Here is a 57,671-nt window from a genome sequence, read left to right on the forward strand (position 1 = left end):
GCTTCGCAGCGCCCGGCACCGTTGGCTGAGGTGGTCGGTCCGCCGTGCTTCCACGCAATGATGTGGTCCAGATGGCGGATCGGGGCGTCGCAGTAGGGCGTGCGGCAGGTGTCGTCGCGGGCCTGGAGGAAGCGTCGGAGCCCGACGGGGAAGAGCCGGGCCCGGGAGTCCATTGCGACCAGTTCCCCGGTGCCGGGGGCGGTGTAGAGCCGCCGCAGCCAGGTCTGCAGCTGGCGGTGGTCGCCGTCGTCGCCATGACCGGCGGCGCCGCGGGTTTCCGCACTGCCGGCCCAGTTTCCGGCGGCGCCGGCGTCGCTGTCGCTGCCGCCTCCACTGCCTTTGCCTCCGGCTCCCGGGCGGCCCGAATCGCCGGTGCCGGGCGCTGCGCCGGCGTTTTTGATCAGTTCGCGGGCCCAGCCGGCGGGGACGATGGCGTAGCCGGGGAGCCGGGCGGGTTCGCTGTCGCCCTGGAACAGGGTCCGGTCGGTCAGGATGAGCTGGATTTCGATGCCGGTGATCCCGCCGGGGGTGCCGGTGAGGCGTTCGATGAGCCCGTCGGCCATGAGCTGCCCGCGGCCCCGGGGGTCCCCGCCGGCGCGGAGCGAATCGGCTTGCCGGGACAGGGCGGCGTAGGCGGCGACGCCGGCGGAGACCGGGAGCAGCGCGGTCAGGTAGGTCATGGTGTCCGGGGCGGGGCGGAGGCTGACGTGCCGGTCACCGGCGGCGTGGCTGGCCCGCTCCGTGACCGAGCGCGGGTCCCGCCGGTAGGCGCAGGCCCGGGCCGCGGCAACCATGGCCCGGTCGCCCGCGCCGGTGAAGGAACCGGTGTCGGTGGCGAGTTCGTCGTCGACGGCGCAGCGGTCCGCGGCGGACGGGCATGCGGTTTCCTTGACCAGGAGGGTGGCGCGCCATTCGTTGAGCTGCCCGCTCTCGAGCGCGGCGAGGGTGTGCGGCATTTCGGTCACGAGGGCTTTGGCCAGGCCCAGGAGCCGGCCGCCGCGGGCCGGGGATTCGCGCCGGGCGAGGGCGATCTGCGCCGCGACCCCGGCGCCGAGCTCGGCCGCGGGCATCCCCGCGGCACGCCGGGTCCGGCGCTGGGCGACATCGAAGGCGACCGCGATCCTGGCCTGCAGCGCGGCCGCGGCGGACTTCAGATCCTCGAGCTCCCGGAGCTGGTCAATCAGCCCGGCCCCGGCATCGCCGGCCAGCCCGGCCCCGGCATCGCCGGCCAGCCCGGCCCCAGCATCGCCGCGGCCGGCACCGACGGCACCGACGGCCCCGCGGCCGGGACCGACGGCATCGAGGTCCCCGCCGTCGTCGTCGTCGCCGAAATGGGAAACACGGACCGTGGCGAGCAGGCGGGCGACATCCGGGACCGTCGCGCCGCGTCCGGCGCCGCCCCATCCTGCCCGAGCCACTTCGGGCTCCTGATTGCCGTCCATGGAAACAGTCAACCAGCGACCTCCGACTTTTAAGGGCCCTCGGTTCGAGCTGAGGTCGCACTTCCAACCTAAAAGTGCCGCCAGCGAAATCTGTCGACTGCAGACTCGGCGTTGCGCAGACGGCGATGTACCGCCGTCCGCGCGGAAAAGGTTTGTCTATCCCACCACGGCGCATCTTGCTGCCGAGGTTTTGGTGGCGGCGGTAAACCTTTGCCGGTCCCGTGACTCGACGTTGAGGGTGGCACGGTCAAACGACCGCAGGTTCTGCGCCCGCGGACGGCGAACCTCGCGACTCCAACCGGGGACAGGCCCCACGCTATCGCCGAAGGGTCAACATCACTCCGTGACGCCGTCGGACTGCTGTTCCGGCAGGGGTCACAGACGATTGGAGGGCGTGAACCGGACCCCTCCAACGGACCGACATTTCAGATCGGTAACGCAAGCTCCTATGCTTAGCAGGAGCCTTTGTAAGGATTTGGGGGCGAGTAGTCGTGAGGAAACCGGTAAATGAGTAGTGTTCTGACAATCCGCGGAGGCGTCCCGCTGACTGGCCGCGTCACCGTCCGAGGGGCCAAAAATCTTGTCCCCAAGGCAATGGTCGCCGCCCTGCTGGGCAATGAGCCGTCCGTGCTGCGCAACGTGCCGGAAATCAAAGACGTCGAGGTTGTCACCAGCCTGCTCCAGCTCCACGGTGTCACCGTTGAGAAGGACCCCGTCACGGGGGACCTGACCCTCGACCCGAAGGGTGCCAAGACGGCATCCAGCACGGCCATTGATGCCCACGCCGGCGATTCCCGCATTCCGATCCTGCTGTGCGGGCCCTTGATCCATGCCATTGGCGAAGCTTTCATCCCTGACCTCGGCGGCTGCAAGATCGGTGACCGTCCGATCGACTACCACCTGAACGTTCTTCGTCAATTCGGCGCCGTCGTGGAAAAGCGGCCCGGCGGGATCCACATTTCGGCGCCCAACGGTCTCAAGGGCACCAAGATTGCCCTGCCGTACCCCTCCGTTGGTGCGACGGAACAGGTGCTGCTCAGCGCTACCCGCGCCGAAGGCATCACCGAACTCATGGGTGCCGCCACCGAGCCCGAGATCGTGGACCTCATCGCCGTGCTGCAGAAGATGGGCGCGATCATCAGCGTCCAGACGGACCGTACGATTCGGATCGAAGGCGTCCGTGACCTCGGCGGCTACAACCACCGCGCGCTATCGGACCGCAACGAGTCCGCCTCCTGGGCATCCGCTGCCCTCGTCACCCGCGGCGACATCTTCGTTGAGGGCGCCACCCAGCGCGACATGATGACCTTCCTCAACACCTACCGCAAGGTCGGCGGCGGCATGGACATCCAGGACGATGGCATCCGCTTCTACCACCGCGGCGGCAAGCTCAATCCGCTGGTCCTCGAAACAGATGTGCACCCGGGTTTCATGACGGACTGGCAGCAGCCGCTGATCGTCGCCCTGACACAGGCCGAGGGTGTCTCGATCGTCCACGAGACCGTCTACGAAAACCGGTTTGGTTTCACTGACGCGCTGATCCGGATGGGAGCTAACATCCAGGTGCACCGGGAATGCCTGGGCAGCGTGCCGTGCCGTTTCGGCCAGCGCAACTTCCTGCATTCAGCCGTCATCTCGGGGCCAACGCAGCTCTCCGGCACCGACATCGACGTGCCGGATCTGCGTGGCGGTTTCAGCCACCTGATCGCGGCCCTCGCGGCCACCGGCACCTCCCGGGTCACCGGAATCGACATCATCAACCGTGGCTATGAGCGCTTCACCGAAAAGCTCGCCGGGCTTGGCGCCGACTTTGACATCAGTTCAGCCGAGTAGCGGCGACCTGTGAAGGAATCCGCGAAAAGCCACATCACCTTCGTCCTTGTCGCCGGCATCGTCCGGCCCGTGATGAACCTCCTGATGAGGAAGCAATGGGAAGGCGTCGAGAAGCTCCCGGCAGGGGGCTTTATTGCCGCACCCAACCACACCACTGAAATCGATCCGCTGGTGTTCGGGCACATGCTCTACAACCAGAAACGGATGCCGCACTTTCTTGCCAAGGCCGGGCTCTTCAAGGTCCCGGTCGTCGGCGCGGTGTTGCGCAACACCAAACAGATCCCGGTGGAACGCTCGTCGTCGGGCGCGAACCGCTCGCTGCAGATCGCCAAAGAGGTAGTTGACGAGGGCGGTGCCATCATCATCTATCCCGAGGGGACACTGACCCGCGATCCGGAGCTGTGGCCGATGAGGGGCCACACCGGCGCAGCCCGGATGGCGCTGGAGAGCGGCATCCCCGTGGTGCCGATGGCCCACTGGGGCGCCCACGAGGTTTTCCCCCGCTACGCCAAGCGCTTCCACATCTTTCCGCGGAAGACCTCACGCCTGATCGTCGGTGCGCCGGTGGACTTGAGCGCCTTCGCCGGACGACCGCTGGACAAAGCAACGCTCTCCGAAGCGACGAACCTCATCATGGACGCCATCACCGGGCTGGTCGCCACACTTCGTGGAGAAAAGTCGCCGGCTGTACGCTGGGATCCGTCCGCGCACAGCCAGTCCACTCATGGCCGCTTCATCGAACGTGGCGAGACCGGCCCGGGCAAGGCCACCCGGAACGGCGGCGCGTCGAACGAGAATATTGGGGACAGTACCGAATGACCGCCGACTTCCCCGCGACGGACACCGCCCGGACCGTCGCCGTCCTCGGGGCAGGCTCCTGGGGAACCACCTTCGCGAAGATCGTCGCTGACGGTGCGATCGCGTCCGGCGTTGAACGAAGGATCCGCCTCTGGGGCCGGCGCGCCGAAGTGGTGGACCAGATCAACATCCTGCACAAAAACGAGCAGTACCTCAAGGACATCGTCCTGCCGTCCAGCATCACCGCATCGACCGACGTCGCGGAGGTCTTCGACGGCGCCGAGCTGGTAATTCTCGCGGTCCCGGCGCAGACCCTGAGGCCCCAGCTGCGCGAATGGAAGCACCTCGTGCCGCCCGGTGCTTTCGTTGTTTCCCTCATGAAGGGCCTTGAGCTCCACTCGGATGCACGGATGAGTGAAGTCATCAGTGAAGAGCTCGGCATCCCCGCGGAACGGATCGCTGTCGTTTCAGGACCCAACCTGGCCATGGAGATCGCGCGTGAGGAGCCAACTGCTTCTGTTGTGGCCTCGACCGATTCCGAGGCCGCCGGCTGGATCGCCCGCAGCTGCACCGCACCCTACTTCCGCCCGTACACCACCACCGATGTGATCGGCGTCGAAATCGGCGGCATCGTCAAGAACGTCATCGCCCTGGCCGTCGGAATCTGCGAAGGCAAGCGGATGGGCGACAACACCAAGGCCTCGGTCATCACCCGAGGGCTTGCCGAAACCTCCCGCCTGACACTCGCGCTGGGCGGGGAAGCCCGGACCATGGCCGGGCTCGCCGGACTGGGTGACCTGGTGGCAACGTGCTCCTCCCCGTTGTCCCGGAACCACACCGCCGGCCGGCTGCTGGGCAAGGGCCTCACCCTCGAGCAGGTCACGGCCGAAATGAACCAGACGGCCGAAGGCATCAAGTCCAGCCAGGCAGTCCACGAGCTTGCCGGAAAGCTCGACGTCGACATGCCCATTACAGCGGCCGTCGTCGCCGTGCTGGCCGGCAAACTGTCCATAGACGATCTGGGACCGCTCCTGCTGTCCCGGGAATTGAAGCCCGAAGGCGAATACTAAATTGTCCGAAGAGATCATGAACCCAGACGTCAGTTCCACCCGCTCGCGGCCCCGCGTGGCGGTGCTGTTCGGTGGACGCTCCAGCGAACACGCCGTGAGTTGCGTCACCGCGGCGGGTGTCCTCGGCGCGATTGACCAGACCAAGTACGAGGTCATCCCCATCGGCATCGCCAAGACGGGCCAATGGGTCCTGGTTTCCGGCGATACGCACGAGTGGTCCCTGTCTGCTTCCTCGCTGCCCGAGGTCGCTCCCTCGGAGCAGACCGTGACGCTGGCCGAGATCAGTGGGGAACATCAGCTGATTGTGGCTTCCCCGAACGAGGTCCCGCAGGAACTGGGTTCCGTGGACGTGGTTTTCCCGCTGCTGCACGGGCCGTTCGGCGAGGACGGCACGATCCAGGGTCTGCTGGAGCTGTCCGACACGCGTTACGTTGGCGCCGGCGTGCTGGCGTCCGCCGTCGGGATGGATAAACACTTCATGAAGGTGGTGTTTGAATCTGCCGGGCTACGGGTCGGGCCCTACGTCGCCGTAACTGACCGGCAGTGGCGCAACGATCCGGAGACGGTCCGCAAGCGCGTGGACCAGCTCGGCTTCCCTGTGTTCGTGAAGCCGGCCCGGGCGGGATCCTCCATGGGCATCTCCAAGGTCGACTCGCTGGAAGGCCTGGACGCCGCGATCGAGGCGGCCCGGAAGCACGATCCAAAGCTCGTCATCGAGGCAGGCATCGTGGGCCGGGAGATCGAGTGCGCGGTCCTGGAAGGCCGGGGGACCGACGCTCCGCGTACGTCCATGCCCGGGGAGATCTCCGTCGCGGGCGGCGGACACGAGTTCTATGACTTCAACGCCAAATACGTGGAGGACGACGCCGCCGCGCTCAGCTGCCCGGCAGACCTTACCGAAGAGGCCATCACCCGGGTCCGCGAACTTGCCGCCGTCGCGTTTGACGCCGTCGGCGCCGAAGGGCTGAGCCGGGTCGACTTTTTCTATACTCCTGACGGCGAACTGATCATCAACGAGATCAACACCATGCCGGGGTTCACTCCCAAGAGCATGTACCCGCAGATGTGGAAGGCCTCGGGCCTGAGCTACGCGGAGCTGATCGACGAACTGATTTACCTGGCCCTGCACCGCAGGACCGGGCTGCGCTAGCACGGCTGCTTTTGTCCCCTAGATCCACATTGTTGGGAAGAACACATGGCTTTTGATACCGAGCAGCAGACTTCAGACGACAGGCGCCAGCCGAGGCAGAAGGACCGGAAACGGCGCACCGGTCGAAAGGTGCTGCTGGGCTTCGTGGCGTTCTTCCTCGTCGTGGCTGCCGCAGCGGGACTGTTCGCCTTCAACCTCGCCCAGAGCTTCGATTCCAAGGCGCAGAAAATCGACAACGCGTTCCCCGACGAATCGTCCCGGCCTGACAAGGTAGAGGCAGCATCGGGACCCAGCGCCACCAATATGCTGCTGCTCGGAAGCGACAGCCGTGCCGCGGGCGTTGAGGACGCCGAGGCCGGGGCCGGCGCTCCGACCGACCAGCGGTCAGACACCATGATGTGGGTCCACATTCCGGCGGACCGGAAGAACATCTACGTCATGTCCATTCTGCGCGACACCTGGGTTGATGTTCCCGGGCACGGTGAGTCCAAGATAAACTCCGCGATGGCCTTCGGCGGCATACCCCTGACGGTGCAAACCCTGGAAAACATGTTTGATACCCGGCTGGACAACGTGGCCATCATCGACTTCGAGGGTTTCAAAGCCATGACTGACGCTTTGGGCGGCGTCGAAGTCAATGTTCCCGTGGCGTTCAATACCCAGCAGTTCTCATTCCCTGCCGGGAAACAGGAGCTGACGGGGGAGCAGGCCCTGGCCTTCGTCCGCGAACGCAAGGCATTCAGCGACGGCGACTACCAGCGGGTCAAGAACCAGCAGGTGTTCCTGAAGGCCATTCTGTCGCGGTTCCTCACGCCCGAAACCCTCACAAATCCCGAAACGCTCAGCACGCTGGTTGACACCGTGTCACCCTACGTCAGCGTGGACGCGACCCTGGACGCCGGAAAAGTCGGGGCCCTGGCCGTGGAGCTCCGTGACGTCAGAGCCTTCGATGTCACGAGTTTCACCCTGCCGACGCTGGGGATCGGGACTTCGGCCGACGGCCAGTCCATTGTCCTCAGGGATGACGCGGCGGTGGCAGAAATCCGGGACGCCCTGAAGAACGACACTCTTGGCAGCTTCCTGCAACAGTCCGGCGTCGCCAGATAAGCGCCATGACCCTAGTTGCTGGGCGGCAGGTTCTGCAGCTCTTCCTGGCCCACGCAGCCCCGGGTCGACGTAATCTTTGAGGCTGAGGCGGAAAGATCCGCCAGCACTGTGGCCGAACTGATCTTGTCCGGGTCCATCAGGATCTCAGTGGCCGGTTCGCGTCCGAAAGTGGTCAGCGTCCACACCGGGTCGCCTTCCTTGATGACCCAGTCGACGCCGTTCACGCTGACGCAACGGTCTGTGGTTGGTCCCGGGACGTTGACGCCGCAGCGCAGGATGACCAACGACGGTTCGCCCCAGGCAGCCGTTCCCTGGCTGTTTGTCCTACGCAGTTTGGCCTCGCCGATGCTGTCCGGCAGTGCGACCATCATGGGGGCGCAGGCGGCGTTCGCACTGTCCTTCGCCGGGGTGACGTCCACCACCGGAGCGCAGGCCGTGAAGGCAAGGGCCGCAACAGCGGCCAAGGCCAGGAGATATTGTGGGCGCGCGGAATCACTGTGGCGGAAAGGCATATGTCCAGCCTAGCCCGGGTCGGGTGGCGCGCCGGCAGCGGGCCCGGTAGTCCGGGGAGTGCGGGTGCGCAAGCACCACGCATACCCTCCTGTGTCCCCCCTTCGAGTAGACTGGGCGGAACGTCCGCCGCTCGGCTCTGCCGGCAACGACGATAGTGACGGCTACAACCGCACCATTTTGATCAATTCTCATACTGGGGGAGGGACTGTCGATGACGTCGCGCAGCCTTAAACTAAAGTCAGTACGCGCCGGGTTTGGAGCACTGCTCTTGGCAGGCTCTGTCATCGGGACAGCTGCCACCGCCCATGCCGAAGACCCCGTGCCCACCGCTCCCGCCGTGGTGACCACCACTCCCGTTCCGGTTCCGACACCTGCTGACCCTGCGCCCACCACGTCGGCCGCGCCAGAGCCGACTAAACCCCCTGCGACACTGCCGCCTGAGGAAACGCCGGCTCCGCCTGTGGAGACGCCTCCTCCGGCTCCGCCTGTGGAGACGCCTCCTCCGGCGCCGCCGGTGGAACCTGCGCCCGCTCCGGCCCCGCCCGCTCCCGTCGTCGAGGCACCCGCCGTGGTGGTACCGCCGCCCGTGGTTGCTCCCAGGGTCGTTCCACGTGAAGTCGTTGTCCCAGTCCCGGCGGAAGCCCCACCGGCGCCGTCCCCGACTCCTACCCCCGAACCGACGAAGGCCGTTGCCCCGGCAATCGTCGCTGGACCGGCCGCCCCGGCCGTCATGAAGTCCCAGGTTCAGGCTGCGGTCGCCGTCGCTACCGGGAGCCCGTTGGCAGTCCAGGCCATCACGGTGCTGGTTCTGCTGGGCCTTGGCTTCGCCTACTTCTGGTTCATCGGCTCGAAAAAGGTTAGCGGCCTCCCGCGGACCGGTAAGTCCTGACACCCATGCAAAAAGAAGCCTCTCCGGAATTCGTTGCGCCCCGTTCCAAGGGTGACGGATTGCAGATCACGCTGATCACGCACTCCTACTGGCCGGAACAGAGCCCTCCCCAGCGGCGCTGGACGGCCATGATCAAGGAGTTTTCCCACTCCGGCTGGGACGTCGACGTCGTGACCCCGGTGGCGCACTATCCCTTCGGCAGGCGGGCCCTGCCACCGTGGATGGCGGGAAGGCCGTTCCATCTGCGGAACGGCCAGTTCACCGAAAAAATCCTTCACGTTCCTTACCTGCGCCACGGCAACTCCCGTGCCGCACGCCTGCTGGACCAGTGTTTTTCGGCCGCCCTGTCGATCCCGGCCGGGCTGATGGTCCGCAAGCCCGACGTCGTCATTGTCACTGCCCCGGGCCTGCCCTCGCTCGCCGCCGGCTATATCGTGGCCAAGCTGCGCCGCGTACCGCTGATCGTGGAAATGCGTGACGCCTGGCCGGACCTCGCCCGCGACGCCCGCCTCGTTCAGGGCAGTGTCAAGAGCGTTGTGGAACATGCGGTGGACTTCGTGCAGCACCGGGCGGATCTCGTTGTCACGGTGACGGAGGGATTCGCCGCAACGCTGCGATCGCGCGGTATCCGCAGGGTGGCGACGGTCAGCAACGGCGTGCACTTGGACGCCATTCCCGTCGTTGGCCCTCCTGAAATGGAGCGGGAGGTATTTGAGGCCCTTTACTTGGGAAACCATGGCGAAAGCCAACGGCTGGACGTAGCGATCCGGGCGAGCGCGCTGGTGGGGGATTCCATGCACCTGCACATGGTGGGCCACGGGACCCAGCGTCCGGTGCTGGAAAAGCTAGCGCGTGAACTGAAAGCTCCCGTCACCTTCCACGCACCCCTGACCGGGGACGCCATGCTGGAACGTTACGCCTCGGCGGATACCTGCATCGTGTCACTTCGTGATGACTGGAAATCCTTCGAAACCACGGTGCCATCCAAGACTTATGAAGTCCTGGCGATCGGACGTCACGTCACGGCTGTGGTGCGTGGCGAAGCCGCGCGCATCATCACCGACGCCGAGGCAGGCGACGTCGTCGCCAGCGACCCGGAACAGCTGGCCGCCTTGTGGCGCGAGCTGGCCGCCGACCGCGGCCGCCTGGTCCGCAACGGCGACAGCCGCCAGTGGGTCAAGGCGAATGCCGAGTACGAGCAATTGGCCGGCCGCTACATGGACCTGATCGCCGAGCTTCTCGCGGAAACCCGTTCCTAGCCGATGATGCAGCTCCTAAAGAACGTGTGGCTGACCCAAAGTGTGGTCCGGCAGCACCTCACTGACGATCCCGTGATCCTGTTCCTGCAGCTTTCACGCAGGCTGCCCTCTGCGGTGCTTCCGCTGGCAGAGCGTCTGTGCCGCCGGGCGCCCAAAAATTCCATTTCGTCGGCCGTGTTGTTCGTCGCACTCGCCGCAGGGGACGACGCCGACGTCGAGAGGCGCCTGCTGATCGCCGCCGCCGACGGCAGCGTCGGCGGGGAGCGCGCCCGGCGACTGGCCGACCTCGCCCTCGCGGCGAACCTGCCGGCCCTCGCGGACAGCTTCCTGGCGAAGGCAGGCGCGTCCCGGCACCTCCAGCAGGCCCGGGCACGACGCCTCTGGTATGACGGCGCCATCAGCGAAGCCGTAGAGGCGCTCAAGGGCGCAGGAGCCGCAGGAATGCGGCAGCAGGCCCGTTTGGCTGCTGAGGCCGCAATACTGGCGGACGCCGTCCCGTCGCTGGAACGCCGTGCGTACGTACCCGTTCCCGGCCGCATCCTGCATCTTCTGACCAACTCCCTGCCGCACACGGCCAGCGGCTATGCCCAGCGCTCCCACTCCACCCTGCTGGCGCAGCGGGAAGCCGGATGGGACGTGCTGGCGGTCACCAGGCTGGGTTATCCCGTGCAGGTCGGGAAGGTCTTTGCGAAATCCACGGACACCGTGGACGGAGTCCGTTACCAAAGGCTTCTTCCCTCGACAATGGCCCGGACCATCGATGCCCGGCTGCAACAGCAGGCGGAGCAGCTGCTCGCCGTGGCCCTCGAGTTCAAGCCGAGCGTGCTTCACACGACGACGCACTACGTCAACGGGCTGGTGGTCCGGGCCGTGGCTCAGGCGCTCGGGATTCCTTGGGTCTACGAGGTCCGCGGCCAACTGGCCGACACCTGGGCCTCCACCCGTGGACCCGAGGCCCGAAACAGCGAGAAGTATCGGGCGTTTCAGCGGCGCGAGGCGGAAGTCATGAAAGGTGCAGACCTCGTGCTGACACTCGGGACGGCCATGAAGGCCAATATCGTCGCTGCCGGCATCCCCGACAAGAAGGTCATTATTGCCCCCAACGCTGTGGGCGGCGACTTCCTCTCCGAGCCCCTTGATAAGGCCAGCGCCCGCCGTGAGCTTGGTCTCGCAGAGGACGGGCAATTTATCGGCACCGTCAGCAGCTTGGTAAACTACGAGGGAATCGAAGACCTCCTGGCCGCGTTCATCCTGCTGGCACCGGACCTGCCCGAACTCCGTTTGTTGATTGTCGGAGACGGGGCAGCCATGCCGTCGTTGCAGATGCAGGCGCAGCGGAGCGGCTATGCCGGCCGCATCATCTTCACCGGCCGGGTGCCGCGTGGCCGTGCGGCCCTGTACCATCAAGCGCTGGATGTATTCGTTGTGCCGCGCAAAGACCTGGAGGTGACGCGTTCCGTGACACCGCTCAAACCCGTGGAAGCCATGGCGTGCGCCCGCCCCGTCGTGGCGAGCGCCCTGCCGGCCCTGGCCGAAATCGTTGAGGACGGCGTGACCGGCCTCCTGGCGGCGCCGGAGGAACCTGCGGCATTCGCCGCCGCCATCCGGGGGCTGTTGTCGGATGTGCGGCTAGCAGCAGAGTTCGGCGCTGCTGGCAGGGAGCGTGTGTTAAGCGAAAGAACGTGGGCCGCCAACGCGGTTGCCCTGGCACGAGAGTTGGAAATGCTGGGAGTAACCATCTAATGAGCATCAAGGAACAGACTGAGGTGGAACAGATGAAGGCGCCCACCGTCTCTGTGCCCGTGAACCTTGTCCGGTTGAGCAAAGTGGGGCAGCGGCCCGACATTCTCGATTACCTGGTCCAGCTGTGGGACCGCCGGAGCTTCATTTTCTTTGACGCCCGGGCCCGGGTCCAGAGCGGCAACGACCAGACCAAACTGGGAGCCGCGTGGCTGGTCTTGACACCCATCCTGACCGGACTGAGTTTCTACCTGATCTTCGGCGTGTTGCTGGGGACCAGCAGAGGCATCGAAAACTTCATCGGCTACCTGATCATCGGTGTGTTTACCTTCCAGATGACCTCGCGGTCTGTCCTGAATGGAGCCAAGTCACTCACCAGCAACACGTCGATGATCCGGGCCTTCCAGTTTCCTCGGGCGGCCCTGCCCATTGCGCTTAACGTGCGGGAACTGCTGTCCAATATCCCGGTCACCATCGTCATGCTGCTTTTCGTCATCCTGACGGCCCCTGCCGAGGAAATCACCTGGCGCTGGCTGCTAATTGTCCCGGCGATCCTGCTGCAATTCCTGTTCAACCTTGGCCTGGGGATGCTGCTGGCACCGGCGATCCTAAAGATCCCGGATCTTAGCAAGTTGCTCTCATTCTTAATGCAATTCTGGATGTACGGATCCGCTGTCTTCTTCGCGGAGACGCGGTTCGACGCGTACCCCGTCATACGCACGATCCTGGACTACAACCCCGCCTTCCAGGTCATCAAAATCATCCGCGACTCGGTGCTTTACGACACCACACCGTCCTGGCGGGCGTGGGCTGTCGTGGGCGTCTGGGCGCTGGGTTCGGCCGCCGCCGGACTCGTTGTCTTTTGGCGCGGAGAGGAAAGCTATGGACGTGTCTGAGGTATCAGGCGGCTCCGTCTCGGAGCCCACAGTAGTGGTGGATGACATCTCGGTCGTCTACCGGACCAAGAACCAGTCCGAGGCCAGGACCAACGCCCGCACTTCGCTCTTGAAAAACCTGCGCCGGCTTCGTTGCGGCGACAGCGTAGTGCGCACCACGGCATTGAGCAAGATTTCCTTCGTGGCCAACCAGGGCGATTCCATCGGCGTCATCGGCCGCAACGGCTCAGGCAAGAGCACCCTGATGAAGGTCCTCGCCGGGCTCATCATCCCCGACTCCGGCACTGTTTACGCCGCGAGCAACCCCATCCTGCTGGGCGTCAACGCTGCACTGATTAGCTCCATTTCGGGTGCGCAGAACATTCGGCTCGGCTGCCTGGCCATGGGCATGAGCCACGCCGAAATCGATGCCAAGTTCGATGACATTGTGGAGATGTCAGGGCTGGAGCACGAGGTCTATCATCCGATGAACTCGTACTCTTCGGGCATGGGCGCACGCCTCCGTTTTGCCATCGCGGCGGCGGTGGATCCCGAGATCCTCCTCATTGACGAGGCCCTCAACACCGGCGATGCCCAGTTCAAGGAACGCTCTAAGAAAAGGATGGAGCACGTGACCAGCCAGGCCGGGACCGTGTTCGTGGTCAGCCACAGCCTCACCACCATTACGTCCATGTGCAACCGTGCCCTCTGGATCGACAAGGGTGACTTCATTATGGACGGAACCCCTGACGAGGTCGCCAAGGAATACCGGAACTTCATCTGGCGCATCAACGAGGGCAACGCCGACTATGGCCGCAAAATCCGCGCCGAGCTGATGGCCAGCCTCCCGGAAATGCGGACCACGCTGCTTCCCAACGGCTGGAAGCGGTCCCGGTAACAGATGAGTTTTCGAGACAAGACGGCGTACTGGCGCCGCGCGCTGTGGCACGCCCGCCAGGGCGGAATGGTGCAGGTGAGGAGCTACCTTCACCGCAGCACTACGGAGCGGGATGAGGCCAGCCTGTCCGGCGTCCGCGGCGCAGAAGGTGCCTGGCGCGGCTTCGGACGCGGCCGGCACCTGATCTTCCGGGAAGCGGCTGTTGACGTTGCGCAGCCGCGGAATCCGCAGCTGCGCGTGGGTATCATCATGGATGACTTCTCGGCGGCGGCGTTCTCCGCCGAGTGGTCGGTCGTGGCGCTCAGGCCGGACAGCTGGGAACAGCAGCTCCGCGACGAGGCGTTGTCGTTCGTCGTCGTCGAGTCTGCCTGGGCGGGCAACAGCGGACTCTGGCGGGGCAAGATCACGGGGCCCGCGGGGCCTTCGGCTGTCTTCCGCGAATTGGTTGCGGGGTGCCGGGCAGCCGGAGTTCCGGCGGTCTTCTGGAACAAGGAAGACCCGCCGCACTACGCGGACTTCCTTCCCGCCGCAAAACTGTTCGACCACGTCTTCACGACGGATGCCAACATGCTTCCAAGCTACCGGTCGGACCTGGGCCACGACCGGATTTCCGTGCTGCCCTTTGCCGCCCAGCCCCGCATCCATAACCCGGCGAGGCCCCGGCACGGCTGGCATGCGCGGGAGATCGCCTTCGCCGGAATGTATTTTGCGCACAAATACGAGGACCGCCGACGCCAGATGGAGTACCTGCTGGGTGCGGCCGTTGACGCCACTGCGGGCAAGCGACCCGGGTTTGACATCTTTTCGAGGCAGCTCGGCAGGCAGCCGCAGTATCAGTTCCCCGGTATCCTCAAAAAGCATGTCGTGGGCTCGTTGTCCTACAAACAGATGTTGACCGCCTACAAGGCGTATAAAGTCTTCCTCAACGTCAACTCCGTCACGGACTCGCCGTCCATGTGCGCCCGGCGGATTTTCGAGATCACCGCGGCAGGCTCCTGCGTTGTGTCGACCCCCAGCGCGGCCATTACGGAATTTTTCCCGGGCAATGAAATTCCCACGGCGGACACCCGCGAAGATGCCGCACACCTGCTGAAGGCACTGACCGCCAATCCGGACTATGCCCAGCGCCTCGTCCACAAGGCCCAGCGAAGAATCTGGGCGGAGCACACCTTCAGCCACCGGGCACAGTCCATCGCAGCGGCGGCGAGGCCCGCGCTGGCCGCCCCGGCACCCAATGCCCAGGTATCCGTCCTTGTTTCAAGTTTCCGCCCGCAGCAACTAGGGCACGTCATAGCCGGCGTGGCCGCCCAGCAGGGCGTGGATGTCCAGTTGGTGTACCTTGCGCACGGGTTCGAGCTCGACGAATCCGCGTTCCGGCGGAACTGCCTGGAAGCCGGGATTCTCGACGTCGTAGTCCTTCACGAGCCGCAGCAGACGCTGCTTGGTGAGTGCCTCAATTCCCTCGTGGCGCACGCCGACGGCCGGCTCGCCACCAAATGGGACGACGACGACATCTACAGCCCGCTGTACCTGGGCGACCAGGTCCACGCCCTGATGTACTCCGAGGCCGAGGTAGTGGGAAAGCGGGCGCACTACATGCACCTGGCCGGGGCCGGTGCTACGATCCTGCGCAACCCGCAACTGGAGCACCGATACGTGGAGGCAGTCTCCGGACCTACGATTTTCGCCGCCACTGACACCTTCAGGCGCTTTCCTTTCCAGCAGCTGCAACGCGGAGAGGACTCGCGCTTCCTCAGCGACGTCGTCGAGTCGGGCGCCCGGGTCTACTCCGCGGACCGCTTCAATTACTGCCAGATGCGCGGCGCCGACGTGGCGTCCCACACCTGGCCCATCACCAATGAAGAGCTCCTGGCTTCTTCAAAGATTCAGTTCTTCGGTTCGCCCGAAGACCACATTTTAGTTTAGGGAGACATGGACGAGACGATTTTTGATGTTGCCGTCATCGGACTTGGCTACATCGGCCTGCCCACTGCGGCCAGCTTCGCTGCGAAAGGCAAGCGCGTGGCCGGCATCGATGTGAAACAGTCGACGGTCGACGCCGTCAACCGGGGAGAGGTTCCCTTTGTGGAACCCGATATGGGTGTGGTGGTCTCAGGTGCTGTCAGCCTGGGGAACCTGGTCGCCATGTCCACCGTGCCTGCGGCCGACGCGTTCATCATTGCCGTGCCCACCCCGCTCGCGGAGGGCAACGGGGCCGACCTCTCCTACCTCCGAAGCGCTGTCGAGGCCCTTGCGCCCAAGCTCCGCGGCGGCGAACTTGTGGTCCTGGAATCGACGTCGCCTCCGGGCACCACGGACCGCCTGGGCGCCTACCTCATGGAACTGCGGCCGGACCTGTCACTAGAAGCGGCCCCCGGACGGAACCATGTCCACATTGTGCACTCCCCGGAGCGGGTTCTCCCGGGCCGGATCATGGTGGAAATGGTCACTAATGACCGCGTGATCGGAGGCCTCACCGAGGAGGGGGCCCTGCTGGCCAAGCGGCTGTACGAGGTCATCTGCCAGGGCAAAATCCTGCTCACGGATGCCACCACGGCCGAGATGACCAAGCTGGTGGAAAACACCTTCCGCGACGTCAACATCGCCTTCGCCAACGAGCTCTCACTGATTTGCGAGAACCTGGGCATTGACGTCTGGAAGCTGATCGAGCTGGCAAACCACCACCCCCGCGTGAACGTTCTTCGCCCCGGCCCCGGCGTGGGCGGACACTGCATCGCGGTGGATCCCTGGTTCATCGTCGACGCTGTCCCGGAGCACTCCGGCCTGATCCGGACGGCCCGCGAAGTCAACGACGCCAAGCCGCACCACGTAGTCCGGCAGGCCGTGCAGACCCTTGCCGACCAGCCGGACGCCACCGTGGCCGTCCTCGGGCTGGCTTTCAAGGCCAACATCGACGACGTCCGCGAGTCGCCGTCCGTGACGATCGTCCAAGAACTCGTCCGGCAGTTGCCGGAGAGCACCATCCTGGTGGTTGACCCGAACGTCGAGGAACTCCCCACGGCGCTGGCAGTATCCGGGCTCACCAGGCTCCACGGCATGGCGGAAGCCGTCGCCGCGGCGGACCTCGTGATGCTCCTGGTGGACCATGATGAATTCCTAACCCTGGATTCCGCGTCCTTGGAAGGCAAACTGGTCATCGACACCAAAGGCATCTGGAACCAGGAGCCTGCGGACTCCAGCCGGCCGCACATGCCCGTAGGGGCCAGCGCCGGTGGATAGCGGAACCCAGGCCGTGTCAGCGTCCATTGAAGACGAGCTGCGCCATGCCGGCTTTGCACTCAAGGCCCTGCACACGCCGCGGCGGGAGACTCCTCTTGTCCGGATCCTGATCCGGGCCGGGAAGGCTACGGATCTCGAGATCGCAGGGACCGTCGCTTCGCTGTTCGGGTCCGCTTGCCAGGACTTCGCCGTCGAGATTCTTGTGCAGGACAGCGGCCGGCCGAAGCTGGAGAACTGGCTGGCCACCGATCGCCGCTTTTCGTTCGTCCGGACGGACGGCCAGCAGATTGTTGAAGCTTCCTACACCTTGGTGATCAGCGCAGGAACAGCCCTGGGCCTGCATTCGCTGGAAGCAATGATTGACAGCCTGCGGCAGACGCAGGCACTGGTCCTCAGGTCGCTGGTGGACGGGCAGCCCGGCGCGATCGAACTGTGGCAGACGGCCACCCTCCAGGTGATGTCAGAAACCGGCGACCCCGAGAAGTCCGCGCGCCGCGCCGGCGGCGAGCGGTGGGTCTCCGGCAGTGCCTTGGGCCTACACGACTTCCGGCGGCCCAAGCCGAAGCTCCACTTGCGCAAGGGCGCTGCGGCAACCCTTGACCTGAATATCGTAGTCCGGGACCTGGCGGACCGCGCCACACGCCTGGACTATGAGCAGCGGGTCCGGCAGCTCGAGGCGCGGCTGAAGAAGTCTGAAGTCGAGCGCCGCCGCCTGGAGCAGGGGCTTGCCCCGAACCGGGGCATTTTGCGTGCCCGGGCGATTGCCCGCAAGGGTCCGGCATACATCCTTGGGCGCCTCAAGGCCCGCACCGGACGGGCGGGGAGCTAGCGGCATGCACATCAAGAGTGTCGCGGTCTGCTCCACAAACCACTCCATGGCCCAGCTGGCGCTGGACCTTGGACTGGACTATGCCCGCACGGACTGGGAGCACCGCGATCCCGGGAACGGGGCCGACTGGGAACATGCCGTCCCCGTGGATCAGCTGTGGTGGGACAACTACGTTGTGCAGGCGGAGTCGCTGGCCGAGGCCCGGATGCTGCTTCCCTTGTTCCGCAGCGAGGGCAGGGCGCAACGCTTTGTGCTTGTCATCCGGGGACTCTTCCCGGCCGCCGATCTCCCGGTCTGGACTCCGCGCAGCCTCCAGATCAAGGCCGGTATGGCCGCCATGACCGTGCCTGGGCTTGGCTTCGCTGTGGTGGTCGAAGGCGGCAAATGGATTAACGTGCATGCTGCGGCCCTCGCCGCATTGGGCTGCTGTGCACCTGTGGCGCCGCGGCCGGTGCTGGGTGGACTGCGGGTCGGGATCACCGAGCCGGCCGCCAGCGCCTGGCTCGCTGGGGACGCCCTGGGCAGCTTCATGACGGAGCAGCTCCTGCAGCCCGAGCCGGACGACATCTATGCCGTCGATGTGCTGATCGGGCCTGGGAAGCTCACCCAACTGCTCAGCGGGCAAATTGCAGACGAGCCCGGGCGGGTCACCCCGCCGGTCTGGACTCCGCCGGGAACGGTGCTGCCCCCCGTCGACACGGCCGTGCTGTCGCCCATGGGATTCCTGCCGTACCCGGACAAGCCCACGCGGGCGCTCGAGCCGAACGAGCTTAGCCACGGGGGAGAGCTCGGCGAAGCCAACCTCGCCGCACTGCGGCCGCACAACTACCTTGAGGTGGACGGCGCCCGCTTTGGCGGTCTGGACTGGCAGTTGGCGCGGCGCCTGAGCCAGCTCGCCGTCGCCGGCGTGCCGCTGCTGACACGGGCGTTGCCCGCCCCGGTGCGTTCCCTGCTCGGCGATCAGCTAATGGACCGCATTCAGGCTTTCGACGCCGGCGATCCACCCGTGCTGCGGGAATCGAAGTCGATCGAGCTCCGACGGACGGGCCTGAACCTCTACAGCCCGCGGTCCGTCTGGAACACACTGCTGGGCCAGCTGGGCAAACCGCTGCTTCCTCTGCCCTCGGTGAGCGTAATCCTGGCCACCCGCCGGCCCGAGAAACTGGCGTCCGCCCTGGACCAGCTCGCACGCCAGAGCTGGGAAGCCCTGGAAGTGGTGGTGGTGCTGCACGGCTTCGACGCCGATTTGCCCGAGGTCCGGCGCGCCGTCGAAGCGTATCCCGGCGAGCTGCAGGTGCGCTCCGTTCCGGCCGACATGATTTTTGGCGACGTGCTGAACGCCGGCGTCCGCGCCGCCAGCGGCGATCTTGTCTGCAAGATGGACGACGACGACTGGTACGGCCCGCACCACCTGCGCGACCTCGTCCACGCCAAGGACTTCAGCGGCGCCACCCTGGTGGGGACCCAGGTTGAATTCGTGTACCTGGAAAGCCTCGACATCACCACGCGCAGGCCCCCTCTCGGCGAGCAGTACTCGGACCACGTTGCGGGCGGCACCATGATGCTCGGCAGGGACGAGCTGCGTCAGCTGGGAGGGTGGCGGCCCGTCCATCGCGCCGTCGACCGCTGCCTCCTGCAGGCCGTCCAGTCCGCCGGAGGACTCATCTACCGCTCCCACGGCCAGAACTACATGATGCAACGCCACTCCGGGGCGGATTCGCACGGCGGCCACACCTGGAATCCGGAGGACAGCATCTTCCTGCAAAGCGTGGCCGAACAGTGGGACGGGTTCCAGCCGCCGCCGCAGATGGGCGCCGTCCCGAGTCCGCCGGCCGGGGAGCGGCAGGCTGCCATGCGCAGCCACTTCGCTGCTCCCGGTGAGTTCACCGGGCTCCCGCTACCACTCTCATCTCAGTCCGCCCGTACTACTACCTATCCGCAAATTTAGAAGGCTCAGGGAATGAAAATTCAACAAGCTCTCCGCAGAATTGCGCGCCTGTCCCTTAAGAAGAAAGCGGCCGCCGCGTCCTTCGCCGTCCTCTTTGCCATGGTACTGCTGGCTGCCTACGCACGCGCCCCTTGGCTGCTGGGCCTCCTGGCGCTGGTCTTCGTAGCTGCGCTGGGGGTCGGCGCGTTGTACCTGGACAGGCTCCTGAAGGCGTCGAGGCGGGCCACCAAGCGCGCCACTGAGGCGCAGGCCGAGCTGGCTTCCACCCCGCGCCCCGGGGCTCTCGTCGAGTGGGGTGCGCGCTCCCGGATCCCCGAGAAGCGGCTTGCCCAGCGTTTGACCAAGCTGCGTTCCGTTGACGGCCGCGATGTCCTGGTCAGTGCGGCAACCGAGGGCCGATGGGGCTGGCGGGACATGTCAGTGGCCCTGGAAATGTACCGGATCGGGGGGGAAACCCGGCGCAGAGTTCAGCCTGTCCTGGACAAGACACCCTGTAGAGTACTGCTGCATCTGGGCGACCTCTGCTTCCGGCAGAACATTCTTCAGGACGACATCCTCAACGCGGCCACGCTATACAAGTACGTCTTCCAGCGGCTCGGAGCGAAGCCATTCCAGGACAAGCGGCGCGGAGAATTCTTCCTCGACGCCCTCGCCCGGACTGGGCAGGGGGAGGAGGTCATCAGGCTTCAGAGTTTCTACAACGCCGACGAAATGAACTCCAACGATCTCCACCTCTACCGGGCCAACGCGGCCAACCCGTTCAAAGACAGTTCAGCCGACGTCGACCAGTGGCTCGCGGAGATCAACGACATCTATGAGCGGGCCGGGCTGTCCCAGCTGTCGCTGGCCGAAGGTGCCGCCCCGGCCTTTCTCCGCCTGAATGCAGAGACACCGGACCCGGTGACGGACGGACCCCTCGTCAGCATTATCATGCCCGTCTACAAGCCGGACGAGTACACGGATCTTGCGATCCAGTCCGCCGTCAACCCAGAGCTACCGCAACATCGAAATCATCATCGTTGACGACGGCTCGGGCGGGGACGCGGCTGAACGTCTCAACAAATGGCAGGCTGTGGACGGGCGCATCAAGGTGGTGCTCAACGAGCCCAACGCCGGAGCCTACACATCGCGCAACATTGGCTACTCATTGGCCAAGGGCGAGTTCATGACGATTTTCGACGGCGACGACTGGCAACACCCGCAGAAGATCGCCCTCCTGGTCCGGGGCGCCCAGCGGCAGACCGACGGACGACTCGTGTCCGCTCCCTGGACGCGCGCGGACGAGGACCTCTTCTTCCACTACCGCGGATGGCGGGGAGCCTTCATCACGCCGGCCCACGTCTCCACCATGTTCCACACTCCCACCATCCGGAAGCACCTGGGCCACTGGGATTCCGTCCGCAAGGCCGCGGACACGGAGTTCATTCTCCGCTACCGGGCCCTCGTCAACGGCGAGGAGCCTTTCGAAGTCTGCGAGGCGCCCCTGACGCTGTCCCTCGTTGGCACGACGAACCTTTCCGTGGAAGATTTCCGGCTCGGCTACAGGTCTCCGGACCGGGTGTCCTACCGCGACTCTTACGAGCACTGGCACAGGAAGATCAAGGCGGGCGAACACTCCGGCCATCTGGACTTCCCGCTTGCCGAGCGGGCGTTCCCCGCACCGGCCCGATTCCTGCCGTCAGGTGCGAAGCAGCCGGACCTGGAACTTGATATCCTGCTTGTCGGCGATTTCGGTGCCGACTCCCTGGTGGGCGTGCTGATGCAGGAACATCTGGCGTCTGCGGCACAGGATGGGAAGCGGGTTGGACTCATGCATTACCCCAGCATTCTTCACACGGCCGCCATCGATACGTCCTATTCGGACGAGGTCATGGACGCGTTCCACGACGGGCGCCTTGTCCGGGTTGAGGTGACGGACCGTGTGCAGTCCGCAGTGGTCAACGTCTACGACCCCACCGCCTTCCAGTACAGCCGGGAGCTGCGCAGCGGACACACTGCGGAGCGAGTGTCCGTGTGGACAGACGAGCCGCCCTACGACTGGGAAACGGATGAACACAAGTACGAGGTGGGGACGGTAGAACGCAACCTGTTGTCCGTTTTCAGCGGCCCGGTGCGCTGGATTCCGCTCAACGAACGGACGCTCCGGGTCATCACGGAGTCCGGACATGGACAAAAGTCCATCGGAGACCATGTGGCGCAACCGGACCCGCTGACCATTCCCGACACCCCGGCGGAGGAATCTCCGCTTGCACTGACAGGTTCCAATTGAGGCAGGAGAGACTCCATGAATTGGCAACGCACGATCCAGGAAACGGCCTGGGATGATCGGAACAATGTAGAGATCCGCCGCATCGCCTCGGCCAGCGAGATCGACCACAAGGCGACTGAGGCCTATGAATTCGTCGTACCGGCCCTTTCCGGCGGACCACTCGATATCGTCGCCTTGTACGAACCCAAGGAGTCCAGGACCCTCCTCGTCAGCTTCCATGGCTCCTTGCAGCGCTCCAAATTCCAACTGCCCCGCTTCGAATGGCGGAGGTCGCTTGAGCCATTCGATGCCGCTCAGCTCTTTATCGCCGATTCAACACTGCAGCTCAACGGAAGCATGCAACTGTCCTGGTACATCGGATGTTCGGAGCAGGATTTCAGCTCGGATGTGGCGGACCTCATCAAAGACATCGCCGCGGCTGCAGGGTACGACAGAATTCTGTTGACGGGGTCGAGCGGGGGTGGTTTTGCCTCGCTGGCAATCTCCCGCCAGATAGATGGTTCAGCGGCAGTCTGTTTCTCCCCACAAACCCGCGTCGGGGACTACCGCAACTCCGTGGTCAGGGCGTTTTATCGCACCGCCTTCCCGGAGATGGGGGGATACGCCGCTGTTGAACGAGCACACCGCTCACGATTCGACCTGCGCCATCTTTACGCAACGACGCCTGATATCAACTTTGTTCGGTTTGTTCAGAACACGCGAGATGCGTCCCATTACAGCAAGCACTACACGCCCTTCGCCGAGGCACGCGGGGTTGATCCCGCTCTGGGCGGACTCGACGCCTCCGGACGCATTGAATTTGTACCGCAACCACTCCAGGCTGGTCACCAGCCTCCACCCCGGGGACGGTTCCGCAGTCACATCCTTGAAGCGCACTCCGCGTTTTTCGGCAGTGAATTGAGTCTCTCTGACGCTTAGGGCCCGGCACGATCCTGTCTCGCTCTCGGGCACCTTCGGCTTTGGTAGCATAGTCTGTGGTTCGCTCGCCCCCTATGGCACCTCACGCTTGTGGTTCGCTCGCCCCCTATGGCACCTCACGCTTGTGGTTCGCTCGCCCCTTATGGCTCCTCACGAGATCGCAGGTCTATGAAGTTCAAGATTGTCAATTACCAGGCCCACCGGATCAGCGGTTGGGTGTACGAGCCGGACGCAGATCAGGGCAATGCGGTCCTGGACCTCGTGGTCAACGGGGAGGCAGTCTCCGCCCTAACCTGTAACATCTTCCGCGACGAACTCTCAGCTGAGGAGTTCAGCACCCGAAATGTGGGTTTCCTGGGTAACTTGCCTCCGGAGTTCTGGAACGGTGAAAAGCACGACGTCGCTCTCGTCCACCGCGGGACGGGCACTGTCCTCACGCAGAAGACGATCAGTACAGCTGACTCCCGGATCGCGGGCACAAAAGGTCTCAGCGCCGACTTCATACTCACGCCGCAGGGGCAAGTGGCCGGGTGGGCAAGCGCCGAAAATCGTCCAGCATATGCCCGAGTGACCGTGGACGGCAATGTCATTGAGGAGGCGAGAACCGACAGACGCGTCCTTCCATGGAAGCGCGACACGATGAGGTTCAACGCACCTTACGGCTATATGCACGGCACCCAGATTCCTCCAGAATTTTTCGATGGACAGGTACATCGGGTCCAGATCTTCGCCGGTGGCGAGCCGCACGCGCCGGTGTCGGTGTTGGACCAGACGCTGGAGCTTGCTGCAGAGCACCGCGACGCCGCAGCTCGCGAGGCGCAGCGGCTCCAGCCTGAGGCACCCAATACTTCCTCCCCGTGGCTTAAGCCCGCCCGGGTTCGCTCCGAAATACGCGTTGCTCGCGTAGCACTGACGGAATGCTATGCCTCGATCACTTTGACGGGGGAGACTGAGCACCAGCGACTGGTCCTGCGACTGGGCGAGGCTACGATGATCCTCACAGCGCTGGCTGAGTCTCCGGAAGGAGACCCAGCGGCCGAGGGGACCCAGCGGTATGCCGGTGAGATCCCACTTGAGGGCAGGTTTACCGACTCCATCCCACTGTTCACCCCGGGAGCCGAAGTTGGCAGCACCTATGATCTCCGCCTGGGAGATACCACCGGACGCAGGCCGGATGGGATGCCAGAGACCATCGTTCAGGACACCGGAGGAGAGTTCCTGCTCTCCGAGACTGTCCTTGATGGCGGGGTTTTCACCGGATGGGCCTTTCACACAGCGGGACTCGACTTCCCCGTGGAGCTGGTCCTCCGTGAGGTCACCGAGACGGGGGAGACGGAGGTCCAACGGACTCCCGCAACTCTGAAGAACAGACACGCGAAACTGCAGCATGGCATTCCACATTCGGGCTACGCTCTCGCTTTGCCTTCCTCAGTCTTGGCGCAGCGCAGCGCTCATCTGAGACTGCTCGCCGTACACGGACGGGGGGAAAGGTTGCTCTGGGAGGACCGGTCCTTCTTCGCTACCAACCAGTTCCTGCTCGCGCAGGCGCTCCAGGCTTCCTCGTCATCCCATGCCCTTGAGCTTGTGGGAAATGCCCGTCGAGCCGGACGCAGGCATTTCGTCGAGTCGTTCCTAGGAACCTATAAGCACTCCCGGGTCCAAATCAGTCTGGAGGGGTTGGAGGCCGCCCTCGCTTCTCAGAAGCCAGGCGCGGGCGCGACGCTCGAACCGGCTCGCGGCGCAATCTGGTACTGGGTTCAGGAGCTGCGTGCGAATCCAGGTCGGCTCCAGTGGTTCACCGCCAACGCGATTCGCAACCGCAACGATGGCGCCCGCGACGTGCTGGCATATGCCGCGTCCAAGGGAGGCTATGACTTTGGCCAGCTCCATGGGATTCTCGAGTCCTACCGGACAGAGCTCTTTCGAGAGTCCGCTGCCGAGATGTTGATGGACAGGCACTGGAAATCCGGTGTGCTCGCCATGGCCCGGTTTCTCTTTGCCGCACCCCGGGACGAGACTGACCAGCTCGATGCGCTGACTCTGTATGCCATGCTCGAGGCGTGGCGGGGGCTGGAGGACATCACCGGCGCCGATCGTGCCTTCTATGGAGACCTCCTGCGGTGGCGCGGCGAATTCGCAGAATCCGCCCGGGTGCTCACCGCGGAAGATCTTGACTCCGATCATGACTTCTCGCAGAACCTGCTGGCGCTCAACGCTATTAACCCTCACGCGACGGGCATCCCCAGCTACTCGGGTGCCTGGTTGGCAGGATTCAACGGGATGCTCGAGGGAGACGGGATCGCTCCGATCTCGATGCAGCAAGACCAGATCGGTTTTTACAACGTCACTACGGACCTGTCTCCGGCCCCGGAGGATCCGGGAGCCCCGCTGGTGACCGTGATCATGCCAATCTACGAACCCAGCGCCGCCACCAACATTGCGGTGGATTCCCTGTTGCGGCAGACCTGGCGCAAGCTTGAGATAATTATGATCGACGACTGCTCACCTGAGCAGGACGCCGATGGTCACCCCACGCCATACCGGGAACAGCTCCAGGACCTTGCAGCACGTGACCCCCGCATTCGTCTGGTGTTCAACGACGTGAACCGCGGCTCCTACTCGGTGCGCAATGACGCTCTCGACCTGGCCACCGGCGACCTGATTACCGTGGCGGATAAGGACGATTGGCACCACCCCCAGCAGATCGAGTTGCAGGTTCGCGACTTCATGGCGGATCCTGAACGCGTTGCGAATATGACCAACTGGGTCCGTGTGGACGAGCAGCTCACCTTGATGCTGCGGTCCGCCACGGGACGGGTGTTCTACCCCTCCATGGCCTCATTGATGTTCCGACGTGATCCGGTGCTGAAGGACCTCGGCTACTGGGACACGATCCGTAAATCCGGGGACTCAGAGTTCAAGAGCCGCATCGAGAACTACTACGGCATCACCGTGGAACCGGTCACTAGGGCGCCCCTGGCTTTCGCTCTTATGGACGGTGCAAACCTGACCCGTGATGACATGGGCGTGGGCTATCTTGCTCCGGAACGCCGGGCTTACCTTCGTGGCTACAAGAGTTGGCATCGCGAGATCCGGGAGTCCGGCGAATCACCGTACATGCCCAAGTCAGTGGAGCAGCGGCGCTTCGTCGCCCCGGCCGCCTACCTGCCGGGAGCTCGCCCGGAAGGGTCCGTCCAATATGACGTGGTCTTCGCCTCAGAATTCGGCTTCCTCGCCGGCAACTCCACGTCGCTCTTCAATGAGATCTCGGTCTGTTTGAACGCTGGACTCCGGGTGGGTGTGATCCCGTTCCAGAACGGCCTGATCCCCTCTGCTTCGAAGCGGCAGTTCAGCCGTAAGATCGATGACCTGGTGCTGACCGGCCGGGTGGACCGGCTGTCCCTGGACACCGTGGCTGAGACTGACCTTCTCGTCGTGCGGTGGCCCACAGCGGTGCAGGTCGTGCAGGACAAGGCCGCCGGGTTGAAGCCTAAAAAGGCAGTCATCGTCTCCAACCACCCGCCGTTCGAACCGAGCGGAGAGCGGCGCAGCTATGACATCGGCGTCGTCACCCGCAATATCGAGGGGCTTTTCGGCGTGCGGCCGCTCTGGGCACCGCAGAGTGAGCAGATCGGGGCCATGATCGCGCCACTCATGCCCGCCTCAGACCTGACAAGCTTCTCTTGGAAGGGCATCATCGAGCTCAAAGAGCAGGCGAGCCACAACCGATACCGGGCGGGCCGGCCCACCATTGGACGGCACGCACGCGACGACGCCGCAAAATGGCCCTCCGACCGGAAGGTCTTCAAGCAGGTCTACCCGGCCGACGGCTCTGCGAATGTCTGCATCCTTGGCGGCACCAAGGTGCCTGTGCAGAAGGGCTTCCTCCCGCGGAACCCGCCCTCTTGGGAGATCTATGCCTTCAACGAGATCAGCGTGGAAGAATACCTGTCGGAGAAGATCGACTTCTTCGTCTACTTCCACAGCGACGGCTGGCTCGAGGCCTTCGGCATGGCCATCCTCGAAGCCATGAGCTACGGGGTGGTCTGTGTCCTGCCACACCACTTTGAACCCGTGTTCAAAGATGCCGCCGTCTATGCTGAGCCTGATCAGGTCAAGGATGTCATCAACGAGTTGTGGGAGTCGCAGCGCTACGCACAACAGCAGCAGCGCGCAGTCCGTTTCATCGAGCAGGAATGCACTCCGGCGGCGTATCTACGGCGCCTGGCCGGGCTCGGCGTCAAAGCCGACCGCGTTCAGATCCCCTGACACTCATGGCTGTCAGTGTGGCTCAGGTGATGGTCGGTCCCCTCGTTGGTAGGGCGATGTCACTGCAGCACTCGAAATCACAAGGAGAAACTCAGTTGTCGTCCTGGCCGTCTCACTTCGAAGCCGAGGTCGTCCGTGAGGCGTTCGGTACAAGGCTCGCCGGTTACACTATTGCTCTGGAGGCTTGGCGCAGGGGTCTTCAGGTTCGATTTTTCGACAGTCAACTGCGAAGATATGAGCTGTCCGACGGACGTACCCGCATCCGTTTCAATAAAACTCGGCCTTCACTAACGACACGCGCAGCCATCGCGATCGAGCAGAACAAACACTCGACGAATTCCCGTCTTCGTGCGGCCGGTGTCCCGGTCCCCGCGAGTTGGGTGTTGGACCCTTTCGATGCTGACGTAGAGGATGAACTCCTAACCCGCGCCGAGGACACAGGTTATCCACTGGTGCTAAAGCCACTCCGCGGCAGTATGGGGCGAGATGTCCTCACAAACTTGCGCACGCGTGCTGACCTGTTGGATACCTTCCGATATCTGTCGGCGCGTTGCACGAAGGGGGAAAAACTTATCCTCGAGAGTCATTTCGAGGGAGAGGATTACCGGGTGCTTGTAGTCGGCGACCGAGTCGTCGCAGCTTGTCTGCGCCGCCCGGCAAACGTGGTGGGTGACGGTGCCAGCACCGTCCAGGAACTTATTGTCCAGAAGAACAAGGTTCGTCTGGAGAACCCTTACCTCTGTAAGAAGCTGATTGGAAGGGACCGTGAGGTTGACCAGTATCTCCAGCGCCAGGGCTATGGTCTGGGCGATATTCCCTTTGCGGGCGTCGAGGTAAGGCTCCGTGGGAAAGCAAACGCAAGTCAGGGTGGAGACAGCATCGACAAGACAGCTGAGTTGCCTACCGCGGTCAAGAATGCTGCAGTCCGGGCTGTAGCAGCAGTACCTGGGCTGGCAATCGCGGGTGTAGATATACTGTTCGACGCTAACAGGACGCCTGTCGAGGACAGTTTCCGAGTGATCGAAATGAATTCGAGACCCGAGATAGAGATTAACATGTATCCCTGGAAAGGTGCAGGACAGGATGTGCCGCAGCATATTCTTGACGTGTTCTTTCCGTCCTCCACGAGAAGCGACGCTCCCCGGATCCAGAAAACTGGGCTGAATTTAAAGCAGCTCCTCGCGCCTCTGCAGGGTGCCTCAGCGAACGAAGTCCTGGTGAAAACGATTCCAGCCCACGCCTACCCAGCGCGACAGTCTTACTGGCTTCGCGAAAAGGGTGATTTTTCGGCCACAGACAAGAACTTGGTTTATCTCGCGGCACGCCGTGCCGGGGTGTCGGGACGCGTTGAAACCGTGGACGGGGTAGCGCGGTTGCTTTTAGCAGGTACCGAGGAAAGTATTCGGAAGTTTCTCCGGTCGGAGGCACAGAGATTGGGCGTAGATACGGGCAGCGAGGAGCAGTGGAACTGTGAAGTCGCTCAGGGTTTCTACTTCAATTCCTGAGATAGATCAAGACTTGTCGGGGACTGCTGAAGGTTTGCTTGATACTTTGCCTGTGAGGATTTGATCCTTGCGGGTGGAAGGATGTTCATCAAACCCAAGGCTTTTCCCGAAGAGTTCCGCCGCGATGTCGTCGCGGTTGCCCGCAAGGGCGAAGCGCCCGTCACACAGGTCGCCAAGGACTTCGGTGTCTCACCCGCTGCCCTGCACCGCTGGATGAAGATCGCCGACAAAGAAGACGGCGTGAAATCCGGTGCGGTGTCCGATGACGCCGCGAAGCTGCGTGAGGCGAATAAACGCATCCGGCTCCTGGAGCAGGAAGCGGAAGTTATGCGCCGCGCTGTGGCGTACCTGTCCCGGGACATCAATCCAAAAAATGATGTACCCGCTGGTCCGAGATCTGGCTGCCAGGAACGCCCCGCTCCGGGTTCCCGTGGCCGTGTCCTGCCGGGTACTGAATTTCTCCAGACAGGCTTACAACCAGTGGGCCGCCAACCCCGTCTCTGCCCGGGACCGGGAAGAAGCACACCTGATTGTCAACGCTGCTATCGATCACCACCGCGACGATCCTGCCTTCGGCTACCGGTTCATCGCCGATGAGATCAACGCGGGTTGTTAACGCCTACCCAAAACAGGGCCATTAGTGCCATTTGAAAACAGGGCCACTGGTTGTTTGTTCTATTGTGCCGTACCGGCGGCGGGTTGGTGTTTTTTGAGGCGGTAGCTGTTGCCGCGTTAGCCGTCCGAGGCGCCGTTGGCGGCGTTTCCGGTGGTAGGTTTTTTCGATCCAGGTCACGATGGCCAGGCGAAGATCAGCCCTTGTGGACCATCGCTGGCGATCCAGCACGTTCTTCTGCAGGAGTGAGAAAAACGATTCCATGGCGGCATTGTCGGCCACGCGCCCACGCGCCCACCCCCGCCCCACCGATCCTGTCAGCCCGTTGCCCTTCAGCTGGCGAAAGCGTTGGAACGGAATTGCGAACCGCGGTCGCTATAGACCACGGTTCCTGCCGGCTCCCTGAGTGCTATCGCGTTGTGGAGGGCCGAGACGGCTAGCGAGGCCTTCATCCGGGAATGGATGGAGTAGTCCACGATTCGGTTGGAATAGACGTCTTTGATGGTGAACAGGTAGAGCTTGCCCTCATCGGTCCGATGCTCGGTGATGTCCGTCAGCCACAGCTCATCAGGTGCCTTTGCGGTAAAGTCCCGCCTGACGTGGTCATCATGCACGGGCGGGCCGGCTTTGCGGGTCAGACCGCGCTTCTTGGCACACAAACCAGGGTCTGCTGGCTGCTGGACAGCCGCGCCACCCGGTTCTCTCCCGCGCTGAAACCCTGGTGTTCGAGCTCGTCGGCAATGAACCGGTACCCGAACGCCCGATCGTCCCGGTGGACGTCCACCGCCGCATTGATCAGGAACGCATCAGTCCAGTCGCGTTCCGTGACCGGCGCGGCCTTCCATAAGTAGAAGGCCTGTTTGGAGAAACGCAGCACCCGGCAGGCCACCGCGACGGGAATACCATCTGCGGCAAGGTCAAGGACTAGCGGGAACTTTTTTTGGGGCAACTCCCCGGCGAAGAACGCCGCCGCCCGGCGCAGGATCTCATTCTCCTGCTCCAGCAGCGGATCAGCTTCCTCGCATCCCTGAGCTCGGCGGCTTCCTTCTCCGTCACTCCGGGACGGGCGCCCTCCTCGATGTCGGCCTTCTTCAGCCAGTTGTGAAGGGTTGCTTCGGAAATCCCGAAGTCCTTGGCGATCTGTGAAACCGGAGCTTCGTCCTTGCGCGCAACCGCGACCACGTCACGGCGGAACTCAGCGGGGAAAGGCTTGGGCATGTGAACATCCTTGCTGCAAGGAGTGAATCCTCACAAGTCAGGAGTCAAGCAAACCGGGGGCAGTCCCCTTCGTTTGCGAACGCAAGCATAGACCTGAGCACAACCGCGCTGCCGTTGCCCGCAACGTAGCTGACGCAAACCCCACGTTCGCGGTTGTGTGTGATCGACTATCTGTAGGCCGTTTCAGCAGAGAAATCCTGCCGAGTTGGTGGCTGGTTTCCTGCCAAAAGAGCGCTAAGAATCAGGCCATGCGGTTCCCATCCAAATCATGGTTTTGGGAATTGCGCAGAGATTGAGATCACCCGGTGGCCCGGGGCGGTTCCCAGTGTTGGGAACATGGGCCCGCCACCCCAGATAGGTTCCTTACGGCGCTGCTATTGACAGAGCGATTGCGCCGGAAGGGCTGGAAAGCAGATGACGGTACCCATGTCCGTTCAAGAAAATATCAGAAGGCTGGACTCCCAGGGAGTCCCGGGACGTGAGATCGCCCGCAGGCTGGGTGTCAGCCGTGATTCGGTGGCCAAGTACGCCGAGCGGCAGGACTTCTCCCCGGCAGCGCCGGCGCCTTCGGCCCGGCCCGGGGTTCGGTGCTGACCGGATTCGAGCACATCATCGAAGCGTGGCTCGCCGAGGACCAGCGCCGGCCGCGCAAGCAGCGGCACACGGCCAAACGTATCTTCGACCGGCTCGTTGACGAGCATGGTTTCCCGGGCACCTATTCCCCGGTCCAACGCCACGTGAAGAAGTGGACTGCCCGGAACCGGCAGGCCGGGGAGGGCTTCACCGAGCTGGTCTGGCCGGCAGGCACTGCGCAGGTCGACTTCGGGCAGGCCGAGGCGATCATCGCCGGGATCCGGCAGGTCCTTCACCTCCTGGTGGTGACCTTCCCGTTCTCGAACATGCGCTTCGTCCAGGCATACCGGGGCGAAACCGCCGAATGCTTCTGCCACGGGCTGCGGAAGGTGTTCGAGCACATCGGGGCTGCACCGAGGCATCTGGTCTTTGACAATGCCACCGGCATCGGGCGCCGGGTGGGGACCAAGGTCGTGGAGTCCAAACTGTTCGCCGCGTTCAAGCTGCATTACCGCTCCGAATCCCGCTACTGCAACCCGTACTCCGGGCATGAGAAGGGCAACGTGGAAAACGCGGTCGGGTTCCTGCGCCGCAACCTCATGGTTCCCGAACCTGAGGCCTCCAGCCTGCAGGCCTTGAACGAGCTGCTCATGACCAGGTGCGACGCGTTGGCCATCACCACGCATTACCGCAAGGGCCTACCGCTGGGCGAGCTGTTCGCCCAAGACCGGGCGGCGTCCCTGGCATTGCCTGGGGTCGGGTTCGACCCGGTCCGCTACGAATCGCGCAAGGCCGACAAGACCGGGAACCTGCTCATTGATGGGAACACCTACGCTGCCGGACCATCCTTCCATGGGCGGATGCTCACCGTCGGTTTGCGCCATGACGTGGTGCAGATTCTCGATGAGCATTCTGAACCCGTCCGGTCCTTTGACCGGGTGTTCGGCAGGCAGGCCGAGACGATCTTCGATCCTGCGTCTCTGGTCCCGCTGCTGGTGACCAAGCCCGGCGCCTGGTCCCATTCCCCGCTGCGGGCCCTGGTCAGCGACCCGGTGCGCGACTGGATCGATGCCGCGGCGCCCACGGACCGTCGCCGCCTGCTCAACGCGGTCGATGCCGCCTCCGGGTCCGCCGGTTTTGACGCCGCGATGGCCGCCGCTGACACGCTGATCCGGCGCGGGGATACCCCGGACATGGCCGCCTTGGGGATGCTCGCCCGCCGGCTGGCCCATGGCACCGAACCGGCGGCAGCCAACGTGGACTTGAGCGTCTATGACACCTTCACCACCCTGAACACGAGCACCGGAGAAGTCGCATGAACCCGATCACCGTCCAAGACATCCTCGAAGCGGGCAAAAATACCTCACTGACCGGCAGCGTGTTGATCGAATGGGCCGAGAAAGGCACCCCGAAACAGCGCGAATACCTCCACGAGGTCCTGCTGGCCGAGCACGAATCCCGGCAGGAATCACGCCGTCAGCGGCTGCTGAAATCCGCGAGACTGCCGGCGCTGAAAACACTCATGGAATTCGACTACACCAGTGTCAGGTTCCCCGAGGACTACGGCCGAGAACCCCTCGAATCACTGGAATTCATCACCCGAGCCCAGGACCTGGTCCTCTACGGAGACGTGGGCACCGGAAAAACCCACATGGCCACCGCTCTCGTGGCAGCCGCCTGCCGGCAAGGCATCCAAGCCAGGTTCTTCACCACCTCCTCCCTGGTCATGATGCTCCGCAGGGCCAAGGACGAGGAACGGCTGGACAAAGAACTCGCTTCCCTGGCCAAAAACCAGCTCTTGGCCATCGACAAACTGGGCTACCTCCCGATCGACACCGAGGGTGCACGGCTGTTGTTCCAGGTCATCGCTGACGGGTATGAAAAACGCAGCCTCATCATCACCACCAACCTCGAGTTCTCCCGCTGGGGAACGGTGTTCGGCGACGACAACATGGCCGCCGCCGTCATCGACCGACTCGTCCACCACGGACGCCTGCTGCAATTCCGTGGCGAGTCCTACCGAGTCAAAAACGCCCTCATGAAATAGGCAACTGCTGAAATGGCCTGGAAACGTGCCAAGGTGGCCTGATTCTTAGCGCTGAAACGGCCTACTTAAAGTTGACGAAACACAGCGGTCAACCAGCAGAATGTTTCAGCTACTGGCAACGCCGAGCAGTGGCAGGTTACGCGTCCTCCGTCATAGCGCGGGTTTCGTCGCGTGGCTACTTCGGGGAGCGCCTCAGACCGCCCCTTCCGTCGCGGAGATCGCGATCTGCGAGACGCTCTCCTCGTTCGACTCGACCAACGGGGCCTCGGAGCTCGTTGTGCAGGCGAAGGCGGACGACACGGTCAAGACGGGCAGTATTGCCCTCGCCTAGGAACGGTCGGCGGGACGGAGCGGATTAGATGCCATGGGCACCTCTGCAATGTTCACGTTCTGCCGCCCACCCCGGCTGTGCTCCCTGACAATCTTTCGGTCAGCAAGCTCCCACGCCATCGTTGGGAAACTCGACCAGTACGGGACAATCATGTAGCTCGACGCGGCGAGAAGGTAAAGGTCGGTGACCCCGGCGACAACACCTTCGACTGAGTTGTACCCGCCCTTATCGTTCTGCCCGACACTGTTCGGGAACGCCTTAATGATGCGCTCCTGCACCTCCGGGACATCGCAGGACAGGAAGAAATTGATTCCCGGATAGGCTGCGTCAAGCTCGGACATCCTTTCCAGATACCACTCGACAGGGGAAGCCTCAACCGTCTTCGCGTGGGACTTGGCATGCGCCCGGACCATGACGCCGACATACGGGGCGCCCCGCAGGTGCTCGACGTGGAGGGTCGTCGCACGGTCCTGGATTTCTTTAGTCGGTTTGAGCCCCCGCAACCGCTCGGTCCACGGTGGCGCCCCCTCTGGGAGGGTAAGGGCATAGGCCGATCGGAAGTGCCAAACCGGCTGCTTCCACGCATCCTCGGGCAGGTCCTTCGATTTCACGGTGTAGGGGACTTCTTTGGACAGCTCCACGGCGTTTGGCCAGGAAATTTGCGGGTGATTAAATTCCCACAGTTCCGTGAGGGCGGGCCTGAAGAGCTTAGACTGAGGCCACGCATAGCTGAAGCCTCGATCGTGCGCCTCAGCGAGGCTCAACGCGCTCAGCGTGAAGCGCATTCTGTTTCCGAGCCCTGCCTTATTGTTGTTCGTCGCTACAAGAGAACGCTGGCTGCCATGCATTGGCCTACTTCCTGACTTATGGCTATAGCTCCCCAATGGGACTCCAACACGCACAATCCAGTGGCCCCGGCCTGCATGCCAGGGCCCGCACTCACGCCGCTAAGGAGTCGCGGATGAAAGACCCCGAAGATTGACGGCTTCCCCGCACGGGTAGGTCTCGCCTCCCCACGGAGCCACACGCCATGTTATACCTAGTCCCTAGTGTTCACCAGTCGCCTGTGGGTCCGAACCGCGCACGAAGACGTGGGCCCGGTCCTGCAAAACCAGATCACCGCCATCACCACCGACCGGAACAACAGGCTATCCGCGGCCAACCTCGCGAACCAGACCAACGCGGACCTCGCCAAAACGAATGCCACGCTCCTCGTGATCGGCAGGTGCTCCACCCACATCATGTCGCCCGACAGGAAAATGCAGGAGGAGGTGCCAATGAAACTGCTAAAGCGAATTAAGCGGCCCGAGCTGCCAGAGCTGGAGCCCGTGGACCACGCGCTGGCCGACGCAGCGATCCATGACGCCGTTCACGCCCACGAGGCCGCACAGGCTACCGAAGCCTGGCAGGTCATTACGGAACTCCGGCAGGTCAACGTCTGCAATGAGTTCGCCCCGGCCATCGAAAATCCGTGCTGCGACGATTCCAAGTGAGGCCGGTATACCGTGGCCAGCTTGATGCGCGGATCGGACGCAGCCACGAGACGGACGACGTCGAGGGTAAGGCCCGTTGCTGCCCCCTGGACCACGCCGTGGCACTGAGGCAACCAGCCGGCACGGTGGTGCATTCGGACAGTGGACCCCAGTTCAGATCCAGAAGGTTCGTCCTGGCCCTGCATACCTACGGCCTGATCGGATCGATGGGAAGGGTGTGCCTAACCGGCTAATCTTCGGTGGATTGCGCGGCTCACCGCGACACGCCGCAATGGAATCATTCTTCTCCCTGCTGCAAAAGAACCTCCTGAACCGGAAACGATGGCAAACCCGGGCCGAACTCCGCCTCGCCATTGCGACCTGGATCGAGCGCAGCTACCACCGCAAACGCCGTCAACGCGCCCTCGGACGGCTGACGCCCACCGAGTTTGAGACAATAAAAAACGCAGCACAGGCCGGTTAAGAAACCATCAACCCCAGCTGACAACTAAACCTTCAGCAGTCTCTCGGGCTGAAGTTGGTCGAGCGTAGACCGCAGGTGTTCCGTTTCCTGGCGAGCAGAGGCAAGCTCTTCACGTAGCCGTGCGATCTCGTCTCCGCGCCATTTGAGCTTTCCATTGGTCGCGGCGATCCGTTGGTGCAGGCTGCTCAGGTCTGACGTAGCGGCCGCGGCGCCTTGCTGGTAGGCACTGAGAGGAAGCTCGTATGTAGGGGGATCCCACGTTCTGCCATTCAGCGGGTACTCCAGCAGTTTTGGCGCCATCCTCCCGATGATCTCTCGGAACAGAGACAGTTGTGCACGGTCAATTTCGGGTACAGAAAGCATCAGTCGGATCATTTTGCGGGAACCGAACAACTGGTAGGTGTCAAAGGTGACATCTGATTCTACAATGTGAGCGTGATTCCAGTTCGCTACGCGATGCTCCCACAGAAACATGTCCGTCATCCGGTAGCCGGCCGGCACGGATCTAAGCTCGGTCGAGTCGATGTACTCCTGGAATCCACGCTCGCCGAGCGCCCACCAGGAATCAGTCAGGGGACGCTTAACGTCCTTACCTCGCTTCGTCAGACTCGCCATGCGTCGAGCGGATATTTCCATGCTCTCCGCGAAGTGCAGCCGCTGGGCGAAGTGCCACTTGCCCACACCGTTGATCTGGCCACGGATATGCAATGCGTTGTGGGGAAGGTGCGAGTGATACACCCAAGAGATCACCGTATTTGAGCGACGGGAGCTGAGTTCATTGAGCATGGTCAAGTAATCAGCTGGCGGACGTTCAGCCGTGTTCAGATCGAACATCTGATGAGTCAGCCCCAGATCGGCCGCCATCTTCGCTGCGAGCTTGTCCCTGTTGAGCTCCGCACTCTGTCGCCCCGAGCCCGGCGCTTTGGTGTATGTGAACGTCTGGACTGATTCATCGGCTTGCGGGTGGGCGAAGGCGGCGAGGGACGTCCGTGAATCGATGCCCGCGCTGGCTGAGACCACGATTTCGCGACCGCTCTCTTTCAGCGTCTTCACTTGCTTTTCCAAAATCGGGATCATTTGGTCGGCTGCCTGAGCGATGGTCAGGGGATTGTAGGGGAGCGGGCCCACTCGGCGAATCGTGCCGTTGCCCAACGTCAGCTCTGTGTTCGGTGTCAGGAGCCAGACGCCGTCGAATTCTGTCGTGCGTCCTGGAAAGTCCAAGGAAGTGGTCCGATGGACCCATTTTACGTAGATACTTGGTTCGCGGCTAAGTGTCCTACCGACGAGATTCACATGTGAGGCGATGATCGTAGCTTCGGTGTCATGGAAGATTGAACGAGACGCGATGGCGTCGGTTTGGGCGTGAAGAGCGCCTTGATGGTGGTCGAGCACCACGTACTGTCCGAACAGTTCTTCGAGTGCGTTCAGGTAACTTCGGCGAGATTCACGAAGGGCTGTGTGAAGCTTATGGGCGATTATCCCGAGATCCGTTGTTTCCAGTGTTGGGTCGAGGCTGTGACCGCAAAGTAGAATCTCATTCTCACCGTCCGAGACGATGGATACCCCGACGCGTGGATCCCAACGGAACGTCATCCCGGCAAATGTTCGGCTCTTCCAGAAGGCCGGGACGTCAGGGTCGAGTCCTGGTGCGTGGAAAACATACCCTCGGCTGAAGCGCAGATGACTGAAGTCTTCCTGCCGCTCGATGGATGTCACATCTGAAGGGATGGACACCACGGCGGGCTCATGGGTGGTGTACTCAATCATGGTGCTCCTCAGCGACAGTGGGACTTCTAACCAAATCTTCCCTGACTCAGATGAAAATGGCCAAACGGCGTGACCGACGGCGGCGTCAGTACTGATCCCTACACTGCTCGCCGTGCACGAACGAGGGGAAAGGTTGCTCTGGGAGGATCGGTCCTTCTTCGCCACCAACGCGATTCGCAACCGCAACGGTGGCGCCCGCGACGTGCTGGCATATGCCGCGTCCAAGGGAGGCTATGACTTTGGCCAACTCCATGGGATTCTCGAGTCCTACCGGACAGAGCTCTTTCGAGAGTCCGCTGCCGAGATGTTGATAGACAGGCACTGGAAATCCGCTGTGCTCGCCATAGCCCAGTTTCTCTTTGCCGCACCCCGGGACGAGACTGACCAGCTCGATGCGCAGGCCTCGCCCGCCGCCCAGGCCCGGGGCCACGCCGGGAACCGGCGGCTTCACGAGCGATGGCTGGTCTATCTGGACCACAAAAAACGCCCCTGATCGCGAACGTGGCGATCGCCCGGGAACTCGCCGGCCGGTGCTGGTCGCTGGCAACCATGCCCGCCGACCCCGGCCAGAAGCACACAGCTCTAGCTCTGGCCGAATAACACGTGCCGGCAATGCTCCGACGGAAGTGTTCCTTGCAGCGCGTGGAGTAAACCCGCGTACGCCCTATGAGCAGCCAACTACGGGCCACGCTCGACCCTAGACCAGCGGTAATCTCCAGCCGAACACATCGTCCTGCGGTAACCAACCCGCGCATATCAGAGTGACCGCGCCCGTCGCCAAAGACACGCTGGACACTTCCAGGCAGGACATGCCGGCCCACAAAGGGTGAGCACCAGGACAACCCAGCCCCGGACCCTCACCAAAGGAAGCGGCCCCAGCCAACCAGACCGGGACCGCTTCCCCACGCACTATTGACAATCACGCTACATATCAGGGCGCCCCTGGCCTTCGCTCTTATGGACGGCGCAAACCTCACCCGTGATGACATGGGTGTGGGCTATCTTGCTCCGGAACGCCGGGCTTACCTTCGTGGCTACAAGAGTTGGCATCGCGAGATCCGGGAGTCCGGTGAATCGCCGTACATGCCCAAGTCCTTGGAGCAGCGGCGCTTCGTCGCCCCGGCCGCCTACCTGCCGGGAGTTCGCCCGGAAGGGCCCGTCCGATATGACGTCGTCTTCGCGTCAGAGTTCGGCTTCCTCGCCGGAAACTCCACGTCGCTCTTCAATGAGATCTCCGTCTGTCTGAACGCTGGACTCCGGGTGGGTGTGATCCCGTTCCAGAACGGCCTGATCCCATCTGCTTCGAAGCGGCAGTTCAGCCGTAAGATCGATGACCTGGTGCTGACCGGCCGGGTGGACCGGCTGTCCCTGGACACCGTGGCTGAGACTGACCTTCTCGTCGTGCGGTGGCCCACAGCGGTGCAGGTCGTGCAGGACAAGGCCGCCGGGTTGAAGCCTAAAAAGGCAGTCATCGTCTCCAACCACCCGCCGTTCGAACCGAGCGGAGACCGGCGCAGCTATGACATCGGCGTCGTCACCCGCAATATCGAGGGGCTTTTCGGCGTGCGGCCGCTCTGGGCCCCGCAGAGTGAGCAGATCGGGGCCATGATCGCGCCACTCATGCCCGCCTCAGACCTGACAAGCTTCTCTTGGAAGGGCATCATCGAGCTCAAAGAGCAGGCGAGCCACAACCGATACCGGGCGGGCCGGCCCACCATTGGACGGCACGCACGCGACGACGCCGCAAAATGGCCCTCCGACCGGAAGGTCTTCAAGCAGGTCTACCCGGCCGACGGCTCTGCGAGTGTCTGCATCCTTGGCGGCACCAAGGTGCCTGTGCAGAAGGGCTTCCTCCCGCGGAACCCGCCCTCTTGGGAGATCTATGCCTTCAACGAGATCAGCGTGGAAGAATACCTGTCGGAGAAGATCGACTTCTTCGTCTACTTCCACAGCGACGGCTGGCTCGAGGCCTTCGGTATGGCCATCCTGGAAGCCATGAGCTACGGGGTGGTCTGTGTTCTGCCACACCACTTTGAACCCCCGTTCAAAGATGCAGCCGTCTATGCTGAGCCTGATCAGGTCAAGGACGTCATCAACGAGCTGTGGGATTCGCAGCGCTACGCACAACAGCAGCAGCGCGCAGTCCGTTTCATCGAGCAGGAATGCACTCCGGAGGCCTATCTACGACGCCTAGCCGGTCTAGCTGTAGAGTATAATTGAGCAGAATGAAGGCTAAGAAGACAACGATCAAGCATCTGGACAGCGTCCCGCGGCGTAATTGGGAGGGGCCGGCAGACATCGATGTCGAGGAGCGGGGTCTCTATACAGAGCACTTCGAAGATGAGCAGTACGATTTCATTTTTGCTCCCAAGCCTGAGACTGGGCGCCTGGTTGTGTTTTTCTCGGGAGACGCCAGACGAAACACGTTCGAGCCGCCAGTATTTCAGCGCTGGAGCTGGGCCTCTAAGTTCCCTGCCAGCTGCCTATACTTCTCAGACCCAGCGCTCTACCACCACAGTAACCTCGGGCTCGCCTGGTATGCCGGCAACAGCAGGGGTGACTACCTGGCGCACATTGCCGAGATCGTGGCCTCACTAGCGAACACTATCGGCGCCGGCGAGGATCAGGTCTTCTCCTATGGGTCCAGAGGCGGAGGATTCGCAGCTCTGCGATTCGCCCGGTACTACGAGGGGGTGCGAGTGATCGCGATCAACCCCCAGACCGACCTTCGGAAGTACCCCGCCAAGTGGACCAACCGCATGTCGCGGGTAGCCTATGGCGCTGAAAAGCTGGGTGGAGTTTCAGAGGACCATTGGTACAAGTTTTCGGCACTTGATTCCGAGGTGACCCATAGGGCTCGGAGCATTTTTTTGGCACAGAACGAACAGGATGCAGATCACTACGAGAATCACTTTCTGCCATTTAAAGAGTTCGTTGAATCTACGGGTCACGGGGACAAGCTCACAAGTCGGATCTTTTCGGATGCGTCAGGTCATGCTGGAGCAGAAAACCAAGAGACCTTCGACGAGATACTGACTCTTATGAAGTAGTACCGCGGTTCATGTTTCGCAATCTCGGATCGCTAGGCGTGAGCCGATCCTGAGTGCCTCAATCACGGAACGCTTTGGCAAGCCCTTGATGTCTCGGATTAGAGCGTTCTCAGCAAGTTGGAACTTTTGGTGCGTCGGTCGGCCTAACGCCAAGGTCACCTCGGAAACGCATGCTACCCGTAGTTATGTAAATTTTGGGACTTCAATTATGATGGGTCCGCGGCAATTGAAAGGTAACTTATGACGCTGGACCAGAATTTGGCAACTCCGAGGGGAGTCGTCGTTGTTGACCTGACCGGCAGGCTCCGTGAAACTCAGTTCGATACTGGTGGGGGAAAAGCTGGTATACAGCTACTCGTCGCGGACGACCTGCGCGTATTCAGTGATCTACTCAAGGATCACCGCGATATGCATGCCGTGGTGCTCATTGAACCCTTAGTCGATTCATTAGCCCACGCCATTGCTACCGGGGTCGCCCCGGATGTAGCTATTCGTGACTGCGAAATCCTGGTTGAGACCCTGGAACGTATGGGACGAGAGTTTGGCGAGCGTGTCTCGGTAGTTGAGGAGACCTCAGACCCGGAAGTTCTTGCAGCTCATTTACGGAAGCGGGCGGGTCGCAGCCTCGATCGGACGGTCGCTGAACTGATCCTGCCGAACTACCCTTCCGGTCCTACAGCAGAGGAGGACCGGAACGCCTATCTGGCTGCCCGTTTCCTGGTTGACGAAGTTGCGGTGACCAATCGAATCACGGCCACGGGTGTGTCTTGGATACTGGACGGGGAGGCAAGTCATCGCAGGGAGGCTTTCAAAATAGTCCAGCAACGTTTGGGGAGGTCACCTCTAGTAAGTGTCGGACCCGCAGATTCAGATGCGCAATCGGACGCGCTCACCGATCCTGAACCCGTCTCCGGCTTGACGCAAGATCTTATGAACGAAAATGTCGCTATGCTCCGCCAGCTCCACGAAATCCAGGTCGAACTTAACAACTACATAGCTGCGAATCGCGGCCAAGAAGAAAAACTCGACGCATTCCGGCGAGGACGACGTTACCGAAAAGCGAAAGTGGCTGACCTTGAGCTCGAGGTTAAAAAGTTATTAACTCAAATTTCGGACCTTCACAGTCAGTTGGATCAAGCACGTCTTGGTAATTTCACAGGATCCAATCGTCTGATCGGCATAGGGCCCGGGGACTAGTTCATCCGCGACAAGAATTTACGCTCAAGTTCGTTTCATTATACTAATAATTCTGACTACCGGTGCTCTTTTAAAAGTGGTAGTTCCCACTCGGTTGCGCGAGGAAAAGCTAAAGAGGAGGAAGCATGGCTGATCTGCTAGAAACGATCGTCGCAGGGATGAACAAGGTTGCCTCCGTTATCGAATCGAACACCGGATACGATCACATTCTGGGGGACAGGCTCGATAAGCCGGAGTATCTTGCCATCGCCGCGAACAGTTCGGGAGCTTTAGTCGATAAACCCGCGATGTCAGAGCTTTTTGCCAAAAGCATTCACTCTCATCGCCCCCGAGTCTTCGAAGCTTCCAAAGCGCTTCTCGGCAGCCGTTTGCTATCTTTCGCTTCGACGGCAAATAACCGTCGTGAAATATTGCACTTAGAGGATCTGTTCGAAAAAAATCAGATTTCCCTTAAGGTTGCAAATCTTTGCGATCTTACGTCCAAGAGATCTGATTCAGAGTTTATTAAACTTCGCGAGACGATCTGCCTCGGTTTCGATCAATTCGTTTCATCCCGTTCAGGCATAACTCGGGGTCTGCTGCACCAACTGCTAAACTATGGACGCTTCTTTTTGGCGGCTTATGAAACTCTTGGCAATAGTTCTAGCGAATGCTTTGTCGTTGCGAATGACCACTCACCGGCACCAGTGGCCTACGCGAAAGTGGCTAGCTACTTCAAAAAAAAGGTTATCTACATTCAGCATGCCGAGGTGACTGAAAACTTCCCTGCCCTTGATTTTGACCTCTCGATATTGAGAAATCGCGTATCGAAAGAAATATACAGCACTATCGGTTCGCCAAAAGGCAAGATTCTGCTAAGTCCACGATCTCAGTTAACTTTTGATCGAGCAGAAGTTGCCACGATTCGCGCTTCCTTAATGAATACTGACGCGATTCCCGCGTATATTTACCCCACGAGTGTAAGTAGTATCGATGAGGTTTTAAAACTCTATCAGTCACTCGACGCGAATCCACACGTCTCACGAACTGCAGTCAAGCTGCATCCGTCCGGCAAAGACGAGGACCTCTACTTGCAGAAGGGAATGCAAGTAGAGAAGTTGACTCCGGCTTATGCTCATCTCGCAGTCTGTGGGAACTCCTCGGTTGCGATTGAACTTCTGGCTTCGGGAAGTCTCGTATACCAGTGTTTCGACCTTGACCAGATTGCTCCCGACTACTATGGGTTTGTGCGGCAAGGGCTGGTTCAAAGTCTTACGAGTGCGGAAATTTCACTAGAGAATTGGCGGCCGGGGAACGATACAACAGCAGCAGTCTCTCCCGTATTGGATGACTATCTTCCAAACCCCAGGAGCACCGAGGGCCTTACTGAGCACCTCAGAACCAAGCGACTCCTCCTTGAAAGCACTTCAAAAAGTCCGATTGCAGTTGGGCATGAACATCTGATGCGGAATGAAGAAAACTTGCTTCGCGATGTTTATTGCCTTCCTCTAGCACTCATCGAACTCAGCAGGAGCAGCGACAACCTGTATGGGGATGACTGGTGGGTCATCGGAGTGCTGAATTCAGCCTTCGACCGCAGAGATGTGAACCTACCCAATGCATATGATCGAGTTAGTGTTGACTCAGCTGGTTCGGTGGTTGAGTTTTGGCTGGTGGCGAAAGCGATCGAGTGGACAGGACGAACCCCAAGTGTCGCGGGACTACGTCGCCTGACTGAATTTGCGTTGTCCTATAACTCGAACATTAAAGCAAAAAGATGGCTGGAAGCTAAAATGTTCGACCTGCTTATTAGGTTCGCCGGCCCCCGGGAACTTATCGATTTTATGGGCAGTGCAAGCTACGTGCCGAAGAGTCCGATTCGTGCGAATAAAAGCGTTGCCTTCTACAGGTATATGAACCAACACCCTGAGTGGAAGGAGCAGCTTAGATCCCTGCATGATCCAGAGTCCCACGACCAGTCCAGTCTGGATAGGTTGAAAGTCTCTGTACAAGGCCTACGTCGCGTTGGCGGGGAGCTTGAGTACGACGACTACCGGACGGTAGAGGAGGAATTTCTCCGGGCACATCCTGTGATCTCTAAAGAGTACCAAGAATTGGTGCAATCAATCTACGGGGATATAGGTCACCGTGCGAAGTATATAGATGTAGAACGTGATGCGTCTCAAAGATCTGAAGTCCTGGATCTTATTCGACAAAAACTTGCAAATAAGGACGGCTTTTCATTTGTCCGTCTGAGCGACGGCGAAGGCATAATATTTCAGGAGCATTCCCGATTCTTTACGCTCAAGGATTCCCAGAATAGGCAGAGGCACTGGTGGGGACAGGAGATTCCTAGCGGCACACTGGACGGGCTCATGACTGATCTCCAAGAGAGTGTGCGGGAGGCGGACATGCTTGGGATCCCAAGTGTTTACCGATTCCTCAGGGATCATTCCCACCGCACAAAGTCGCTTTCACAGAATATTCAGGGCAGAGGGCTGCTGTCTGTCCTTCACGGTGTTCGGCACTACGATGATGGCAAGAAGCTGTATACTGATGATAAAGCGAACATCGTCCTATTCAATGATTTAGCGATTATTCGGCAACTCTCCGGATTGGCGAATCGTCTTGTCGTAGTGTCCAGCGGGTCACGGGAATCCGTTCATGAGGTATTTGGGGATTGTCCTGGAATGCTCCATATACCTGTGCCTACGCACAGCAAGACCCGGTCAAATCCAAAGTACCAGCACGAGGGCCGTTCCCTGCCCTTCGTCTATCAGGAAATTGATCGGCATCTCGCTAGCGTCGTGAGTCCTGGAGACCTGGTTTTGGTCGGTGCCGGCGTAGCGGGCAAGGTGTTTGTAGGGACTGCAAGACGGCAGGGTTGCGTTGGGCTTGACATAGGCAGCGCTATGGATCAGTTGCTTAAAGCGGGCATTCACTCGCTTTTTTAGATATGAGGAGACTCAGGATGTTAGAAAATTCCACGATACTGGTTACCGGTGGCACGGGGTCTTTTGGTAATAAGTTTATACCCATGACTTTGGAAAAATTCGGCCCGAAGAAGATTATTGTTCTGTCTCGGGACGAAATGAAGCAGTGGGAAATGGCGAAGTTGTTCAAGAATGATGACCGCGTGCGGTTCTTTCTTGGCGACGTTCGTGATAAAGAGCGTATGTACCGGGCTTTGGACGGCGTTGACTACGTCGTACATGCGGCTGCGACGAAAATCGTTCCGACAGCCGAGTACAACCCCTTTGAATGCGTCAAAACGAACGTAATGGGTGCGATGAATCTCATCGACGCCTGTATCGACAAGGGGGTCAAGCGGGTCGTCGCGCTTTCGACTGACAAGGCCAGCAGCCCAGTGAATCTTTACGGGGCCACGAAGCTTACGTCTGACAAGTTATTTGTCGCGGGGAATTCGTATGCAGGAGGTCACAATACTCGGTTTTCAGTAGTGCGGTATGGAAACGTCATGGGATCACGGGGCTCAGTCATCCCGTTCTTCCTGTCCGAGCGTGAGCAGGGAGTGTTGCCAATCACGCACCCGGAGATGACGCGTTTCATGATCTCTCTGGAACAGGGTGTGGAATTGGTCTGGCACGCCTTGAGTGACATGGAGGGCGGTGAGATCTACGTCAAGAAGATTCCCTCCATGAAGGTCACGGATTTAGGTGACGTTGTGGCTCCGAACGTCGAGCAAGAGGTCGTCGGTATTCGACCTGGCGAGAAACTTCATGAGCAGATGATCGGCTTCGAGGACGCACCGTATACCTACGAGTACGAGGAGCACTTCAAGATCCTGCCTGCGATCAATAGTTGGGACAAGGACGCTAACCGGATCAAGGACGGCCAACTTGTCTCCCCGGACTTTACGTACGCCAGTGATAACAACCCGGAGTGGATGTCACCCGAGGATTTGCGCCGTTGGATGGACGCCAACCGGGGCAAAATAGGAACGATCTGATGATCCCTTACGGGCGACAGGACATCCGTGCCGTGGATGTTGAGGCAGTCGTCTCGGTGCTTCATTCAGATTTTCTTACCCAAGGCGCAGTAGTCCCGTCCTTCGAGAAGGCAGTGGCAGAGAAGGTCGGAGCAAAACATGGAGTCGCGGCGAATAGTGCCACATCCGCTCTCCATCTAGCGTGTCTAGCCCTGGGACTGGGAACCGGCGACACCCTTTGGACAACGCCCAACACATTCGTTGCATCAGCGAACTGTGCTCTGTACTGCGGTGCCGACGTAGATTTTGTCGACATTGATCCGTTCACTTACAATATGTCCGTCGAAGCCCTGGACCAGAAACTCCGGATGGCCTCAATCAGCGGGCGGCTTCCCAAGGTCCTCGTTGTCGTGCATTTCGCGGGACAGCCCTGTGACCTTGAGGCAATCAAAATTCTTGCTGACGAATTTGGAGTAAAAGTCATTGAGGACGCGTCTCACGCCATTGGCGCGCAGTACGGCGGGGAGTACATCGGGAGTGGGAAGTACAGTGACATCACGGTCTTCAGCTTTCACCCAGTAAAGATAATCACGACTGCCGAGGGTGGTTTGGCGGTCACTAACAATGAGCATCTTGCTGACCGGATGAGATTGCTGGGAAGCCACGGGGTGACGCGGGACGATCGATTCATGCGGAATGATCCCGACGGTCCCTGGTATTACGAGCAAGTTGATCTTGGTTTTAACTACCGCATGACGGAACTCCAGGCTGCATTAGGTGTGTCCCAGTTGGAACGTCTCGACGAGTACGTTAGTAAGAGACACTCGCTTGCTCGACGATATGACGAACTGCTCGCCGAGTTGCCCGTTGTGACCCCACTCCAGAGGGGAAACAGGTACTCTGCGCTTCACCTGTACCCGATCCAAGTCGAAACGTCCGACCGACGGCGGATGGTTTTTGAGCGTCTGCGTGAGCTGGGGGTGGGAGTCAATGTGCACTACAAACCAGTGCATACGCAGCCGTTTTATCTCCAAAGAGGATTTAACTGGGGGGACTTCCCCGAGTCTGAGGCGTACTATGGCCGAGCCATCTCGCTTCCGATGTATCCGACTATGAGCGCCGACACTGTAGCTGCAGTTGTCGACGCGCTGGAGAGCGCGTTGGGGTCTGCATGAATCGATACGTGGTGGTCACTACTTACCCGGCTCAGGGGTCGCGTAACATCGGAGACTACCTCATCACGCAGTCACTGATCTCGATGATTGAAGCGACAGTCGGAGAAGAGGCACATGTTGATGTCATCTGGCGTGCCGCACCTTGGGAGGAAATATCCGAGGTTATCCTCAGTGCCGATCACGTCTTTTTCGCTTGTCTAGCCATCCGACCAGAAATGGAGAGCGGAGTATATCCATTTGCGAGGAAAGTTATCGAGAGTAGCGTAAGGTACTCGATCCATGCGGCTGGCACCGATCTACGTGTCAAGGACAACATGGATCTTCTCGAAACGATGGATGAAGCAAGCGTGATTTTTTTGAGAGAGCTTGCCCTGGGCTCGAGAATTTTTACCACTCGCGGCGTTTTGACGCAAGCGTTTTGTCGTTTGTCTGGGATTACTGCTGCCCGGTTTTCGGGGGATATAGCGTTCTATGCACCGGAAATGTACGGTATCGGGTTCAGAGCGCCAACCGCGATAAGAAATATAGTTGTGTCAGACCCACATCGTGCGACAAAGTACATAGACTCCTTTGTTTGCTTGATAGCGGGACTAAGAAGTCTATTTCCTCAGGCGAGTATAAAAGTGGCATTGCATGGGCAGAATCAAGAAATTGAGGCCGCTTGCACTGGCCTTGATCTTGATACGACGTCGATTTATGAGAATCCCGGCGGTGGACTTTCAATTTATGATAGCTGTGATTTGCACGTCGGATATAGGGTTCACGGTCATGTTTCGGCCTTGAAAAGACGGAAAGTTTCGTATCTGCTGGAGCAAGATGGGCGTGGGGCTGACTACGGATTGACCCTGTCTCGAAAAATAAGCGTCCCAAATTATTTGCAATTTGTTCGAGATGACGGAGAGAAGCGGCGCTGGACGACTCGAGCATCGGTGTCCCCACCTCAACAGCTTCTAAGCATGATAGAACAGGATTCTATCAATAATTTCGAGCGGTTTGAGGGTTTCGATCAAGAGTTAGAAACCATTAGCCGTCGTGCGCTCGAGGCGGTATCGGCGGCAATCTATATCGATCCAACTTTGCAACAATGACTTTTCCCCACGGTGCAGTGAAGCCACCACCGTCCCACTCACCTCAAATTGGAGTCTGTATGAAGCGTATCACCATCATAAGCACGTATCGAAATCGAGGAACAAAGAATATCGGTGACCGATTGATTACGCAGTCACTGGTGTCCCTGATTGAGGATAACTTCGGAGACAGTGTCTCTGTAGAAGTAGTATTCCGTGCCGCCACGTGGGATGAAGTTCAGGAGGTGGTAGAAGGAGCCGATCATATTATCTTTGCTTGCCTTCCGATCCGGAGCGAGCTTGGTGTACGCGTGTACCCCTACCTGCGGGAAGTCATAGCTAGTGGGGTATCGTATTCAATCTTGGCTGCTGGAACTGATCTGCCGGTAAAGGATAACGTTCCCCTCGGTGGGGGCATCGATGAGGAAAGCAACGACCTTTTGAGAGAGCTTGGTGCCAGGGCATCAGTGTTTTCAACTCGCGGATTGCTTACGCAGCGGTTCTGTCGCCAGATAGGAATTGAATCATCTGAGTATCAGGGTGACGTTGCGTTCTATGCTCCAGCGAAGTACGGATCCGAATTTGTGAGTGACACTACAGTGCGCTCTATCGTAATCTCGGATCCACACCGGCCAGAGAAATACCTACGTTCATTGTCGGTCCTTATCGAAGGACTTAAAATAGAATTCCCCTCCGCTTCAGTTGTTGTAGCGCTCCATGGTGTTAATGACATAGTCCGAGACTACTGCCTAGCTAATGATGTGGAGATTAACGCGATTCATCAGGATCCCGAGAACGGGCTTTCCATCTATGAAGACTGTGATTTGCACGTGGGTTACCGCGTGCACGGTCATGTCAGCGCACTGAAGAATCGGATTCCTTCCTATCTGATGGAACAGGACGGGCGAGGTGCGGACTACGGATTGAGTCTTTCTCGGAAGGTTAGCGTGCCTCATTTCTTGCAGCACTTCCCTTCACCCGATGGCGAGAAGCTCCCACTCGATGCTTCCATCTCGGCTCCCCAGCAGATCCTGGGTATGATATCGCAAGACGTTATTGACGGCTTTCTACGCTTCCAAGGGTTTGAAATAGAGCTCGAGGCGATCAGTCGCCGTGCGGAAAAGACAGTTCGTGCTATTGTGCATTCGCTGTAACGGAACCCGGGGATCTTATGACTACATGTGTAATTCCTGCACGCGGGGGAAGTAAGCGAATTCCGAGAAAGAACATCCGTGAGTTCGCCGGAAAACCATTGGTTTCTTGGTCTATTGAAGCTGCCCAAGAGGCAGAGATCTTCGATCGCGTGGTCGTTTCGACGGATGATGCAGAAGTTGCTGACATCGCGAGGGAGGCAGGCGCGGAGGTTCCCTTCGTGAGACCGCGGGAGTACTCAAATGACTTTGCTGGAACTATCCCCGTCATCGCACATGCGATTGATGCGCTTGGCGTGAAATCAGGTTTGGTCTGCTGCTTGTATGCGACAGCGGCGTTTGTGCAAGCATCCGATCTCATTGCTGGCCGAGATTGCTTGATCGCGTCCCCGGAAGCCGAGTATTCCGTGGCGGTTACTACTTTCGACTTCCCCATTCAGCGAGCGCTGAAATCCCACGCGGACGGACGCCTCAGATTGTTTAGCCCTGAGTACGAGAATGCTCGCTCTCAAGACTTGGAGGAGGCGTGGCACGACGCTGGCCAATTCTACTGGGGGCGCGCAAGGGCTTGGAGTGAAGAGCTCCCAATCTTCGGCAGTGGGGCAGTTCCGGTTGCCCTACCTAGGCACCGGGTTCAAGATATCGACACGTTGGAGGATTGGGAGCGCGCCGAATGGATGTTCAAGGCGTTCAAAAAGTGGGACGTATGAGCATCTCGGTAACTGAAGTGGGGGGTATCGGTGTGTCCGTGCCGCATTTCGTGGCGGTGTTCCGTGTTGACGCCTCGTCTGTTATCGGCTCAGGACACGTGATGCGCTGTCTGACTCTTGCCGAGGAGCTAAGAAGCCGAGGAGGCGACTGCTTGTTCGTGTGCCGTACAAGCGAGGGCGACCTTGTCGGAGAAATACGACGCAGGGGGTTTAGCGCCATGCCGATGGGAACGGTCGGCACTGACATTGTGACGGAGTCTGTTTCCGCACTGGACCACGCGGATTGGCTAGCCGGCGGATGGCAGTTCGATGTGAACGAAACTCTACAGTTCCTGGGCGGCGTGACATTCGATTGGTTGGTCATAGACCACTACGGTATAGACCTCCAGTGGGAGTCGGAGTTTAGGGCGGCCCGTCCCACGGCTAGGCTCGCTTGTATTGACGACCTTGCGGATCGCGCGCACGAGTGTGACCTGTTAATAGATCAGAATCTCGGCCGGAGAACCCAGGATTACACGGCACTTGTTCCTCCGACTTGTAAGTCACTTGTTGGTACACGGTACGCACTTTTACGACCGGAGTTCAGAGCGGTACGTGCGGAGAGCTTGGCCCGTAGGCGAGAGGGTCTATGCCCGGAGCGTGTATTCGTGAACCTTGGTGGCGTCGACATGGCAAATATGACCGCGCGCGTGATCGAAGCGCTGGCTGAGTTGCCGGAATCAAATAAGATCAAGGTTGACATCGTACTTGGCGGGTCTGCGCCGCATGCGGATTCGGTTCGACGAACAGCGCGTAAGCTGCCATTAGACACCACGGTTTACGTCAACACGGCCAGAATGGCTGACCTAATGGCCTTGGCGGACGTGGCCGTTGGAGCTGGAGGTGGTACGAGCTGGGAACGATGCAGTCTCGGGCTCCCGAGCATGGTGCTTGAACTGGCGCCGAATCAACGAAACGTGGTGCTAGCCCTCGCAAGTCACGACGTCGCGTATATCCTTGAAGACCGCACGTTGACTGCTTCCGTCCTGGAAGCGTGGAAAAAACTCCAGGATCCGGAGCGGTTGCTCCAAATGAGTATGAATGCCTCAAATCTAGTCACCGGCGATGGGGCTATGCTGGTCGCTGACGCCCTCCTAGAAGAGGTGGAACTTGAATCAAGCTCCTAGTGTCTTACGGGCTATGGTGCTGGACGATCTTGCGGTCGTTCTTAGCTGGCGTAATCACCCCGACATTCGGCGGCACATGTACACGCAGCACGAGATATCGCTATCCGAGCACAGGGCATGGTTCGAACGCGCGGAGGAGTCCCCTCGCGAGCATCTCCTAGTGTTGGAATCTGGGTCCGTTCGGATAGGTTACGCGCGGATTCACATACAAGACGACGTTGCAAAGCGGGCCGAGTGGGGGTTCTACCGTGCGCCCGAGGCCCCGCGCGGAGCAGGGTTCCAGCTATGTGAGCGGACACTGGAGTATGCTTTTCGAGACCTCTCACTTCACAAGGTCTCTGGCGAAGTGGTGGCCAGCAACGCTCGCTCAATAGCGCTTCACCGCCGACTCGGTTTCCGCGAAGAGGCACGTTTTCGTGATCACCAGTTCGATGGTGATCGGTACTGGGACTCATTAGGGTTCGGGCTGCTTGAGTCCGAGTGGACGACAGATTTAGGAGCGTAAAGATGTCAGAATTAGAAGTAATGAGAATTAACGGGCGGGAGATTTCCGCTGAAAATCCTCCGTATATTATCGCGGAGCTGTCTGCGAATCACAACGGGGAAATTGCGAACGCCTTTCGAATTATAGATGAAGCAAAAAAAGCGGGAGCGGATGCCGTTAAATTGCAAACTTACCGTCCAGACACAATAACTTTAGACAGTGACGGCGAAGACTTTAAGATCTCGGGTGGTCTCTGGGACGGGCGAACTCTCTATGAGTTGTATGAAGAGGCCCACATGCCCTGGGAGTGGCACGCTCCTTTGTTTGATTATGCTGCAGATAAAGGGATAACAATATTTAGTTCACCCTTTGATCGCACCGCTGTCGACTTGCTCGAGGATTTAAACGCTCCAGCTTACAAAATCGCGTCATTCGAAGCTATCGATCTTCCGCTCATTCGGCATGTCGCGCAAACTGGTAAGCCAATGATCATTTCCACCGGTATGGCTAATGCTCAAGAAATTCAGGAAGCTATTGATGCTGCGAGAGGGGGTGGCTGCCGGTCACTCGCAATCCTGCACTGCGTGAGTGGCTACCCAGCTCCTGCTGGTGATTACAATTTGCACACTCTTGCTGACATGGGACGAAAATTTGGTGTCGTCACAGGCCTCTCTGATCACACCATCGACAACGTGACTGCGGTTACCAGTGTTGCAATGGGTGCGAGTTTGATTGAGAAGCATGTGACTCTAGACCGCAATGGCGGAGGACCGGATGACAGCTTCTCCCTCGAGCCTCATGAGCTAGCGGCTCTGTGCCGGGATACTCGTACCGCATGGGAATCCCTGGGGGTTGTCGACTACGGGCGAAAGTCCAGTGAGTCCGGCAACGCACAGTTCCGTAGGTCATTGTATTTCGTACAGGATCTTGAAGAAGGGGCAACGTTGCTACCGGAGCACGTAAGAAGCGTGCGTCCGGGGTACGGCTTGCCTCCAAAGTTCATCGATCAGATTTTAGGTCAAACGCTGAGTCGGCGCGTCGAAAAAAATACTCCTGTTACCGAGGATTCGTTCCGAGAGTTTCGCTTAGGTGGAGATCCTAGTAAGTAGTTGAGTCTTTCGCGTACCCGACAGGAGGGGCTCTCTGGCCGTGAGTATTCTTACAGGTCGGTCTTGACCGAGCGGTCATGAATGGGGCGGTCTTAATGTGGCCCTTCGCATTTAGGCATGGTTGGTCTTCGGATCCGGTATGGGCGGTGTCCGCCGGCGGCGAGTAGGCGTCTGATTCTGTAGTTGGTGAAGTTGCGGAAGCCGCGTGCGATTCGGCGGGTGGTTTCGATGACGCAGTTGATCGCTTCGGTGGGTCCGTTGGAGGGGCCGTTGGTGTCGAAGTAGGCCAAAATCGCTGCCTTCTAGGTGTATTACCCACGGAGGTTGGTGACACGGCTGGCGGGTGGTTGACCCTTGAGTGAGGTGTGGCCTCGGTTGTGATTGTAGTGGTGCAACCAGGCGGGGAAAGCGGCAACACGCTCGGCCTCTGATGCGTAGGGCTTCGCGTAGGCCCATTCGTCGAGCATGGTGCGGTTGAACCGCTCAACCTTTCCGTTGGTCTGGGGGCGATAGGGGCGCGTGCGTTTGTGCTTGATGTCCGCACCGAGAGCCTGGGCGAAGACGCGGGAGCGGTAGCAGGAGCCGTTATCTGTCAAGACCCGGCTCACCGTGATCCCGGCGGCGTTGAAGGCAGCGTTTGCCCGTTCCCAGAAGCCGGCGGCGGTTTCTTTCTTCTCGTCAGAGAGGATCTCGGTGTAGGCAAAGCGGGAGTGGTCATCGACTGCGTTATGCAGGTAAGCGTAGCCGGGCCTGCGGTTGGCGTTTGTGCCGGTCTTGTTCCGGTTCCCCGCGGCCCGGCCGGTCACGCGGTGTCCGCCGCCGTCAGGAATCCGGCCGAGTTTCTTGATGTCCACGTGGACCATGTCCCCGGGGTTCTGGTGCTCGTAGCGGCGGATCACCCTGCCCGTGGCCCGGTCCAGCCACGACAGCCTGGCAAGCCGGTACCGGGAGAGGACCTTGTGCACGGTGGACGGGTGGATACCGAGCAGGTAACCGATCCTCGCCGGCCCCCAGCGGCGGTTGACCCGCAGCGCGATGATTCGTCGTTCCCGCCGGGCAGGAGTGCGGCGCGGGGACCGGGACGGCCGGCTGGAGAGGTCCTCCATGCCGTCTTCGCCCAGCTCCCGGTAGCGGCTGGCCCAGCGCGCCGCGGTCGGGACGGAGACCTGAAAACGTTCTGCAGCCCGACGTAACGGCCAGCCGTCCTCGACAATGCACTTTGCCAGCTCGATCCGTCCCCTGCGGGCGAGAAAAGCATTAGGGTGGGACATTGAAGACCTCCGTTTGTGGAATTGGACTCTAGACAAGCCCCACTCCACTCGGAGGTCTTCTTCATGTCACCACACCACGCCGACCGTCACTAACGTCTGTGGTTAATACATCTAGGCGCGCAGGGTCCGGCCGAGCCGGGCGACCTCGGGGATCGGGCAGGTCGGGAACGAGGCGATGACCTCGTTGACGAGGTCCCGGCCCCCGTTCCGGTCTGGCGTGGTAGATCGCCCGGAGCTTTTGGTAGCACTGCCAGGCCAGGGTGACTTCATGGCCGAGGTCCCCAACAGCTAGTTTCGCATCGAGGCGGAGCGGTGTACGGCTATAGTAGCTCGCGGTATACCGTATCCTGAGCTGACGTAGCAGTTGCAAGAGGGCTTGGGGCCGGGACGGCTTTCCGGTCACGCTAAAGGCGAGTCGAACGTGCTCGGCGAGAACAAGAGAGGGCAATAATATGACGTCCCCCTATGATAGGTTGCCCGACAGGCAATTTTGGCGGCTAGCTGTCGGCGATTCTGTTGAGTCCGTAAATGGAATGTACTCAAAGAAGTTTTCCATCACCGGAAAGAAGATAGCTACTGCTGGTAGCTGCTTTGCGCAAGAAATAGCGCGAGAGCTTCGCAAGCATGGCCATACTGTCGTAGATAAAGAGCCAAGCCCGAACACTATCCAAATCAGGGGAAACCTGGAGACCTCGTATGGCTATGGCCTCTACTCAGCCCGACACGGGAATATTTACACTGTTCGGCAACTGCTCCAGTTGACGAAGGAAGCCTTCGGGCTGGTTTTTCCTGAACCCGAGGAGTACATCTGGGAGCGTGATGGCTGCTTTTATGATGCCCTCAGACCAAATGTGGAGCCCGATGGCCTGCCCACCAAGGAAGAAGTCGCGGCACAGCGGAGAGACCATCTGCGGCGCTTCCGAAAGGTAATCGAAGAATCCGATGTATTCGTCTTCACAATGGGGCTTACAGAAGCGTGGGGCCACCGAGAGAGCGGACTAGTTTATCCCACGGCTCCCGGAGTGCTGGCAGGTGAATACGACCCTAACATCCATCATTTCTTGAACTTCGGGTTCGTGGATATCTACCGTGACTTCCTTGAGTTCCGGGAGCTCGCCAGAGAGCACAATCCGTCGATTGAGTTCATTCTTACTGTTTCCCTCGTGCCCCTTACGGCGACCGCGGCCGATTCACATGTACTGGTTTCGACGGTTCGCTCGAAATCAGTCCTTCGAGCCGTCACCGCACAGTTGTATGAAGAATTCCCAGATGTGGACTACTTCCCTTCCTACGAGCTTTTCAGTACCCCGTTTCTCGGCCCCTCTATGTTCAATGAGAACAAGAGGAACGTCAGCAGGCAGGGGGTGGCAGCGGTCATGCGCATCTTCTTCGACGAGCATGATAACTCGGAGCCAGCTGCCTCCACAGAGGAGACTGACAGCGATGTTGTCTGCGAGGAGGCTCTTTTGGACGCTTTTGCCGGAGGTAGAAAATGAGAATCGGCATTATAGGAAACTCTCACATCGCGGCGTTCAAGCTCGGGTGGGAAGAGATCAAGGCAGAGCATCCAAAAATTGATATGACGTTCTTTGGATCTCCCTCGACCTCCATGCGCTTCTTTCGCGTGGAGGACAACTGCCTTCTTCCCACCAGCGACACCTTACGAGAGAACCTTAGCTGGACCTCTGGAGGCTATGAACACATACCTGGCGGTATGGATGCCTACATCACGGTGGGTATGGGTTTCAGCTTCGTGCACTTGATGGATCTTCTGAAGAATCATCGACCGCTAAGCGAGTACGACCCATCGGACGACACCCAGCAGCTCATCTCTGAGAGCTTCTTTCATAGGGCGATGGAGGGAACTCTCAAAAACAGCAACGCGCTAAAGCTGATCGCGAAGATACGGCAGATCTCGGCGGCTCCCATGGTTTACGTGCCCAATCCGTACGGGACAACCGATGTGCTGAACAGTGATCGCTACAGACACTTTCATAGCCAACCAATCCGAGATCGGGTGTTTGATTACTACAAGGCCGGGCTAGGCGAGATGTTCTCCGAAGCCAGCGTGCGCGTTGTAGAGCTGCCAGATGACACTATTGCCAACAGGATGTTCACGAGGAGCAAATACTCTAAAGGGTCGATCAAACTCAAGCGCGGCATGTCGAGCCCGCACAACGGCGAAGACTACTCCCACATGAACGCGGCGTTCGGTGCGACCTCCCTCCGAGACGTACTAAGGCACTTGCTTTAGACAATTTGAAGGGGTCCCGGGTTCGGGCTGGAACCTCCGGTTCAAATAGATTCGTGGGTTGCCCTGCGGACCGTGGTCTTGCATGGTAGAGCCACATTTGAAGGTGTGGAGGTTCCAGCTAAGGCTGAGGATACAAGGTTCCAGGGGGTGTTGGGCAGACCGTTTGTTGGCACGGGTTCGGTCCTGCCGATGCGGCCATTGTCGCCGGGCCCGGGTCGGTGCGCCGGCAGGAGTGAGATGGGCGCGGCCCGGTGATGGAGGCGGCGCCCCGGTCTCTTGCCCCGGCGCTGATGGCCTTTATCGGCAGGGCCGAACGGTCTGCAGGTGTCCCCCTGCCACACTGGGTTTATCCGCTATCGTCCGGTGGCCAGGGAACCACCGTTAGCCAGGAAGGTCCTGTCATGTTTGAGAGAACAAGCATCGGTTTGGATGTGCACGCCCGCTCTGTCGTCGGCTGCGCCATCGACGGGGACACGGGCGAAGTGTCCAGGCGGCGGCTCACCCCGGACTTTGAGGAGATCCTCGCCTGGATCCTGTCGCTGCCGGGCCCTGCGAAGTCCGTCTACGAGGCCGGGCCGACGGGCTTTGGCCTCGCCCGGTTTATGCTGGCGTCCGGGGTTGACTGTGTCGTCGCGGCCCCGTCGAAGCTCCAGCGGCCCTCGGGCGACCGGGTCAAGACCGATGCCAACGATGCCCTGCATTTGGCCAGGCTGCTGCGTCTGGGCGAGGTCACCGCTGTTGTCATTCCCACCGTGGAGCAGGAAGCCGCCCGGGACCTGGTCCGTGCCCGGGAGGACGCCCGCGGTGACCTGATGAGCGCCCGCCACCGCATCTCCAAAATGGCTTGTCGTGGTTCCCGGGGAATGTTCTGCTGAGATGATTGCTCATGCTGCCATCCGGGCTGCACTTCTCAAGATGATACGTGATTTGTAGTTGCCTGGATTCCGGTATCCGCGGCCGGTTAACCGGCCCTCGCTGCCGGGTCAAGCAGCGGGGGTTAACTGCCGTCAGGTCTTTAGTCGGTCCAGGTGTTTCTGGAGACTGGCGACGACGCGTGCGTGTCTGGCGACTTCGCTGTCCCAACCGCGTTCGAGGGCGTCATCCCTGAGTGCAGTCTCGTCGTTGATTTGCGCCTGAATCTGGGGAAGGAATTCGGCGCTGGTGGTGTAGTTATCGCATTGTTCGCAGATGTTGGCGTAGGGGCAGGCCTCGGCGGCAAGGTGGCGCGAGCAGTAGCCGTGGGCGACGCGGGTCTTGAGCACTTCGCTGTGGAGCCATTCGATGCGTTCGGGCACGACGGGCCGGTCGCTGACAACGAGGGGAAGCTGCCGGGTTTCGCGGATCCTGGCCATCGCCGAGTCGTAGGAGGCCCGGACTGTAGTGTCAGCCAGGTGGGCATAGCGGGTTGTCATCTCGGGGGTGACGTGGCTCAGCAGCGCCATGAGGGCCTGCAGGGTCATGCCGGCGTTGACCAGTTCGGTGGCGTAGGTGTGGCGGAGTTGGTGCGGGGTGACATGCTCGGCTGTCCCGTCGGGGCGGATGAGTCCGGCAGCCCGCACCGTCTCGTCCAGGCCCCGGCGGATCCGGGATGCTCCGATCCGGGTGCCGCGCAGGGTGAACAGGAAGTCCGCCGGGCGGCCGGTGCGCGGATGCGGCAGTGCCCGTTGGGAACCTCGTTCGCCCATCCATTGGTCCAGGGCCGCCAGGGTCGGGTCATCGAGAGGGACCACGCGCTCGGTGTTGAGCTTGCCCAGCGGGACCTTGAGCCAGGTGCCGTGGCCGGGGAGGTCCCAGAGGCAGTCGAGCTCGAGGTCGAGCAGTTCCCCGAGCCGCAGGCCGCCGCCTCGCAGCAGGGTGATCCCGGCGCGGGCGGCGGTGTCGGGGAGCGCCGCGACAGCCTTCATCAGGGCGCTGTCTGTCTGCGGGGCCAGCGCTCGGGGCAGCGGCGCCGGCGGCCGCGGAATGTCCGCGCGGTGGACGACCGTCTCGGCCGGCCGATCGGCCCATCCCCAAGCGGTGAGGTCATCGAAGAAGCTGCGCAGGTTGATCACC

43 protein-coding genes and 5 pseudogenes (2 of these 48 cut by a window edge) are annotated in these 57,671 nt (G+C 60.8%); 40 read left to right on the plus strand and 8 right to left on the minus strand.

Annotation, left to right across the window (positions count from 1 at the left end):
* Positions 1-1,442: the 5' portion of an HNH endonuclease signature motif containing protein gene (locus tag QFZ69_RS06660; protein ID WP_306916537.1), read on the minus strand. Its footprint begins 319 nt before the window's first position; only the first 1,442 of its 1,761 coding nucleotides appear in the window; its start codon is at positions 1,440-1,442; its stop codon lies beyond the left edge, outside the window.
* A gap of 507 nt (positions 1,443-1,949) precedes the next feature.
* Between QFZ69_RS06660 and murA the strand changes: the two genes are divergently transcribed.
* The 5 genes from murA to QFZ69_RS06685 are packed head-to-tail and all read left to right on the plus strand — an operon-like array spanning position 1,950 to position 7,400.
* A complete protein-coding gene (murA, locus tag QFZ69_RS06665; RefSeq protein WP_306916539.1) occupies positions 1,950-3,275 on the plus strand; it encodes a UDP-N-acetylglucosamine 1-carboxyvinyltransferase in 1,326 nt (441 codons plus the stop codon).
* Between the two features lie 9 nt (positions 3,276-3,284).
* Entirely contained in the window at positions 3,285-4,094 is an 810-nt protein-coding gene (locus QFZ69_RS06670) for a 1-acyl-sn-glycerol-3-phosphate acyltransferase (protein ID WP_306916541.1), read from the plus strand.
* Complete coding sequence (locus QFZ69_RS06675; RefSeq protein ID WP_306916543.1) at positions 4,091-5,143, plus strand: NAD(P)H-dependent glycerol-3-phosphate dehydrogenase; 1,053 nt, start codon at positions 4,091-4,093, stop codon at positions 5,141-5,143. Before QFZ69_RS06670 ends, QFZ69_RS06675 begins: the two co-directional genes overlap by 4 nt.
* 16 nt (positions 5,144-5,159) lie before the next feature.
* Entirely contained in the window at positions 5,160-6,293 is a 1,134-nt protein-coding gene (locus tag QFZ69_RS06680) for a D-alanine--D-alanine ligase family protein (RefSeq protein ID WP_306916544.1), read from the plus strand.
* A 45-nt stretch (positions 6,294-6,338) separates the two neighbouring features.
* Positions 6,339-7,400, plus strand: coding sequence for an LCP family protein (locus tag QFZ69_RS06685; RefSeq protein WP_306916547.1), 1,062 nt, complete (start codon positions 6,339-6,341; stop codon positions 7,398-7,400).
* An 11-nt stretch (positions 7,401-7,411) separates the two neighbouring features.
* Here QFZ69_RS06685 and QFZ69_RS06690 read toward each other — a convergent pair whose 3' ends face one another.
* Positions 7,412-7,912 carry a DUF3515 domain-containing protein gene (locus QFZ69_RS06690; RefSeq protein WP_306916548.1) on the minus strand — a complete coding sequence of 167 codons (501 nt, stop codon included), beginning with the start codon at positions 7,910-7,912 and terminating at the stop codon, positions 7,412-7,414.
* A gap of 515 nt (positions 7,913-8,427) precedes the next feature.
* Between QFZ69_RS06690 and QFZ69_RS06695 the strand changes: the two genes are divergently transcribed.
* The 15 genes and pseudogenes from QFZ69_RS06695 to QFZ69_RS06765 all read left to right on the plus strand — a co-directional run.
* Complete coding sequence (locus QFZ69_RS06695) at positions 8,428-8,802, plus strand: hypothetical protein (RefSeq protein WP_306999976.1); 375 nt, start codon at positions 8,428-8,430, stop codon at positions 8,800-8,802.
* Positions 8,803-8,861: 59 nt separating this feature from the next.
* The gene (locus QFZ69_RS06700; protein WP_306999978.1) at positions 8,862-10,061 is read left to right on the plus strand and encodes a glycosyltransferase family 4 protein; all 1,200 of its coding nucleotides are present in this window, start codon (positions 8,862-8,864) and stop codon (positions 10,059-10,061) included.
* Between the two features lie 3 nt (positions 10,062-10,064).
* Positions 10,065-11,804 carry a glycosyltransferase family 4 protein gene (locus QFZ69_RS06705; protein WP_306916554.1) on the plus strand — a complete coding sequence of 580 codons (1,740 nt, stop codon included), beginning with the start codon at positions 10,065-10,067 and terminating at the stop codon, positions 11,802-11,804.
* A complete protein-coding gene (locus QFZ69_RS06710; RefSeq protein WP_306916555.1) occupies positions 11,804-12,697 on the plus strand; it encodes an ABC transporter permease in 894 nt (297 codons plus the stop codon). Before QFZ69_RS06705 ends, QFZ69_RS06710 begins: the two co-directional genes overlap by 1 nt.
* Complete coding sequence (locus tag QFZ69_RS06715; RefSeq protein ID WP_306916556.1) at positions 12,684-13,574, plus strand: ABC transporter ATP-binding protein; 891 nt, start codon at positions 12,684-12,686, stop codon at positions 13,572-13,574. Before QFZ69_RS06710 ends, QFZ69_RS06715 begins: the two co-directional genes overlap by 14 nt.
* A gap of 3 nt (positions 13,575-13,577) precedes the next feature.
* Complete coding sequence (locus QFZ69_RS06720) at positions 13,578-15,500, plus strand: glycosyltransferase (protein WP_306916557.1); 1,923 nt, start codon at positions 13,578-13,580, stop codon at positions 15,498-15,500.
* A gap of 6 nt (positions 15,501-15,506) precedes the next feature.
* Positions 15,507-16,814 carry a UDP-N-acetyl-D-mannosamine dehydrogenase gene (gene wecC, locus QFZ69_RS06725; RefSeq protein ID WP_306916559.1) on the plus strand — a complete coding sequence of 436 codons (1,308 nt, stop codon included), beginning with the start codon at positions 15,507-15,509 and terminating at the stop codon, positions 16,812-16,814.
* On the plus strand, positions 16,807-17,643 hold the full coding sequence (locus QFZ69_RS06730) for a hypothetical protein (protein WP_306999980.1): 837 nt from the start codon (positions 16,807-16,809) through the stop codon (positions 17,641-17,643). Before wecC ends, QFZ69_RS06730 begins: the two co-directional genes overlap by 8 nt.
* Positions 17,644-17,647: 4 nt before the next feature.
* Complete coding sequence (locus QFZ69_RS06735) at positions 17,648-19,591, plus strand: glycosyltransferase family 2 protein (RefSeq protein ID WP_306916564.1); 1,944 nt, start codon at positions 17,648-17,650, stop codon at positions 19,589-19,591.
* 12 nt (positions 19,592-19,603) lie between these two features.
* Entirely contained in the window at positions 19,604-20,614 is a 1,011-nt protein-coding gene (locus tag QFZ69_RS06740; RefSeq protein ID WP_306999982.1) for a hypothetical protein, read from the plus strand.
* A complete protein-coding gene (locus QFZ69_RS06745) occupies positions 20,556-21,860 on the plus strand; it encodes a glycosyltransferase family A protein (protein WP_306999984.1) in 1,305 nt (434 codons plus the stop codon). Before QFZ69_RS06740 ends, QFZ69_RS06745 begins: the two co-directional genes overlap by 59 nt.
* Before the next feature lie 15 nt (positions 21,861-21,875).
* Entirely contained in the window at positions 21,876-22,778 is a 903-nt protein-coding gene (locus tag QFZ69_RS06750) for a hypothetical protein (protein ID WP_306916566.1), read from the plus strand.
* A 168-nt stretch (positions 22,779-22,946) separates the two neighbouring features.
* The gene (locus QFZ69_RS06755; RefSeq protein WP_306916568.1) at positions 22,947-27,047 is read left to right on the plus strand and encodes a glycosyltransferase family 2 protein; all 4,101 of its coding nucleotides are present in this window, start codon (positions 22,947-22,949) and stop codon (positions 27,045-27,047) included.
* Between the two features lie 608 nt (positions 27,048-27,655).
* Positions 27,656-28,552 (plus strand): hypothetical protein, encoded by an 897-nt coding sequence (locus QFZ69_RS23270; protein WP_373463152.1) that lies wholly within the window; start codon positions 27,656-27,658, stop codon positions 28,550-28,552.
* An 81-nt stretch (positions 28,553-28,633) separates the two neighbouring features.
* A pseudogene (locus QFZ69_RS06765) lies at positions 28,634-29,159 on the plus strand (transposase); the annotation flags it as partial.
* A 30-nt stretch (positions 29,160-29,189) separates the two neighbouring features.
* Here QFZ69_RS06765 and QFZ69_RS06770 read toward each other — a convergent pair.
* Positions 29,190-30,383 (minus strand): annotated as a pseudogene (locus QFZ69_RS06770) (IS3 family transposase).
* 426 nt (positions 30,384-30,809) lie between these two features.
* Here QFZ69_RS06770 and istA point away from each other — a divergent pair.
* Positions 30,810-32,275, plus strand: a pseudogene (istA, locus tag QFZ69_RS06775) (IS21 family transposase).
* A complete protein-coding gene (gene istB, locus QFZ69_RS06780; protein WP_306916572.1) occupies positions 32,272-33,003 on the plus strand; it encodes an IS21-like element helper ATPase IstB in 732 nt (243 codons plus the stop codon). The pseudogene istA and the gene istB overlap by 4 nt, the downstream one beginning before the upstream one ends.
* Before the next feature lie 327 nt (positions 33,004-33,330).
* Here the strand turns inward: istB and QFZ69_RS06785 are convergent, their stop codons facing one another.
* A complete protein-coding gene (locus QFZ69_RS06785; RefSeq protein ID WP_306999986.1) occupies positions 33,331-34,119 on the minus strand; it encodes a hypothetical protein in 789 nt (262 codons plus the stop codon).
* Between the two features lie 264 nt (positions 34,120-34,383).
* On the opposite strand from QFZ69_RS06785, the gene QFZ69_RS06790 reads away from it, so the two are divergent.
* Entirely contained in the window at positions 34,384-34,827 is a 444-nt protein-coding gene (locus QFZ69_RS06790) for a hypothetical protein (protein WP_306916576.1), read from the plus strand.
* Positions 34,828-34,913: 86 nt separating this feature from the next.
* Positions 34,914-35,290, plus strand: a pseudogene (locus tag QFZ69_RS06795) (IS3 family transposase); the annotation flags it as partial.
* Between the two features lie 24 nt (positions 35,291-35,314).
* On the opposite strand, the gene QFZ69_RS06800 reads toward QFZ69_RS06795, so the two are convergent.
* Positions 35,315-37,057 carry a hypothetical protein gene (locus tag QFZ69_RS06800; RefSeq protein WP_306916578.1) on the minus strand — a complete coding sequence of 581 codons (1,743 nt, stop codon included), beginning with the start codon at positions 37,055-37,057 and terminating at the stop codon, positions 35,315-35,317.
* A gap of 133 nt (positions 37,058-37,190) precedes the next feature.
* On the opposite strand from QFZ69_RS06800, the gene QFZ69_RS06805 reads away from it, so the two are divergent.
* The 13 genes from QFZ69_RS06805 to pseI all read left to right on the plus strand — a co-directional run bounded on the left by QFZ69_RS06805 (position 37,191) and on the right by pseI (position 52,094).
* Positions 37,191-37,550 carry a hypothetical protein gene (locus tag QFZ69_RS06805; RefSeq protein ID WP_306999987.1) on the plus strand — a complete coding sequence of 120 codons (360 nt, stop codon included), beginning with the start codon at positions 37,191-37,193 and terminating at the stop codon, positions 37,548-37,550.
* Positions 37,551-38,014: 464 nt separating this feature from the next.
* A complete protein-coding gene (locus QFZ69_RS06810) occupies positions 38,015-39,277 on the plus strand; it encodes a hypothetical protein (protein WP_306999991.1) in 1,263 nt (420 codons plus the stop codon).
* Complete coding sequence (locus QFZ69_RS06815; protein ID WP_306999993.1) at positions 39,274-40,107, plus strand: hypothetical protein; 834 nt, start codon at positions 39,274-39,276, stop codon at positions 40,105-40,107. The genes QFZ69_RS06810 and QFZ69_RS06815 overlap by 4 nt, the downstream gene beginning before the upstream one ends.
* 240 nt (positions 40,108-40,347) lie before the next feature.
* A complete protein-coding gene (locus QFZ69_RS06820) occupies positions 40,348-41,304 on the plus strand; it encodes a hypothetical protein (protein ID WP_306916586.1) in 957 nt (318 codons plus the stop codon).
* Between the two features lie 125 nt (positions 41,305-41,429).
* Positions 41,430-44,237 carry a hypothetical protein gene (locus tag QFZ69_RS06825; protein WP_306916588.1) on the plus strand — a complete coding sequence of 936 codons (2,808 nt, stop codon included), beginning with the start codon at positions 41,430-41,432 and terminating at the stop codon, positions 44,235-44,237.
* A gap of 17 nt (positions 44,238-44,254) precedes the next feature.
* Positions 44,255-45,253, plus strand: coding sequence for a UDP-N-acetylglucosamine 4,6-dehydratase (inverting) (gene pseB / locus QFZ69_RS06830; protein WP_306916590.1), 999 nt, complete (start codon positions 44,255-44,257; stop codon positions 45,251-45,253).
* On the plus strand, positions 45,253-46,407 hold the full coding sequence (gene pseC, locus QFZ69_RS06835) for a UDP-4-amino-4,6-dideoxy-N-acetyl-beta-L-altrosamine transaminase (protein ID WP_306916592.1): 1,155 nt from the start codon (positions 45,253-45,255) through the stop codon (positions 46,405-46,407). The genes pseB and pseC overlap by 1 nt, the downstream gene beginning before the upstream one ends.
* An 8-nt stretch (positions 46,408-46,415) precedes the next feature.
* Positions 46,416-47,495 carry a polysaccharide pyruvyl transferase family protein gene (locus QFZ69_RS06840; protein WP_306916594.1) on the plus strand — a complete coding sequence of 360 codons (1,080 nt, stop codon included), beginning with the start codon at positions 46,416-46,418 and terminating at the stop codon, positions 47,493-47,495.
* Between the two features lie 59 nt (positions 47,496-47,554).
* Positions 47,555-48,628, plus strand: a complete 1,074-nt coding sequence (locus QFZ69_RS06845; protein WP_306916596.1) for a polysaccharide pyruvyl transferase family protein — start codon at positions 47,555-47,557, stop codon at positions 48,626-48,628.
* Positions 48,629-48,645: 17 nt separating this feature from the next.
* Positions 48,646-49,335, plus strand: coding sequence for a pseudaminic acid cytidylyltransferase (gene pseF / locus QFZ69_RS06850; RefSeq protein WP_306916598.1), 690 nt, complete (start codon positions 48,646-48,648; stop codon positions 49,333-49,335).
* Complete coding sequence (gene pseG, locus QFZ69_RS06855) at positions 49,332-50,501, plus strand: UDP-2,4-diacetamido-2,4,6-trideoxy-beta-L-altropyranose hydrolase (protein ID WP_306916600.1); 1,170 nt, start codon at positions 49,332-49,334, stop codon at positions 50,499-50,501. Before pseF ends, pseG begins: the two co-directional genes overlap by 4 nt.
* 13 nt (positions 50,502-50,514) lie before the next feature.
* Positions 50,515-51,006: a UDP-4-amino-4,6-dideoxy-N-acetyl-beta-L-altrosamine N-acetyltransferase gene (gene pseH, locus QFZ69_RS23275; protein WP_373461815.1), complete on the plus strand. Its 492-nt coding sequence runs from the start codon at positions 50,515-50,517 to the stop codon at positions 51,004-51,006.
* 2 nt (positions 51,007-51,008) lie between these two features.
* A complete protein-coding gene (pseI, locus tag QFZ69_RS06860; protein ID WP_306916602.1) occupies positions 51,009-52,094 on the plus strand; it encodes a pseudaminic acid synthase in 1,086 nt (361 codons plus the stop codon).
* A gap of 92 nt (positions 52,095-52,186) precedes the next feature.
* On the opposite strand, the pseudogene QFZ69_RS06865 reads toward pseI, so the two are convergent.
* Positions 52,187-52,393, minus strand: a pseudogene (locus QFZ69_RS06865) (transposase); the annotation flags it as partial.
* Between the two features lie 12 nt (positions 52,394-52,405).
* Positions 52,406-53,365: an IS481 family transposase gene (locus tag QFZ69_RS06870; RefSeq protein WP_306913615.1), complete on the minus strand. Its 960-nt coding sequence runs from the start codon at positions 53,363-53,365 to the stop codon at positions 52,406-52,408.
* Positions 53,366-53,817: 452 nt separating this feature from the next.
* Between QFZ69_RS06870 and QFZ69_RS06875 the strand changes: the two genes are divergently transcribed.
* The 3 genes from QFZ69_RS06875 to QFZ69_RS06885 all read left to right on the plus strand — a co-directional run bounded on the left by QFZ69_RS06875 (position 53,818) and on the right by QFZ69_RS06885 (position 56,494).
* Positions 53,818-54,861 (plus strand): GSCFA domain-containing protein, encoded by a 1,044-nt coding sequence (locus QFZ69_RS06875; RefSeq protein ID WP_306999996.1) that lies wholly within the window; start codon positions 53,818-53,820, stop codon positions 54,859-54,861.
* On the plus strand, positions 54,858-55,619 hold the full coding sequence (locus QFZ69_RS06880) for a hypothetical protein (protein ID WP_306916607.1): 762 nt from the start codon (positions 54,858-54,860) through the stop codon (positions 55,617-55,619). The genes QFZ69_RS06875 and QFZ69_RS06880 overlap by 4 nt, the downstream gene beginning before the upstream one ends.
* A 401-nt stretch (positions 55,620-56,020) precedes the next feature.
* Positions 56,021-56,494 (plus strand): transposase, encoded by a 474-nt coding sequence (locus tag QFZ69_RS06885; protein WP_306916609.1) that lies wholly within the window; start codon positions 56,021-56,023, stop codon positions 56,492-56,494.
* Positions 56,495-56,626: 132 nt separating this feature from the next.
* On the opposite strand, the gene QFZ69_RS06890 is transcribed toward QFZ69_RS06885, so the two are convergent.
* Positions 56,627-57,671: the 3' portion of a tyrosine-type recombinase/integrase gene (locus tag QFZ69_RS06890; protein WP_306916611.1), read on the minus strand. Its footprint extends 908 nt past the window's final position; 1,045 of the gene's 1,953 nt are visible here — the last part of the coding sequence; the start codon falls outside the window, past its right edge; the stop codon is at positions 56,627-56,629.

It is taken from the genome of Arthrobacter sp. V1I7, from assembly GCF_030817015.1.
In the GTDB taxonomy this organism is placed as follows: Bacteria; Actinomycetota; Actinomycetes; order Actinomycetales; family Micrococcaceae; genus Arthrobacter.

Bases quoted from the DNA above. Each gene is read 5' to 3' on its own strand.
- murA (WP_306916539.1), top strand. From the start codon at position 1,950: ATGAGTAGTGTTCTGACAATCCGCGGAGGCGTCCCGCTGACTGGCCGC.
- QFZ69_RS06675 (WP_306916543.1), top strand. From the start codon at position 4,091: ATGACCGCCGACTTCCCCGCGACGGACACCGCCCGGACCGTCGCCGTC.
- QFZ69_RS06680 (WP_306916544.1), top strand. From the start codon at position 5,160: ATGAACCCAGACGTCAGTTCCACCCGCTCGCGGCCCCGCGTGGCGGTG.
- QFZ69_RS06685 (WP_306916547.1), top strand. From the start codon at position 6,339: ATGGCTTTTGATACCGAGCAGCAGACTTCAGACGACAGGCGCCAGCCG.
- QFZ69_RS06690 (WP_306916548.1), bottom strand. From the start codon at position 7,912: ATGCCTTTCCGCCACAGTGATTCCGCGCGCCCACAATATCTCCTGGCC.
- QFZ69_RS06705 (WP_306916554.1), top strand. From the start codon at position 10,065: ATGATGCAGCTCCTAAAGAACGTGTGGCTGACCCAAAGTGTGGTCCGG.
- QFZ69_RS06710 (WP_306916555.1), top strand. From the start codon at position 11,804: ATGAGCATCAAGGAACAGACTGAGGTGGAACAGATGAAGGCGCCCACC.
- QFZ69_RS06715 (WP_306916556.1), top strand. From the start codon at position 12,684: ATGGACGTGTCTGAGGTATCAGGCGGCTCCGTCTCGGAGCCCACAGTA.
- QFZ69_RS06720 (WP_306916557.1), top strand. From the start codon at position 13,578: ATGAGTTTTCGAGACAAGACGGCGTACTGGCGCCGCGCGCTGTGGCAC.
- wecC (WP_306916559.1), top strand. From the start codon at position 15,507: ATGGACGAGACGATTTTTGATGTTGCCGTCATCGGACTTGGCTACATC.
- QFZ69_RS06735 (WP_306916564.1), top strand. From the start codon at position 17,648: ATGCACATCAAGAGTGTCGCGGTCTGCTCCACAAACCACTCCATGGCC.
- QFZ69_RS06740 (WP_306999982.1), top strand. From the start codon at position 19,604: ATGAAAATTCAACAAGCTCTCCGCAGAATTGCGCGCCTGTCCCTTAAG.
- QFZ69_RS06750 (WP_306916566.1), top strand. From the start codon at position 21,876: ATGAATTGGCAACGCACGATCCAGGAAACGGCCTGGGATGATCGGAAC.
- QFZ69_RS06755 (WP_306916568.1), top strand. From the start codon at position 22,947: ATGAAGTTCAAGATTGTCAATTACCAGGCCCACCGGATCAGCGGTTGG.
- istB (WP_306916572.1), top strand. From the start codon at position 32,272: ATGAACCCGATCACCGTCCAAGACATCCTCGAAGCGGGCAAAAATACC.
- QFZ69_RS06785 (WP_306999986.1), bottom strand. From the start codon at position 34,119: ATGCGCTTCACGCTGAGCGCGTTGAGCCTCGCTGAGGCGCACGATCGA.
- QFZ69_RS06800 (WP_306916578.1), bottom strand. From the start codon at position 37,057: ATGATTGAGTACACCACCCATGAGCCCGCCGTGGTGTCCATCCCTTCA.
- QFZ69_RS06810 (WP_306999991.1), top strand. From the start codon at position 38,015: ATGGACGGCGCAAACCTCACCCGTGATGACATGGGTGTGGGCTATCTT.
- QFZ69_RS06820 (WP_306916586.1), top strand. From the start codon at position 40,348: ATGACGCTGGACCAGAATTTGGCAACTCCGAGGGGAGTCGTCGTTGTT.
- QFZ69_RS06825 (WP_306916588.1), top strand. From the start codon at position 41,430: ATGGCTGATCTGCTAGAAACGATCGTCGCAGGGATGAACAAGGTTGCC.
- pseB (WP_306916590.1), top strand. From the start codon at position 44,255: ATGTTAGAAAATTCCACGATACTGGTTACCGGTGGCACGGGGTCTTTT.
- pseC (WP_306916592.1), top strand. From the start codon at position 45,253: ATGATCCCTTACGGGCGACAGGACATCCGTGCCGTGGATGTTGAGGCA.
- QFZ69_RS06845 (WP_306916596.1), top strand. From the start codon at position 47,555: ATGAAGCGTATCACCATCATAAGCACGTATCGAAATCGAGGAACAAAG.
- pseF (WP_306916598.1), top strand. From the start codon at position 48,646: ATGACTACATGTGTAATTCCTGCACGCGGGGGAAGTAAGCGAATTCCG.
- pseG (WP_306916600.1), top strand. From the start codon at position 49,332: ATGAGCATCTCGGTAACTGAAGTGGGGGGTATCGGTGTGTCCGTGCCG.
- pseH (WP_373461815.1), top strand. From the start codon at position 50,515: ATGGTGCTGGACGATCTTGCGGTCGTTCTTAGCTGGCGTAATCACCCC.
- pseI (WP_306916602.1), top strand. From the start codon at position 51,009: ATGTCAGAATTAGAAGTAATGAGAATTAACGGGCGGGAGATTTCCGCT.
- QFZ69_RS06870 (WP_306913615.1), bottom strand. From the start codon at position 53,365: ATGTCCCACCCTAATGCTTTTCTCGCCCGCAGGGGACGGATCGAGCTG.
- QFZ69_RS06875 (WP_306999996.1), top strand. From the start codon at position 53,818: ATGACGTCCCCCTATGATAGGTTGCCCGACAGGCAATTTTGGCGGCTA.
- QFZ69_RS06880 (WP_306916607.1), top strand. From the start codon at position 54,858: ATGAGAATCGGCATTATAGGAAACTCTCACATCGCGGCGTTCAAGCTC.
- QFZ69_RS06885 (WP_306916609.1), top strand. From the start codon at position 56,021: ATGTTTGAGAGAACAAGCATCGGTTTGGATGTGCACGCCCGCTCTGTC.